General features: G+C 46.8%; 65 protein-coding genes and 1 pseudogene (2 of these 66 only partly in view). 23 read left to right on the plus strand and 43 right to left on the minus strand.

Annotated elements, in window-relative coordinates:
• The 3 genes in view from NDI33_RS11460 to NDI33_RS11470 are tightly spaced (at most 30 nt apart) and all read left to right on the plus strand, a layout consistent with a single transcriptional unit that may run on beyond the window.
• Nucleotides 1-217 carry the end of an NAD-dependent epimerase/dehydratase family protein gene (locus tag NDI33_RS11460; protein WP_190675609.1) on the plus strand. It extends 707 nt beyond the left edge of the window, so only the last 217 of its 924 coding nucleotides appear in the window; its start codon lies beyond the left edge, outside the window; the stop codon is at nt 215-217.
• Nucleotides 211-1,374 carry a glycosyltransferase family 1 protein gene (locus NDI33_RS11465; protein WP_190675611.1) on the plus strand — a complete coding sequence of 388 codons (1,164 nt, stop codon included), beginning with the start codon at nt 211-213 and terminating at the stop codon, nt 1,372-1,374. Before NDI33_RS11460 ends, NDI33_RS11465 begins: the two co-directional genes overlap by 7 nt.
• Nucleotides 1,375-1,404: 30 nt before the next feature.
• Nucleotides 1,405-2,895 carry a hypothetical protein gene (locus NDI33_RS11470; RefSeq protein ID WP_190675613.1) on the plus strand — a complete coding sequence of 497 codons (1,491 nt, stop codon included), beginning with the start codon at nt 1,405-1,407 and terminating at the stop codon, nt 2,893-2,895.
• Between the two features lie 46 nt (nt 2,896-2,941).
• On the opposite strand, the gene NDI33_RS11475 is transcribed toward NDI33_RS11470, so the two are convergent.
• Complete coding sequence (locus NDI33_RS11475; RefSeq protein ID WP_190430911.1) at nt 2,942-3,532, minus strand: methyltransferase domain-containing protein; 591 nt, start codon at nt 3,530-3,532, stop codon at nt 2,942-2,944.
• Between the two features lie 263 nt (nt 3,533-3,795).
• Between NDI33_RS11475 and NDI33_RS11480 the strand changes: the two genes are divergently transcribed.
• From NDI33_RS11480 to NDI33_RS11490, 3 genes are all read left to right on the plus strand, one after another.
• On the plus strand, nt 3,796-4,668 hold the full coding sequence (locus NDI33_RS11480) for a glycosyltransferase family 2 protein (RefSeq protein ID WP_190675614.1): 873 nt from the start codon (nt 3,796-3,798) through the stop codon (nt 4,666-4,668).
• Nucleotides 4,665-5,867, plus strand: coding sequence for a glycosyltransferase family 4 protein (locus NDI33_RS11485; protein ID WP_190675616.1), 1,203 nt, complete (start codon nt 4,665-4,667; stop codon nt 5,865-5,867). The genes NDI33_RS11480 and NDI33_RS11485 overlap by 4 nt, the downstream gene beginning before the upstream one ends.
• A gap of 146 nt (nt 5,868-6,013) precedes the next feature.
• A complete protein-coding gene (locus NDI33_RS11490; RefSeq protein WP_190675617.1) occupies nt 6,014-7,279 on the plus strand; it encodes a glycosyltransferase family 4 protein in 1,266 nt (421 codons plus the stop codon).
• Here NDI33_RS11490 and NDI33_RS11495 read toward each other — a convergent pair.
• On the minus strand, nt 7,270-8,601 hold the full coding sequence (locus NDI33_RS11495; RefSeq protein WP_190675619.1) for a TIGR03279 family radical SAM protein: 1,332 nt from the start codon (nt 8,599-8,601) through the stop codon (nt 7,270-7,272). The genes NDI33_RS11490 and NDI33_RS11495 overlap by 10 nt on opposite strands.
• Before the next feature lie 55 nt (nt 8,602-8,656).
• A complete protein-coding gene (locus NDI33_RS11500) occupies nt 8,657-9,622 on the minus strand; it encodes an undecaprenyl-diphosphate phosphatase (RefSeq protein WP_190536839.1) in 966 nt (321 codons plus the stop codon).
• A 382-nt stretch (nt 9,623-10,004) separates the two neighbouring features.
• Here NDI33_RS11500 and NDI33_RS11505 point away from each other — a divergent pair, with 382 nt between their 5' ends.
• Both NDI33_RS11505 and NDI33_RS11510 read left to right on the plus strand, forming a co-directional pair.
• Nucleotides 10,005-10,670: a DUF3120 domain-containing protein gene (locus NDI33_RS11505; protein ID WP_199292376.1), complete on the plus strand. Its 666-nt coding sequence runs from the start codon at nt 10,005-10,007 to the stop codon at nt 10,668-10,670.
• A gap of 139 nt (nt 10,671-10,809) precedes the next feature.
• Nucleotides 10,810-11,799: an FHA domain-containing protein gene (locus tag NDI33_RS11510; protein ID WP_190411854.1), complete on the plus strand. Its 990-nt coding sequence runs from the start codon at nt 10,810-10,812 to the stop codon at nt 11,797-11,799.
• A 14-nt stretch (nt 11,800-11,813) separates the two neighbouring features.
• Here the strand turns inward: NDI33_RS11510 and lipB are convergent, their stop codons facing one another.
• Nucleotides 11,814-12,509, minus strand: a complete 696-nt coding sequence (lipB, locus tag NDI33_RS11515; RefSeq protein ID WP_190529487.1) for a lipoyl(octanoyl) transferase LipB — start codon at nt 12,507-12,509, stop codon at nt 11,814-11,816.
• A gap of 498 nt (nt 12,510-13,007) precedes the next feature.
• Between lipB and raiA the strand changes: the two genes are divergently transcribed.
• Both raiA and NDI33_RS11525 read left to right on the plus strand, forming a co-directional pair.
• The gene (raiA, locus tag NDI33_RS11520) at nt 13,008-13,664 is read left to right on the plus strand and encodes a ribosome-associated translation inhibitor RaiA (RefSeq protein WP_190425827.1); all 657 of its coding nucleotides are present in this window, start codon (nt 13,008-13,010) and stop codon (nt 13,662-13,664) included.
• A gap of 615 nt (nt 13,665-14,279) precedes the next feature.
• Nucleotides 14,280-14,687 carry a hypothetical protein gene (locus NDI33_RS11525; RefSeq protein ID WP_190675621.1) on the plus strand — a complete coding sequence of 136 codons (408 nt, stop codon included), beginning with the start codon at nt 14,280-14,282 and terminating at the stop codon, nt 14,685-14,687.
• 23 nt (nt 14,688-14,710) lie between these two features.
• On the opposite strand, the gene NDI33_RS11530 is transcribed toward NDI33_RS11525, so the two are convergent.
• Together NDI33_RS11530 and NDI33_RS11535 are read right to left on the minus strand one after the other, a co-directional pair.
• Nucleotides 14,711-15,610, minus strand: a complete 900-nt coding sequence (locus NDI33_RS11530) for a metal ABC transporter permease (RefSeq protein WP_190411858.1) — start codon at nt 15,608-15,610, stop codon at nt 14,711-14,713.
• Between the two features lie 148 nt (nt 15,611-15,758).
• Nucleotides 15,759-16,529, minus strand: coding sequence for a metal ABC transporter ATP-binding protein (locus tag NDI33_RS11535; protein WP_242033128.1), 771 nt, complete (start codon nt 16,527-16,529; stop codon nt 15,759-15,761).
• A gap of 141 nt (nt 16,530-16,670) precedes the next feature.
• Here NDI33_RS11535 and NDI33_RS11540 point away from each other — a divergent pair, with 141 nt between their 5' ends.
• The gene (locus NDI33_RS11540; protein WP_190675625.1) at nt 16,671-17,714 is read left to right on the plus strand and encodes a metal ABC transporter substrate-binding protein; all 1,044 of its coding nucleotides are present in this window, start codon (nt 16,671-16,673) and stop codon (nt 17,712-17,714) included.
• 204 nt (nt 17,715-17,918) lie between these two features.
• Here NDI33_RS11540 and NDI33_RS11545 read toward each other — a convergent pair whose 3' ends face one another.
• A complete protein-coding gene (locus NDI33_RS11545; RefSeq protein ID WP_190675627.1) occupies nt 17,919-18,395 on the minus strand; it encodes a DUF3592 domain-containing protein in 477 nt (158 codons plus the stop codon).
• Between the two features lie 253 nt (nt 18,396-18,648).
• Here NDI33_RS11545 and deoC point away from each other — a divergent pair, with 253 nt between their 5' ends.
• The 4 genes and pseudogenes from deoC (at nt 18,649) to NDI33_RS11565 (ending at nt 23,389) form a co-directional block, all read left to right on the plus strand.
• Nucleotides 18,649-19,338 (plus strand): deoxyribose-phosphate aldolase, encoded by a 690-nt coding sequence (deoC, locus tag NDI33_RS11550; RefSeq protein WP_190675629.1) that lies wholly within the window; start codon nt 18,649-18,651, stop codon nt 19,336-19,338.
• Between the two features lie 86 nt (nt 19,339-19,424).
• Nucleotides 19,425-20,449 (plus strand): annotated as a pseudogene (recO, locus tag NDI33_RS11555) (DNA repair protein RecO).
• On the plus strand, nt 20,433-22,121 hold the full coding sequence (locus NDI33_RS11560) for an MFS transporter (protein ID WP_242033123.1): 1,689 nt from the start codon (nt 20,433-20,435) through the stop codon (nt 22,119-22,121). Before recO ends, NDI33_RS11560 begins: the two are co-directional and overlap by 17 nt.
• A 77-nt stretch (nt 22,122-22,198) precedes the next feature.
• Nucleotides 22,199-23,389 (plus strand): glycosyltransferase family 4 protein, encoded by a 1,191-nt coding sequence (locus NDI33_RS11565; RefSeq protein ID WP_190529477.1) that lies wholly within the window; start codon nt 22,199-22,201, stop codon nt 23,387-23,389.
• Here the strand turns inward: NDI33_RS11565 and NDI33_RS11570 are convergent.
• The 5 genes from NDI33_RS11570 to NDI33_RS11590 form a co-directional block, all read right to left on the minus strand.
• The gene (locus NDI33_RS11570) at nt 23,382-24,347 is read right to left on the minus strand and encodes a peptidase (protein WP_190536844.1); all 966 of its coding nucleotides are present in this window, start codon (nt 24,345-24,347) and stop codon (nt 23,382-23,384) included. The genes NDI33_RS11565 and NDI33_RS11570 overlap by 8 nt on opposite strands.
• A 23-nt stretch (nt 24,348-24,370) precedes the next feature.
• Nucleotides 24,371-24,604 carry a preprotein translocase subunit SecG gene (gene secG, locus NDI33_RS11575; protein WP_190411866.1) on the minus strand — a complete coding sequence of 78 codons (234 nt, stop codon included), beginning with the start codon at nt 24,602-24,604 and terminating at the stop codon, nt 24,371-24,373.
• Between the two features lie 111 nt (nt 24,605-24,715).
• The gene (gpmI, locus tag NDI33_RS11580; protein ID WP_190536845.1) at nt 24,716-26,314 is read right to left on the minus strand and encodes a 2,3-bisphosphoglycerate-independent phosphoglycerate mutase; all 1,599 of its coding nucleotides are present in this window, start codon (nt 26,312-26,314) and stop codon (nt 24,716-24,718) included.
• 945 nt (nt 26,315-27,259) lie between these two features.
• Nucleotides 27,260-28,954, minus strand: coding sequence for an ABC-F family ATP-binding cassette domain-containing protein (locus NDI33_RS11585; RefSeq protein ID WP_190411868.1), 1,695 nt, complete (start codon nt 28,952-28,954; stop codon nt 27,260-27,262).
• A gap of 395 nt (nt 28,955-29,349) precedes the next feature.
• Entirely contained in the window at nt 29,350-29,847 is a 498-nt protein-coding gene (locus NDI33_RS11590) for a hypothetical protein (protein WP_190429488.1), read from the minus strand.
• Nucleotides 29,848-30,176: 329 nt separating this feature from the next.
• Here NDI33_RS11590 and NDI33_RS11595 point away from each other — a divergent pair, with 329 nt between their 5' ends.
• Complete coding sequence (locus tag NDI33_RS11595; protein ID WP_190675633.1) at nt 30,177-30,389, plus strand: hypothetical protein; 213 nt, start codon at nt 30,177-30,179, stop codon at nt 30,387-30,389.
• 30 nt (nt 30,390-30,419) lie between these two features.
• On the opposite strand, the gene prfA is transcribed toward NDI33_RS11595, so the two are convergent.
• From prfA to rplC, 31 genes are all read right to left on the minus strand, one after another.
• Nucleotides 30,420-31,532 (minus strand): peptide chain release factor 1, encoded by a 1,113-nt coding sequence (gene prfA / locus NDI33_RS11600; protein WP_190426507.1) that lies wholly within the window; start codon nt 31,530-31,532, stop codon nt 30,420-30,422.
• 93 nt (nt 31,533-31,625) lie between these two features.
• Nucleotides 31,626-31,880: a 50S ribosomal protein L31 gene (gene rpmE / locus NDI33_RS11605; RefSeq protein ID WP_190529471.1), complete on the minus strand. Its 255-nt coding sequence runs from the start codon at nt 31,878-31,880 to the stop codon at nt 31,626-31,628.
• Nucleotides 31,881-31,993: 113 nt separating this feature from the next.
• Nucleotides 31,994-32,407 carry a 30S ribosomal protein S9 gene (gene rpsI, locus NDI33_RS11610; RefSeq protein WP_190411873.1) on the minus strand — a complete coding sequence of 138 codons (414 nt, stop codon included), beginning with the start codon at nt 32,405-32,407 and terminating at the stop codon, nt 31,994-31,996.
• On the minus strand, nt 32,407-32,862 hold the full coding sequence (gene rplM, locus NDI33_RS11615; protein WP_190411874.1) for a 50S ribosomal protein L13: 456 nt from the start codon (nt 32,860-32,862) through the stop codon (nt 32,407-32,409). Before rplM ends, rpsI begins: the two co-directional genes overlap by 1 nt.
• A 101-nt stretch (nt 32,863-32,963) precedes the next feature.
• Nucleotides 32,964-33,812: a tRNA pseudouridine(38-40) synthase TruA gene (truA, locus tag NDI33_RS11620; protein ID WP_190529469.1), complete on the minus strand. Its 849-nt coding sequence runs from the start codon at nt 33,810-33,812 to the stop codon at nt 32,964-32,966.
• Between the two features lie 58 nt (nt 33,813-33,870).
• Nucleotides 33,871-34,221 (minus strand): 50S ribosomal protein L17, encoded by a 351-nt coding sequence (rplQ, locus tag NDI33_RS11625; protein ID WP_190411876.1) that lies wholly within the window; start codon nt 34,219-34,221, stop codon nt 33,871-33,873.
• A 107-nt stretch (nt 34,222-34,328) separates the two neighbouring features.
• The gene (locus tag NDI33_RS11630) at nt 34,329-35,297 is read right to left on the minus strand and encodes a DNA-directed RNA polymerase subunit alpha (protein WP_190411877.1); all 969 of its coding nucleotides are present in this window, start codon (nt 35,295-35,297) and stop codon (nt 34,329-34,331) included.
• A gap of 135 nt (nt 35,298-35,432) precedes the next feature.
• Nucleotides 35,433-35,828 carry a 30S ribosomal protein S11 gene (gene rpsK / locus NDI33_RS11635; RefSeq protein WP_190411878.1) on the minus strand — a complete coding sequence of 132 codons (396 nt, stop codon included), beginning with the start codon at nt 35,826-35,828 and terminating at the stop codon, nt 35,433-35,435.
• Between the two features lie 117 nt (nt 35,829-35,945).
• Nucleotides 35,946-36,329 (minus strand): 30S ribosomal protein S13, encoded by a 384-nt coding sequence (gene rpsM, locus NDI33_RS11640; RefSeq protein ID WP_190411879.1) that lies wholly within the window; start codon nt 36,327-36,329, stop codon nt 35,946-35,948.
• Between the two features lie 61 nt (nt 36,330-36,390).
• Nucleotides 36,391-36,504: a 50S ribosomal protein L36 gene (gene rpmJ / locus NDI33_RS11645; RefSeq protein ID WP_071782548.1), complete on the minus strand. Its 114-nt coding sequence runs from the start codon at nt 36,502-36,504 to the stop codon at nt 36,391-36,393.
• Nucleotides 36,505-36,631: 127 nt separating this feature from the next.
• Nucleotides 36,632-36,859 (minus strand): translation initiation factor IF-1, encoded by a 228-nt coding sequence (gene infA / locus NDI33_RS11650; RefSeq protein WP_015203280.1) that lies wholly within the window; start codon nt 36,857-36,859, stop codon nt 36,632-36,634.
• A 195-nt stretch (nt 36,860-37,054) separates the two neighbouring features.
• A complete protein-coding gene (locus NDI33_RS11655) occupies nt 37,055-37,621 on the minus strand; it encodes an adenylate kinase (protein ID WP_190675635.1) in 567 nt (188 codons plus the stop codon).
• A complete protein-coding gene (gene secY / locus NDI33_RS11660) occupies nt 37,621-38,961 on the minus strand; it encodes a preprotein translocase subunit SecY (protein ID WP_190411881.1) in 1,341 nt (446 codons plus the stop codon). Before secY ends, NDI33_RS11655 begins: the two co-directional genes overlap by 1 nt.
• A 48-nt stretch (nt 38,962-39,009) precedes the next feature.
• Entirely contained in the window at nt 39,010-39,474 is a 465-nt protein-coding gene (rplO, locus tag NDI33_RS11665; RefSeq protein WP_190675638.1) for a 50S ribosomal protein L15, read from the minus strand.
• A 133-nt stretch (nt 39,475-39,607) separates the two neighbouring features.
• Complete coding sequence (rpsE, locus tag NDI33_RS11670) at nt 39,608-40,132, minus strand: 30S ribosomal protein S5 (RefSeq protein ID WP_190411883.1); 525 nt, start codon at nt 40,130-40,132, stop codon at nt 39,608-39,610.
• A gap of 132 nt (nt 40,133-40,264) precedes the next feature.
• Nucleotides 40,265-40,627, minus strand: a complete 363-nt coding sequence (rplR, locus tag NDI33_RS11675; protein ID WP_190411884.1) for a 50S ribosomal protein L18 — start codon at nt 40,625-40,627, stop codon at nt 40,265-40,267.
• Between the two features lie 2 nt (nt 40,628-40,629).
• On the minus strand, nt 40,630-41,169 hold the full coding sequence (rplF, locus tag NDI33_RS11680) for a 50S ribosomal protein L6 (protein ID WP_190411885.1): 540 nt from the start codon (nt 41,167-41,169) through the stop codon (nt 40,630-40,632).
• A 154-nt stretch (nt 41,170-41,323) separates the two neighbouring features.
• Nucleotides 41,324-41,725, minus strand: a complete 402-nt coding sequence (gene rpsH / locus NDI33_RS11685; RefSeq protein ID WP_190411886.1) for a 30S ribosomal protein S8 — start codon at nt 41,723-41,725, stop codon at nt 41,324-41,326.
• A gap of 24 nt (nt 41,726-41,749) precedes the next feature.
• Nucleotides 41,750-42,295 carry a 50S ribosomal protein L5 gene (gene rplE, locus NDI33_RS11690; protein WP_190411887.1) on the minus strand — a complete coding sequence of 182 codons (546 nt, stop codon included), beginning with the start codon at nt 42,293-42,295 and terminating at the stop codon, nt 41,750-41,752.
• A gap of 80 nt (nt 42,296-42,375) precedes the next feature.
• Nucleotides 42,376-42,744, minus strand: coding sequence for a 50S ribosomal protein L24 (gene rplX, locus NDI33_RS11695; RefSeq protein WP_242028859.1), 369 nt, complete (start codon nt 42,742-42,744; stop codon nt 42,376-42,378).
• Nucleotides 42,744-43,112, minus strand: a complete 369-nt coding sequence (gene rplN, locus NDI33_RS11700; RefSeq protein WP_190411889.1) for a 50S ribosomal protein L14 — start codon at nt 43,110-43,112, stop codon at nt 42,744-42,746. Before rplN ends, rplX begins: the two co-directional genes overlap by 1 nt.
• Nucleotides 43,113-43,336: 224 nt before the next feature.
• Nucleotides 43,337-43,585: a 30S ribosomal protein S17 gene (rpsQ, locus tag NDI33_RS11705; RefSeq protein ID WP_190411890.1), complete on the minus strand. Its 249-nt coding sequence runs from the start codon at nt 43,583-43,585 to the stop codon at nt 43,337-43,339.
• 6 nt (nt 43,586-43,591) lie between these two features.
• Nucleotides 43,592-43,834 (minus strand): 50S ribosomal protein L29, encoded by a 243-nt coding sequence (rpmC, locus tag NDI33_RS11710; RefSeq protein ID WP_190411891.1) that lies wholly within the window; start codon nt 43,832-43,834, stop codon nt 43,592-43,594.
• A 3-nt stretch (nt 43,835-43,837) separates the two neighbouring features.
• On the minus strand, nt 43,838-44,260 hold the full coding sequence (gene rplP, locus NDI33_RS11715) for a 50S ribosomal protein L16 (RefSeq protein ID WP_190411892.1): 423 nt from the start codon (nt 44,258-44,260) through the stop codon (nt 43,838-43,840).
• Between the two features lie 104 nt (nt 44,261-44,364).
• The gene (rpsC, locus tag NDI33_RS11720; RefSeq protein ID WP_190411893.1) at nt 44,365-45,093 is read right to left on the minus strand and encodes a 30S ribosomal protein S3; all 729 of its coding nucleotides are present in this window, start codon (nt 45,091-45,093) and stop codon (nt 44,365-44,367) included.
• Between the two features lie 86 nt (nt 45,094-45,179).
• Nucleotides 45,180-45,542, minus strand: coding sequence for a 50S ribosomal protein L22 (rplV, locus tag NDI33_RS11725; RefSeq protein ID WP_190411894.1), 363 nt, complete (start codon nt 45,540-45,542; stop codon nt 45,180-45,182).
• Between the two features lie 66 nt (nt 45,543-45,608).
• A complete protein-coding gene (rpsS, locus tag NDI33_RS11730; protein WP_190411895.1) occupies nt 45,609-45,884 on the minus strand; it encodes a 30S ribosomal protein S19 in 276 nt (91 codons plus the stop codon).
• Nucleotides 45,885-45,975: 91 nt separating this feature from the next.
• A complete protein-coding gene (rplB, locus tag NDI33_RS11735; protein WP_190411896.1) occupies nt 45,976-46,839 on the minus strand; it encodes a 50S ribosomal protein L2 in 864 nt (287 codons plus the stop codon).
• A 116-nt stretch (nt 46,840-46,955) separates the two neighbouring features.
• Complete coding sequence (locus tag NDI33_RS11740) at nt 46,956-47,258, minus strand: 50S ribosomal protein L23 (RefSeq protein ID WP_190411897.1); 303 nt, start codon at nt 47,256-47,258, stop codon at nt 46,956-46,958.
• Nucleotides 47,245-47,883 carry a 50S ribosomal protein L4 gene (gene rplD / locus NDI33_RS11745; protein WP_190411898.1) on the minus strand — a complete coding sequence of 213 codons (639 nt, stop codon included), beginning with the start codon at nt 47,881-47,883 and terminating at the stop codon, nt 47,245-47,247. Before rplD ends, NDI33_RS11740 begins: the two co-directional genes overlap by 14 nt.
• Nucleotides 47,884-47,983: 100 nt before the next feature.
• Nucleotides 47,984-48,622, minus strand: a complete 639-nt coding sequence (rplC, locus tag NDI33_RS11750) for a 50S ribosomal protein L3 (RefSeq protein ID WP_190411899.1) — start codon at nt 48,620-48,622, stop codon at nt 47,984-47,986.
• Between the two features lie 1,216 nt (nt 48,623-49,838).
• Here rplC and NDI33_RS11755 point away from each other — a divergent pair.
• From NDI33_RS11755 to NDI33_RS11785, 7 genes are all read left to right on the plus strand, one after another.
• Nucleotides 49,839-50,294: an NAD(P)H-quinone oxidoreductase subunit N gene (locus NDI33_RS11755; RefSeq protein ID WP_190411900.1), complete on the plus strand. Its 456-nt coding sequence runs from the start codon at nt 49,839-49,841 to the stop codon at nt 50,292-50,294.
• 178 nt (nt 50,295-50,472) lie between these two features.
• The gene (locus NDI33_RS11760; RefSeq protein WP_190675640.1) at nt 50,473-51,078 is read left to right on the plus strand and encodes a VWA domain-containing protein; all 606 of its coding nucleotides are present in this window, start codon (nt 50,473-50,475) and stop codon (nt 51,076-51,078) included.
• Nucleotides 51,079-51,154: 76 nt separating this feature from the next.
• Nucleotides 51,155-51,652, plus strand: a complete 498-nt coding sequence (locus tag NDI33_RS11765; protein WP_190675642.1) for a hypothetical protein — start codon at nt 51,155-51,157, stop codon at nt 51,650-51,652.
• A gap of 163 nt (nt 51,653-51,815) precedes the next feature.
• The gene (locus NDI33_RS11770; RefSeq protein ID WP_190675644.1) at nt 51,816-52,421 is read left to right on the plus strand and encodes a VWA domain-containing protein; all 606 of its coding nucleotides are present in this window, start codon (nt 51,816-51,818) and stop codon (nt 52,419-52,421) included.
• Between the two features lie 134 nt (nt 52,422-52,555).
• On the plus strand, nt 52,556-53,164 hold the full coding sequence (locus NDI33_RS11775) for a VWA domain-containing protein (RefSeq protein ID WP_190675647.1): 609 nt from the start codon (nt 52,556-52,558) through the stop codon (nt 53,162-53,164).
• Between the two features lie 111 nt (nt 53,165-53,275).
• The gene (locus tag NDI33_RS11780; protein WP_190675649.1) at nt 53,276-54,508 is read left to right on the plus strand and encodes a circadian clock protein LdpA; all 1,233 of its coding nucleotides are present in this window, start codon (nt 53,276-53,278) and stop codon (nt 54,506-54,508) included.
• Between the two features lie 180 nt (nt 54,509-54,688).
• A protein-coding gene (locus tag NDI33_RS11785; RefSeq protein WP_190428646.1) for a R3H domain-containing nucleic acid-binding protein crosses the window boundary here: on the plus strand, nt 54,689-56,184 show its 5' portion. It continues 316 nt past the right edge of the window; only the first 1,496 of its 1,812 coding nucleotides appear in the window; it begins with the start codon at nt 54,689-54,691; its stop codon lies beyond the right edge, outside the window.

The raw sequence follows: 56,184 nt of genomic DNA on the forward strand, positions 1-56,184 counted from the left end.
CGAAACAACAATCAAAGAATTAGCAGCATTAGTGTTAGCCAAACTAGGGGAAGATATTCCGGTTGAATTTGATAATAGTACTCCTGTCGGAACTCCAATAAACTGGCAAGCCGATATGAGCAAACTTGCCCAAATTGGATTTACCCCTGAAGTAACGATAGAAAGGGGTGTAAACGTCTATGTTCAATGGTGTCGAGCTGAGATTTTAGGATGGTAAAAAATCTACATATTTGCCTCAACATGGTGGGTGGCTCTGGCTGGCTAGGGGGCGTGCTATATATTCAGAATTTAGCTCGCGCGATCGCTACTTTACCAGAAACAGAAAAAGCGAATATCAAGCTAACAATCGCTGTTCACGATAAAGATATAAATTTAATAGAACCAGCCCGGGGTTACGTTAACCAAATTTATGCTACTTCCAAGTGGCAGCGTGCCTATCTAAAAATGTGTAATTTTTTAGCTGAGCGTATCTCTTTCATTCCTCTGGAACTACTAAATCCTCAAAAAATAAATTTTCTTTACCCGGCGATAGCAGGAACCCGCTCACCCTATCAGTGGGGAGGTTGGATTCCTGACTTTCAACACTATCACTTACCCAACCTTTTCTCTCCGGAAGAAATCGCTCAACGTAATCGAGATCAGCAACAAATTGCTCACGCTGCTCCTATTATTGTCCTCAGTAGCAATATGGCACAAGAAGACTTTAAACATCTTTATCCGGAAGCAGCTTCTCGAAGTGTTGTAATGAATTTTGTAAGCTGTCCAGCACCTGAATGGTTTGAGTTAGATCCCAAACTAACGCAAGAAAGTTATCAACTTCCAGATAAATTTTTCCTGATCAGCAATCAATTTTGGAAACATAAAGATCATGCTGTGGTAATTGAAGCTTTGGGGCTACTGAAACAACAGGGGCTTACACCTACCGTTGTTTGTACTGGAAGTGCTACTGATTATCGTAATCCTGATTATTACAATTACCTCTTAACAAGAATTGAGGAATTAGGAATTAGCGAACAAGTACGTCTTTTAGGATTAATTACTCGTGTAGACCAAATTCAGCTCATGAGGAGGTCTTTAGCTGTAATTCAGCCTTCTTTATTTGAAGGTTGGAGTACGGTTGTAGAGGACGCACGTTCTCTTGGTAAACCCATGTTACTTTCTGACTTTCCTGTTCACCTGGAGCAGAATCCTCCTGATTCTTACTTTTTTGAGCGTAGTAATGCGGAACAACTAGCAGCACTGATTGATAAAAGTTTCACTACATTAACACCAGGACCAGATGTAGAAAAAGAAAGTTTAGCTAAACAGGATAATGTTGAAAAAATCAAAGGATACGGTAGGCGTTTTTTAGAGATAGTACGCAGTGTTGTATAACCAACAAAATTTTATCTAGGGATTTTTTAGATGTTGAAACGCTCAGAGAAATACTTACATTACGTACTCTTTGATACGCTCAAAGAAAAGAATGTTATTCCTCCAGCCTTTTTCTGGATAGCTGTAGCTACTTTGTATGCAGTAGCGAATGCGCCGAAGAATAGGATAATCATGGCGTTTCAAGCAATTTTCAATCGCCTGTCTCAAGATTGGGTTTCTACAACTGTTCAAGCAATTGAAAGTCGTTTCACCCAAGGGGTAATTCCTCCAGAAATCTTAGCCAAAACTGCTCCGCAGCAACTAGCCGAAATTACTACTAATTACGGCATAATCCCTATCAAAAAATTTCTCTTTTTTATCGCAACTTTAGTTATTGCATACCCAATTTTAATATCGGTTATTAAGTCGCGTCATTCACTATTTCAGTCTGGGTTTAAAAGAAGAGCGATCGCATCCTTAGCCATCTTCGCAATTATATCTGTACTCATCGTCCCTTTTCGCTATCCTTTAGGTCCAGGGGTGATGGGTTTAGAGTATGCCATTAGGAGTTTAGAGCCTTTTAGTCAAAATGCCGACTGGTATTATCGACGCTTGCTTATGCTAGCGATCGCTAACTTTATCCACATGAGTGGACCATTCCTATATTACATTTTGTCTCTGGCTTGTACCTATTTTTTAATCTTCTTGACTTTAACCTTTATCGAGTCCAAAATATTCGGTTCAAAGGAGACTGATGAGGGGCAACAAGAAATTGAATCCGAATCAATAAATTATCAAAAACTTGGTTTATATTACCTTTCAATTACAACTAGTAGTTATTTAATTTTTAATTGTCAATTTCCGGGCTATGTCGATCAGCTATTTTTTAGCCTGCTATTACTTCCAGCTTGTATCCCTATGACTCGGCAGGGAAGACTCGCAACCCTTGCTTTTGCCTTAGCCACACATGAAGCCAGTGCTTTTGTCTTTATCCCAATTGTTATTTTCTGTTTTCCCAGAAGAGAAGTATTAACTGCTTTATCCTTAGTCCCCATTTACTGTTTTATTTGGTTTGCTGGCAGTGGATTTTCTCTGGATAGTCCAGTAAAGGCACACTTGATACTGGAGAATAAGACGGCATTGCAGTACTTAGCTGAAAATCCAATGTTGGGATTAGCAGGGTTCTTTTTCTCCTACAAGCTATTGTGGATTATTACCCTGTATATTTTGTGGATACTTTGGCGTCAGGGCGAGACACTTTTGGTAAGTGCGATCGCTTGTATCATTGCATTCCCTATTTCTACAATGTTTTTGATTGTGGATACTAGCAGAAATGTAGGCTATGGTTTCTTTGGAATGTTAATTGCTTTTGCTATCCTGATTCGGGAAGAAAAAGTCTTTCCGGGGCATCTTATATTATTTTATATGGTCATTCTAAATATTATTATTCCTTCATACTATGTAGGTTTAAACACGGGTTTTCAGACTTATATGGGTCTGTATCATCTTATCCCTCTTTTTCCCTCCACTTATGTTCCATAAATATAAAATTTTAGGGTGAGCATTGCCCACCCTACTCATTCAACTATTATTTAATACATTCCATAAATAGGGATTCTGGGCGTTCTTCTCGTTCTGCAATCCCTGCTATTTGACTGTTTCGGTAGTTACATCTAACCACTTCCCGAAATCCAGTATCCAAGAGGATTTTTCGCAACGAATTTTCGTTATAGTGCCAGTGGTGGCGATTTTTTTCTAACGTCTGCGTTGCTTCTAAAAATTCTGTCAAAAATACTTCAGGACAGCTAGGATTGTAGCTCTTTATTAATTGATCGAGGTCTGGAACTGCAACCCGAAATATTCCACCTGGCTTCAGAACTCGATAAACTTCAGAGATACAATTTAAAGCGCCTTCCAAGTATAAATGCTCAAGTACATGAGATGTATATGCTGCATCAACACTATTATCAGACCAGGGAAATTTTTTAGTCAGATCCAGATATGTAAGCTGACGAAAAATTCCTTTTTGATGCTCGTCATATCGTTCTCGATCGAGCTTCCCTACTTTATACATGAGATCAGGTAAAAAGGGGATTTTTGAAACCCAGATATGAGGAGTAATATCTGTATTGATCCAGCCAGAGAAAATGCGGTCGAAAGAGCCTAAATTTAATTTCATTGCCTCAGACATATTGTTGACCTCAGAAAGCGAATTAAGTCTCTCTAATTTAGCTTAATAAAAATCAATATCAAGAATATTGAAAATATTCTTTAATTTTAGAAAAGGTAACTTCAGGGCTTGCTAAATTGTAGAATATAGGTTGACCAAAAAAAGCAATTACGTTGATACATTCTTCATGCTTCTAATTTTAGTATTCCCAAGTTCAGGAATAATATAGCTATTACGAAAACTAACATTTATTTTAATAATGTGAGGCGCTGATGGAAAACACTAGCATAGCTGTTCTTATCACTTGCTATAACCGCAAGCAAAAGACTTTAGCAAGTCTAGAGGCACTTTTCAACCAGGTACTCCCAACTAACGTTAATCTTTGGGTCTATCTTGTAGATGACGGCAGTACTGACGGTACAGCAGCAGCCGTCAACCAACATTATCCTCAAGTAAAGATTATCCAGGGAGATGGAAATTTATTCTGGAATGGAGGAATGCGAGTGGCATTTTCTGAAGCCATTAAGCACCCTCATGATTATCATCTCTGGCTGAATGATGACACGCTAATTTACCCAGAAGCTTTAAGTAATTTGCTGACAACCTCTCATTTTTTAGCCTCGCAAGGAAATGCAGCAGCCATTGTAAGCGGGGCGACTTGCGATCCGGAGACAAATACGGTTTCTTATGGCGGCGTCGTGAAAAGTACGTGGTGGCATCCCTTCAAATTTCGCTGGCTAGAACCGAGCCAAAAAGCTATACGATGTGACACCATGCATGGAAATTGTGTATTGATTCCTAAAGAAATATTCCAAGCAATCGGAAACTTAGATCCTGACTTTAAGCATTATGCGGGAGACTTTGATTATGGGTTACGCGCGAGAGGAAAAGGATATACGGTTTGGTTAGCTCCAGGCTACATCGGAACCTGTTCCGGAAACCCTCTGTACGCAAACTGGATGGATTCTAATTTGCCGATTCGCGAACGATGGCAAAAGGCAGAACAACCTAAAAATTTCACATTTCAAGAACGGAAGTTATTTGCTCAGCGCCATGCTGGAATTTTATGGCCTATTTATTGGTTGCTGCCCTACAGAAAATTGCTTTTCTCAAGCTTTAGCAAACGGGGACAGGTGGGAACATGAAAATTAGAAATTCTGACGATACAGAATTAAAAGTAGACGATCTCCGCATTGCTATTGCGATCCCCTCAGTCGAATTTGGCTCTTACTGGCGACCTGTTTTGTACGAACTTACGAAAATCTGTAAGAATACAATTTTTTATACTGGCTGTCTTTGGCCGAAATTCGATGCTGATGCTCCAGGAGCTTCCGCGGTTAAACTTGTAGGAAAATTTAAATTTGTAGAGGCAACTCAAGTATCGGGTGGCTATGGTCGCGGTTTTATGGTAGCTTCCCCAAAGATTGTGAATGAGTTACTTGAGTTTAAACCTCATGTTGTTTTTGTCAGCGCTTTTTCTATATGGACTGTTTTAGCACTGCTTTTCAAACCCTTGGGAGGTTGGAAAGTTGTAATCATTTATGATGGCAGTTCGCCGAATACAAATTTTGAAGATTCTAAACTTCGTACCTTTTCGCGTCGTTTAATGGTTAAATTTACAGATGCTTTTATTGCTAATAGTAACGATGGCAAAAAGTATCTTTATAAGGTAATTGGAGCTGAGAAAAGGAGAATTTTTACAAAAACTTATCTGGTGCCTGAACCCCAAGCTTTGCGGGAACGTCTTGAAGCTGCAAAACCTAGTGAACTAAAGCTAAAGCGTCCGTTTTTTCTATTTGTCGGGCAAGTGATTTCTAGAAAAGGAATAAAGTCGTTGTTGGAGGCATGTTCTCTTCTTACAAGTCAGGGATATTCTGATTATTCGCTGGTAATTATTGGGGATGGAGCGCAACGTGAGGAATTGGAAGTTTTTGTTAAAAACAATAATCTAACAGAGCGTGTGACCTGGACAGGATGGTTAGATTACGGGCAACTAGGGGCATATTTTCAGGATGCCGATGTCTTTGTTTTTCCTACCTTTGAAGATGTATGGGGAATGGTGGTGCTAGAGGCGATGGTATTTGGCAAACCCATATTGTGTTCTAAAGGTGCAGGCGCTTATGAAATGGTGATAGAAGGAGAAAATGGGTATTTATTTGAATCGCAAAACCCAGAAGAAATTGCTGAAGGAATGCGCCGTTTTATAGATAATCCAGAGCTTGCTGCCTCAATGGGAGAAAAATCAAAGCAGTTGATCGGGCAGTACACTCCAGAGGCAGCAGCCAAATCGATGGCAGAAGTAGCAATGAATGTTTTACAAAAAATTCAAATAAATGCCGAATGATATTGAATGGAGACAGCACTTCTAAAATTGCGTTTTTCAGCTTAGGCTGGAAACCATAAAAATAATTTTGGGTAAATGGGTAATTTTGAAAGTGGGTGGGAACTATAGATAGAGAAAACGGCTAATTTTATAAAAGGTAAAAGCCTATGAAAATCCTTCTATCTGCATACGCTTGTGAGCCTGGGTGTGGCTCTGAGGAAGGGGTAGGCTGGAATACAGTTCGGCAAGTAGCAAATCATCACGAAGTTTGGGTGTTAACTCGAATTGGTTATCGTGCAGCAATTGAAGCCGAGCTAGCTTGTCACCCGGTTCCCAATTTACACTTTATTTATTTCGATCCATTTAATTGGACGGAAGATTGGCGAAATAAACAAGGGTTAGTGCAACTTCATTACTACCTTTGGCAAATACAAGCTTATTTTTTGGCAAGGCGGCTCCATCGGGAGATTGGCTTTGACTTGGTGCGTCATGTTACTTATGTGAAACACTGGTCTCCTAGCTTTTTAGCCCTATTGCCAGTCCCCTTCATTTGGGGGCCTGTCGGAGGCGCTGAATCGGCTCCAAAAGCTTTCTGGAAAGATTTTAGTCGGCGTGGCAAGGTTTACGAATTGCTGCGAAACTTCGCTCAATCGCTGGGTGAACAAGATCCATTTGTGCGGCTGACTGCAAAGCGAAGTTGTGTAGGATTAGCAACCACTGAGGAAACGGCAGAACGGTTGCGATCGCTTGGAGTAAAAAATGTCCAAATCGCTTCGCAAGTAGGTTTATCTAAGGAAGAAATTAGTCAATTGGCACACCATATTGTGCCTGATGATAGCCCAATAAGGTTTATTACTGTGGGTCGCCTCATCCACTGGAAAGGAGTGCATCTGGGGATTCGCGCTTTTGCTTTGGCTCAAATTCCCAAAGCAGAATACTGGATTGTGGGAGATGGACGGGAACGGCAACAATTGGAAGCGATCGCTCACTCACTGGGAGTGGCGGATAAAGTTCGCTTCTGGGGCGCTTTACCGCGCCAGGAAACCCTATCTAAAATCGGGCATTGCCACGTCCTCGTTCATCCCAGCCTGCACGAATCTGGGGGATTTGTCTGCGCGGAAATGATGGCGGCGGGGCGTCCAGTCATTTGCTTGGATTTGGGAGGGCCAGCGGTACAGGTAACGGAGGAAACTGGGATTAAAGTGGCTGCGATAAATCCCGAACAAGTCGCACGCGACGTAGCTGCTGCGATGACTCGTTTAGCGGAAGATCCAGCGTTACGGGTGCGAATGGGACAAGCGGGACAAAAGCGGGTGAAGGAAGTCTTTGATTGGGATCTCAAGGAAAGGCTTTTGCTCGATTTGTATGAAAAAAGGCTATCTCAGTCCGCTATCGTCCCTTCACTTGCTAAAGGCTTGACGGATCAAGGGTGAATGCAGGCGTCGATGAGTTCTTCGATGCCATTGATAGGCAAGATTGGTGTACCCAACTCAGTGGCGAGTTGTTCCACAGTCATGTCATCTAGGAAGCAAGAATCGCCGTGTTTTAGCATGACTGAGGGGAGGAGAATGCGATCGCCCAAATCTCTTCCCTTTAGTTTCAGCAAATCTTGACCCGTTAACAAGCCCGTAACGCTAATCTCTTGTCCCCAGTATTCGCTACGCAACGCCGCCAGATTTACTTGCAGTCCTTGCACTTGATTCAGACGTTGCAAGATAGGCTCAAAGGCTATTTCCACTGCATTCCCCACCACCCAAGTTAATTTTTGGGATGTTTTTAAACGTCGCGGCAATTTTTTCGCGGCAACCTGCTGAAATTCCTTGAGAAATTGGCGAATCGAACCAACCCCATTGCCAATTTGAGGATAGTCTTCGTAGTCTGATTCTGGCGGTAATTCTTGCCCAGCAATTAAAAACCACTCGTCGGCTAACCAGGCAAAAGTCGATCCCATCTGGTTGCGGAATTTCTCCTGGAGTGCCTGGACTTGCAAAATCACTTCAGCGGCTTTCTGGGGCGTCACTGGGGTTAGTTCGTCTTCGGTTGGACGGAAACGTGTCAAACCGACCGGAACCACTGCCACAGAGGCGACAGCCGGGATATCTCCCTGGTGAAAAGAGGCTAAATCCCCCAGGGTAGTCTCTAGGCGATCGCCATCGTTAATGCCAGGACAGAGAACAACCTGGGCATGGATTTGCAGACGCCGTTCTTGAAACCACCGCAGTTGCTGCAAAATCTCAGCGGCGCGGGGATTTTTTAACAGGCGGCTGCGGACTTCTGGTTCGGTAGCATGGATGGAAACGTAGAGGGGAGAGAGGCGCATCTGCTCAATCCTGTCCCATTCCCTCTGGGTGAGATTGGTCAGGGTTAAGTATGAGCCATAGAGAAAGCTGAGGCGGTAGTCGTCATCTTTGAGATAAAGCGATCGCCTTTTACCGGGAGGCTGTTGGTCGATGAAGCAGAAAGGACAGCGGTTATTACACTGAATTAAGCCATCAAATAGGGCAGTTTCAAATTCCAACCCCAAGTCATCGTCGTAGTCTTTCTCAATTTCCACCGAGTGGCTTTTGCCAGCAGTATCTAAAACTTCCAGTTCCAGCACTTCATCCGCACACAAAAACTGGTAGTCAATAAGGTCGCGGGGGCGCATCCCGTTGATAGAAACAATTGCATCTCCCGGTTCAAACCCGACTTCGGCAGCAATGGAGTCGGGGAGGACTTGGGTAATTAAGGCTGGACGAATAGAAATCTCGCTCATAAAACTAGGAGGAAACGAACCGCTTCAGGCACGGAGGGAGGAGAAGAAAAAGTAATTAGATATTCGGGATTAGTTTGACGAAAATCGCGCCTAAGATAGCTATTCCAAATGCTAACCGATACCAAATAAATACCCACGTACTCTGGGTTTGCAGGAAGCGCAGCAGCCACGCGATCGCGAGATAGGAAAATACTCCAGCTGAGATGACTCCTGCCAGCAAAGGCAGCAGTCCACCATCTCCTAGTCCTGTTTCTAAAACACCTTTTAATTCCACTAACCCTGCCAGGGTAATTGCTGGGATTCCTAATAAAAAAGAAAACCGGGCAGCGGTTGCCCGTTCTAAATTCATAAATAGTCCAGCAGTCAGGGTGGAGCCGGAGCGAGAAACGCCGGGAATTAACGCCAAAGCCTGAGCCAATCCCATCAAAATGCCATCTTGAAGTGTTAATTGCTCAAAGTTACGCTTTTTCTTGCCAATGCGCTCGGCAATTCCCAACAATAAAGCCATGAAAATAGAGGCAATCGCGATCGCTGCCATACTCCGTAACGGGGAGTTGTCAAAGTCGGGAATAAACTTTTTGATCAGCAGTCCAAAAAAGAGGATGGGTAAGGTTCCCAAAACGATTCCCAGTGCCATACGGAAGTCGTTGGATTCGTAATTCTTGTGAGCGATCGCCTTGAATGCACCCGTTGTAATTTGCGTCAAATCCCCCCAGAAATACCACAGCACTGCGGCAATACTGCCCAGCTGAATCACGGCGGTAAAGGCGACTCCTGGATCGCCCCATCCTAGCGCCACCGGCACCACCTTCAAATGCGCCGTACTGCTAATGGGCAGAAACTCAGTCAACCCTTGCACCATGCCTAGAACCACCGCTTGAAAGATATTCATCTGAGGTGTGGTTGCGGCAACGGGTGCCACGTCTTGCGCCCTTACCATCGCTTCTAAGGGGAAGGTCAACACAGTGCTGGCAGCACCGACACCAAGAATCGCCAATTTTTTACGTTTTGATACAGCCATGAAATCCTCTAATAAGCAGCATTCCAGACAAGTCAGCCTTTCTTCTTTCTTCTTTGCGAGTCACTGGCAGAGGCATCTTGCGCCACTACACATAACACAGGCATTACATAAGACGAGCAATTTTTAGAAAATCTCCGACTCTCAACGCTGAGTTTCTCCCAACTTCCCATTCATTTTCTGCCACCCTACTCCGAAAAGCCACTTGTATTGCTCAATAAAACTCAGCTAAGATTTCTATATCCCCCCCTAGGGCATTTTTCCTGTGATATCGTAAAAGATGTAAACTAAAGTAAAGAATATTAACAAAATCTTGTTTAACGATACCTGGTTTTCTAATTCATCTTCTTCTGTCCCTGGTAATCTCCCCCAGCCAAGTAAAACTCTGTTGGGGTTTTTTGATTGGGGAATCGGCACCCGCCAAGCTTGGTTAGTTTTCGCAGCTGCGTCTTTTCTGGTATCCGTGCCAGTGTTTGTGCAAGCCCCTTTAGTGCGGCTGCTACCAGAACTGAGTTTAGTAATGACAGCCGGGTGGGTTTGGCTGAGCGTGGTTCTCAGACGGCGTCCTGCGACTCATGTGTGGGGAGATTTGCTGCTGGGATTTAGCTGGAGTTGGTTAGCAGGGTCGATTTATTGGGGCTGGCTGCGCTGGGAACCCACGATCCACTTGCCGGTGGAAGCCATCGGTTTACCGTTTGCCTTATGGTGTTTGACCCGCCGTTGGGGTCTTGTCGGCAACCTATTTTATCTTGGCTCCCTGTTTGGCACGGCAGTAACAGATATATACTTCTACTTAGCTGGTTTGATTCCACACTGGCGAACCGTCATGCAAGTTGCACCAAGCGAGGCATCACTGGTTTTTCAAAGTGCGATCGCTCAAGTCAGCACCCCCTGGGGAACCAGTTGGGCACTCGTGCTTCTCGGAATCCTATTAGGTGTTGGTCTGGTACCATTGCGATCGCGCCAGCTGCATTGGTGGGCCTTTGGTGGAGCCGTTTTGAGTACAATCTTGGTAGACGGTCTGTTTTGGCTGGCTGCTACTATGGCTTAAAAATATCTTGAAAGTGTCCCCTGAAAAATTTATTCATGTCGGGACATCTAGTTACAAAGGTTCCCAAATTACCCATCAAGCTCCAGAAGAAAGCTAAAATTTAACCACTCCATACGATGCGTCGTTGCTTCTCTAGCCTGTGGTGACTTTGCGACCCACTCCTTACTTACTCCTTCGTACCGAGTCCGGCAATCGCTATCTCCCCTTGGTAAGTAGTAACTGCTGGACAGTTGGTCGCAGTGACGACAACAATTTTGTGTTGCCGGATCGTTGGATTTCTCGCAACCATGCAATGTTGCAGTGTACCGAAACCGGCGAGTTCTACCTAATTGACCTAGGAAGTCGCAACGGCTCCTTTGTCAATGGCAGACGAGTCAGTATTCCGGTTACTTTACGCAATGGCGATCGCCTTACCTTTGGTCAGACGGATCTAGAGTTTCACTGCCCTACCGCCAACCGCAACAATGAGCCATTGCCAAGCGGGGACAAGGATACGCTGACTTCGACTTTGCACGTACGCCGTCTGATGTCAGTCATGGTGGTAGACATCCGCGACTTCACAGTTCTCACCCGGCAACTAGATGAAAAAATATTATCGGCGGTGATTGGTACTTGGTTCCGTCATGCAGGAAATATCATCCGAGAGTATGGCAGCTGGGTTGATAAATATATTGGCGATGCGGTCATGGCGATTTGGTTTCATGGACCCCAAGGAGTGACCGATGAGGATATGCTCAACATTTGTCAAGCAGTGAGCGCCCTCCATAAAATCACAATGGATTTGAGCAATAAATATCCCGTGCCCTTTCCGCTGCGAATTGGGGCAGGAATTAATACGGGTTTTGCAATGGTTGGGAACACGGGCAGTGGCGATCGCCCCGATTACACCGCGATTGGGGATACGGTGAATGCGGCATTTCGTCTGGAATCTGCCACCAAGCAACTGGGTCTGGATATTGCTGTGGGAGAAACCACTCACGAATATCTCATCTCTTTGGCAAAGCAAGAGACTGGTTTTAAGCAATATATCGTCAATCTAAAGGGCTATGAAGTGCCCACCGTGACCTACGCAGGCTCCTACGCTGACTTAGATAGTTTTTTGCAGGTCAATACGCTCAATAAAGACTAAACAGCAATAAACAATTAGCAATTTTGCACAATTAGCTGAACGTGGAAAACTTCCGCAAAGGCTTTCGCCACTTCTTGGCGCACCTGGTGCAAGTCAATTCCGGGTACGAACTGGGCAAGACTGCCAACCGACTTATCAGCAATGCCGCAAGGGACAATGCGCTCAAATCCGGTGAGGTCGGGACAAACATTTAAGGCAAAGCCGTGCATAGTAATCCACTTGCTGACCTTAATGCCAATCGCTGCTACCTTACAGCCTTCCAGCCAAACGCCAGTCATTCCGGCAACGCGATCGCCCTTTAACCCGTAAACATCCAGCACCCGAATCAATACCTCTTCTAACTGCCGCAAGTACCAGTGCAAATCTTGCTGGTAATAGCGCAGATTCAGGATTGGGTAACCCACCAGCTGACCCGGACAGTGGTATGTTACCTCACCCCCCCGTTCCACTCGGAAAACCTCCCAGTCGGTTGCTGCGGGGTCAAACTTAAGAAATTCTAGACTGGCTCCCTGCCCAAGCGTGTAAACCGGCGGATGCTCTAGCAAAATCAGGGCATCCGCCAGACTAGGATCGTTGATGCGTTCGGAAACCAGCGATCGCTGCCAGTCCCAAGCTGCCGAATAGGGCATCTGCCCCCGATTGTATAACCGGAGTTGGCGCAGTTGCTCCGAGGCTTTCCCAGCAGACCCTTCAGACTTACTTAAAATCATGGCAAAAATCAACAGTAATTTGACTTATATTTTTTGCATAATTAATCTGCTGGAATCAAGAAATGTCAAAAGATGCAAAGGATTCTGAAGAGAAGTCAAAGGCATAAGTTCTCTAGAATACAAAGTGCTAGTGTTGAAGTTATAACCTCAAGTGTTGAGGGAGGATGTCTCTTCAAAATAACCCCAAAGATAGACTTGGAGATCGCAACCAAGCTGGGGAATGTACATTAGTTAAATAGCACCCTAGGAAACCTAAACAAGAACATCGGCAGTTGCTTATTTGCGATAGGGCTGCTGACAACCCCTCTAGCTGAGGGACTGCCAGCAAGAACATCCTAGCAACAGTGTGAAATCGGTAAAAATTTGCTACTGCTCAAAGTTTTGGCTCCGTTCAACGTTTGCTAACACCAAAAAACGGGAACGCGATCGCTACTGAGAAAGCCGCAATTCTGCTGAGCTTTCTAAATTATCACAACGGTACAGCATGGAGTATCCGGTATGAAGCTTGTTATCCACGGCAAAAACATTGAAATTACCGACGCGATTCGTGAGTACGTAAATCAAAAAATTGACAAGGCAGTCAGCCACTTTCAGAGTTTGACGAGCGAAGTAAACGTGCATCTTAGTGTGGCTCGCAATCCCCGGATAAATCCAAAACAAGCCGCTGAGGTGACTATCTTTGCCAACGGTACAGTAATCCGTGCTGAAGAGAGTAGCGAGAGTCTCTACGCGAGCATCGACCTAGTTGCCGATAAAATTGCCCGCAAACTCCGGAAATATAAAGAAAAGCGTCTGGATAAGAAGACCCAGACTCAAATGAAGACTGGCATTGTGGTAGAACAAGAGCCAGTGCCAGAGGATCTCATTGGTTCTCGCACCCCCGAACTCCCCTCAGAAGTGGTGCGTACCAAGTACTTCGCAATGCCGCCAATGACGATGGACGAAGCCTTGGAACAGTTGCAGCTGGTGGATCATGACTTCTATATGTTCCGCAATGCTGAAAGCGGTGAGATTAACGTCATTTATGAGCGCAACCACGGTGGTTATGGAGTAATTTTGCCGCGTAACGGGAATGGACATACCCATCACAAAAATGGCAAAACTGACAACCACAGCACTGGAACGCCAGAAAAGTCAAGCTCTGCAAAAGCGTAAACAGAACTGAAGAGTATCTAGATTCTCGTTCGCAGACTCTTAGTTGACTCTGATTTGATCGGGTAGGAGCATTCTTTGTGGATGCCCCTACCTTCCTGATTTCACAGGATCGCCCCACAGGTTGTAGAGAAACTTTTTCTTGCAAATCGCACTCGCCACTACTGTGCTGGTATTGATTCCAATTTAGGTTGCGATCGCTTTCCCCGCCTCATTACGAAACTGAGCGATCGCACCTTGCATTGCTCGTAGTTCATCTTCTGAAATTCTTAAACAATTTGTCTACATAACACTTTGTTGAAACCCTAATTTCTAACGATCAACACAAATAAGAAATTAGATAAACTTAGCGTCACAGTAGTTTTATCCCTGGGTTTTCTTAGGCAGCCACTTGCAGGGATCGGTCAACTAAGTGCTGCTGTCTTTCCCTTCAAAATCAGCCAGATGCAGTTGAAACTTCAAAACAACTTCTTTCTCAACTTTTAAAGGAGCTAGTTGGCAATAAGTAGGATCGTCGTTGCGATGAGTGGGTCAACATGACCAAACCTATATTAAGCCAGAGGATGAGAAGGATAAACAAGTATTAACCTGAGACAAGCGGGTTGTACAAAAAACAGGTTGGTAGAGAAAAAGGAAGGTAAAGTCATTATGCATGAGGTATCAGAGGAGCACGCGAAGGCCGCAGAGGAACACGCGAAGGTCTCAGAGGAACATGGGAAGTTAATCGAGGAGGTAGGAAAGACTCTAAAGGAGCGCGGAAAGAGCGCCCAAGAGCATGGAAAGTTGATAGAAGAGTACGGAAAGGCTACACAGCAGCATGCGAAGGCATCGCAGCAGCACGCCAAGGCATCGCAGCAGCATGATGGAAACTCAACAGAGGAATTCGTGAAAGCTGCACAGCAACACTCCAAGGCAACAGAAAAACATACCAAAGCAGTCAAGGAGTTCCTCCAGGTAGCACAGGAGTTCGTCCAGGTAGCACAGGAGCAGGTAGAGACATCCAAGAAATTGTTGGACAAACGATAACTTGATTTGGATATCTATATGCCTTACGAGCGCGATCGCATCAGCTGTTTCAACTCTCGCCAAACTGGCGAGAGTTGTCCAAAATCCGATTGTTTATTCGTGAAGATTCCGTAGCTAGGGCTGAATAATAAAGCTAAAACAAATAATCCTGATGCAACTAATACAATCGCTGGGCCGGAAGGCAAATTTTGGTAATAACTGAGGTACATCCCGCTGATGCTGGAAATAATGCCAATCCCCGCCCCAACTATCATCACATTGTGCAGCCGCTTCACTAATAGATAGGCGGTTGCTCCTGGTGTAATTAACAGCGATAGCACTAGGATGACACCCACAGCTTTCATGCTGGCAACAATGGTTAAGGCAATCAGCAGCATTAAGCCAAAATTGAGCAAGTTAGTAGGCAATCCCGCTGCCTGCGCTCCCAATGGATCGAAGGTATAAAATAATAATTCTTTGTACAGTAGCACGACCACCAATAGGACAATTGCGGCAATGATCGCAGTGTCGCGGACTTCTTCAACGGTAACACCCAAGATATTGCCAAATAAGAAGTGATTGAGGTCAATTTTGTTATCTTTTTGGATCGTGGTAATTAAGGTGACGCCGAGGGCAAAAAAGGCAGAGAAAACAATACCCATTGCGGCGTCTTCTTTAATTGGCGATCGCGTTCTGATCCAAGCGATCGCCATCGTACTCAAAACCCCGGCAATAAATGCCCCGACAAAGATATTGGCACCTACCATAAACGCGATCGCTAACCCTGGCAAAACCGAGTGGCTGATGGCATCTCCCAACAATGCCAGCCGTTGCACCATCAGATAGCTACCGACAACAGCGCACAGCAAGCCGACGAGAATGGCAATAATCAGCGATCGCTGCATGAAGCCGTACTGCAACGGCTCAATCAACGCTTCTAACATAAAAATTTAGAGGATGCTAACCGCTCCAGGAGCAAAGGACACAAAGTTTAAGGGGGAGTGAGAAGTAATTTCTTTAATTTAAAACTCACTCCGGGCGGATTGATGAAATATATTTCTGGGCGGATAGATAATGAGATAAAGACCGCCTCTACGCAGCTGCTTCTGTAAAGAACATCACCTGTCCGCCATAGGCACGATACAGGTTTTCCTGACTCAGCACCTCGTGGCGCGAACCGGAGGCAATTAACTCAGTATTCAATAAAATTAAGTCATCAAAGTGGGTGATAGATGCCCCTAAATCGTGATTGACAACGAGAACCGTTTTTCCAGCGTCGGCGAGTTCGCGGAAAATGTCAAAAATAATTGCTTGGGTTTTCTGATCGATCCCGGCAAACGGTTCATCAAAGCAGAAAACCTCTGCTTCTTGGGCTAAAGCCCGCGCTAAAAATACCCGCTGCTGCTGTCCTCCGGAGAGTTGTCCAATCGGGCGATCGCGATAATTGCTCATTCCCACCCGATCCAAAGCCTCTGCTGCCACCCGTCGGCTTACCGTAGAGAAGCGACGAAACCAGCCAGTTTTCTTGACACGCCCCATCATTACAGCATCCCAAACAGTCGCCGGATAAGTCCAGTCAATTTGCGATCGCTGCGGCACATACGCTACCCGTTCCCGTTGCTCCATCAAAGGTCTATCGCCATACAGCACCGTGCCACCCGTCACGGGAATCAATCCCAACATCGCCTTCATCAAGGTACTTTTTCCCGCACCATTGGGGCCAATAATCCCTGTCAAACGTCCCGGTGCCACTACACAACTGACATTCCGTAGCGCCTCTACCGTGCGGTACTGCACTCCCACCTGGCTGATTTTAATTGCTGTAGATGCCTCTAGCGAGGCGGCTGGCAGATGGCAAACCATTTTTGCCCAATCGGTATCAGGAGAGAAGGTGGCAGTATTCATAGGGTGGTTTTATCTTGCTTTCTTTTTAGATTACTCTAATAATGAAAAGAATATGAAAACATCTATAAAGAGAAATAATCTAAAAGATAGGTGAAATTGATGGTACAGCGCTCTAGGTTCTCCCAAAAGGTAAAAGAAAGTAATTTTTGCCTTTCCCAGGCAAAATCGGGGAATCCTCTGACTCTGGTTTCTAGCCTTTGCCTGGGAATTCTCTTGCCTTTTGCCTTATCCAGCTGTACCCAGCCTTCCTCAAATCGTGCAAATCCAATTGCAAATGGTAAACCTAATGTAGTTGCCACTAGCACTATCATTGAAGACTTGGCTGCGGAGGTTGCAGGAGACGAAATTCAGATCCAAGGCATTCTTAAACCGGGAACCGATCCCCACGTTTATGAACCTGTGCCTCAAGATAGTCAGGCTTTAGAGAAAGCTAACCTGATTCTATATAACGGCTATAACCTGGAACCAGGGCTGATTAAACTGATGAACGCAACCGGCGGCAAGATTCGCAAAGTTGCTGTAGGGGAAGTTGTGAAGTCTTTGCAACTGGATAAAGGCAGAGGAGAAGTTGTGCCAGATCCCCATGTTTGGGGCGATGTTGATAACGTCATTCAAATGGTAAACGCCATTCGTGACGCCTTAATTGAACTGTCACCCGAAGATAGAGAGAAATTTACTCAGAATGCGGCGCAGCTAACGGGTGAATTAAAACAATTGGATAGTTGGATTACTCAGGAAATTAAAACGATTCCAGAAAACAAGCGCAAATTAGTAACAAGCCATGACGCTTTTCAATATTATGCTCGTGCCTATAGCATTCCCGTTGCTGGCACTTTGATTGGCATCAGTACAGAAGAACAACCCAGCGCCCAAACAGTAAAGCGATTAGTAGAATCTGTAAAGGCTGCGACTGTACCGGCGATTTTTGCAGAAACAACAATTAACCCGGCTTTGATTAAGACTGTAGCCGAGGAATCTGGGGTAAAGTTAGCCCCACGCCAGCTCTATTCTGACTCGATTGGTGCTGCTGGTAGCGATGGAGATTCTTATATTAAGATGATGGTTGCGAATACCCGCGCTATTGTGGAAGCTTTAGGCGGGAAATATACGCCATTTGAGGTAGCAAAGACACCGAAAAAATAAGCTGTTTAGATAAACTAGCGTCAATTAAGATAAAGAGCGATCGCTTTCACCTGCATTAAACTGAAGCTAGAGTAGGTTACACAAAGCGATCGCTCTAAAACTTAGACTTAAAACTTAACTGTCTGATATCGGAAAAATTTTTTGGATTTTTTTTAACTGAGCTAAAAATTACTAGATATATTCTTTGTACACCAAAATTGACTCCTAATTTATCAAAGATTCTTCATCAGCAAAATCTCCTGTAGTTTTAGATTTCTTGAAGGGTAAAGCGTGAACAAGCATACTTAAACCTATTAGGGCAAAAAGACCTCCCATTCCCAATAAAAATATCGCCGCAAACCAAAGTGACCAAAAAGAGTTTATCTCTGCTTCGCTCGGATTATTAGGGCTATAAATAATCGGCACGGATTGCCCAATTTCATATCCGGGTGGATTACTCCCCATATTAGATTCAACCTTTATCGTTTCTCCATTGGGGGTTTGAAATTGGAATACAGGGAAATAAGCCCGCGATTTTCTAGATACTTGAAGTTTTAAATTAATGATTGTACCTGTAGTAGAGGATGAGCTTTTAATAAAATCTTGCTTTTGATGGTAATTTACAAAACTACCAAGTAGCATACCCGCTCCAACTACAAAAAATATGCTACCCATTGCCATTAACCCTTGCTTATCAGACATTTTAAACTTATTCTCCTTTTCCTAAAAATTTTTGAACTAAGTTTGCGACGGCTTAACTATCCAATTGCTCTCACCATTTTTGGGTCGGTAGTGTCAACCTCCCATCAGGTAAGGGAAGAACACCTGTCTGTCTGGATCGCCTGTCCGATTAAAGCTACAGGCTAGCCGGTAATGATTCCGCGATCTTTTGTTTAATTTTGCTTAAATATCTGATAAAAGTTAACAATAGGTAAGGTGAGCGAGAGGAGAAGCAATGGCTGTTACTCAGCCAAATATTGATATTGCTCCATTTATCGATCATGCGCTGCTAAATCCAACGGCAACCCCAGAGCAGGTTAAGCAGTGGTGTGAAGAGGCTGACAGGTTTCAGTTCGCGGCAGTGTGCGTCTATCCGGCATACGTGCGGCAAGCGGCTGAGCTTCTCAAAGGCAGGCGGCCCAAAGTCTGTACAGTCATCGGTTTTCCCTCTGGAGCGACGACATCGGCGGTTAAGCTCTACGAAGCCCAAGAAGCCGTCGAAAATGGGGCGGTGGAATTGGATGTTGTCATCAACCAGGGTTGGTTGAAAATTGGGAAGACTGAGGAACTACACCGGGAAATTGCAGAAATTTGTGAAACGGGTCAAACTGTCAAGGCAATTTTGGAAACCACCCGCCTGACAGATGCAGAGAAACGACTGGCAGCGGAAATATGTATGGATGCAGGAGTGGCATTTTTAAAAACCAGCACTGGTTTGTTTGGGGGTGCCACAGTAGCGGATATCCAACTTTTGAAAGAAGTCGCACGAGAACGGGTCGGAATTAAAGCATCGGGGGGAATCCGTACCCCGGAGCAAGCCTTGGAGTTAATCATGGCAGGAGCGACGCGGTTAGGCACGTCGCACGGCCCCGATCTGATTCGTCAGCGCGATACGCTGGAGAAGGAGGGAAAGGGGAATTGGTAATGAGTAATCGGGAATGAGTCTGCTAACTCTTGACCCATTACCTCTTGATCAATTACCCATCACCTCTTGACCAATTACCCCACGTCATGAGTCGAACTTACAAAGCAACCGGAATCAATCTCAAAAGTATGGCGCTGGGCGAGTCTGACCGGCTGCTAACGATTTTGACGCCTGAATTTGGTTTGATTCGGGCTGTGGCACCGGGGGCACGCAAGCACCACTCGAAGCTAGGCGGTAGGAGTGCTTTGTTTGTAGTGAATGAGCTACTGATTGCCAAAGGGCGATCGCTCGATAAAATTACTCAGGCAGAAACGCTAGAATCTTTCCCCGGATTAAGTCAGGATCTCCAAAAACTGACAGCCAGCCAATACTTGGCGGAAGTGGTTCTTTGTCAAGCGTTGAGCGATCAGCCGCAAATGGAATTGTATGAGCTGCTCAACGAACATCTGCATCGGTTAGAGCGGTTGCCTGCCAACAGCGCGGCTCTGGTTTTAGCTCACTTAGCCCACGGCGTGTTTCACCTGATGGCTTTGGCTGGCGTTGCGCCGCAGGTTCAACATTGTTGTGTCTCGCGGCATCCCCTGATGCCGGAATTTACCGATCCAGACTGGCGAGTTGGGTTTAGTACTGCTGCCGGTGGAACGGTGAGCTTACCAGCATTAGAACGGTTGCAAGCCGAAGCGCGATCGCGCATGTCTGGTAGTACAGCAAAAGGCATGGCAGTAAAGGAGAAATTCTCGCCTACAGCCATCGGCTTTTCACCTCAAGGTCAAAGCACAATGCCAGAGGAAGCCAGTGGGAACTACCAAACAGTTGTTCATCCACAAACGCCCTTGATGCTGAACACCAAACTGAACGCCATCGAGCTGGCGCTGCTACAGCAGCTGGCTCAGCCAGAGCTACCCCAGAACGGAAAAAGCAATGAAAAATTAACTCATCCGACATCCCTAACCCCTCATCCTTCCGAAGACTCCGCTTGGGTTTCAGTAGAGCAACTGTTACGTCAGTACGTCCAGTATCACTTTGGTCGGTCAATTCGCTCTGCTGCTTTGATGGATGCTTGTTTCTCGTCCCAGCTGAATTTATCCTGAACCATGATGCAACGGTATGATTCCGATCTACAAGCTCGAATGTCCCTAAGTCAGTCTAGACAGAGGATTGAGGACGGCGAACGGTGGACTGAGGAAGGAAAATTTCCTCGCTCTTCCGGACTCAGCGTTCCCGCTTCCGAGCGCCCCCACCCTGCTTTTACTGGATCGTCAACACCTACCACATCACGCCCCTTGTCTGACGAGCGCTTAACACCCCCTGAAACTTCTGAATGGGAAGAGGTTCGCCCTGCGATTTCTTTCCCCCACTCCCCGGTGGACGATGCTGTAACCCCAGAGATAGATACAGAAACGGACGCTCCCTCAAATGGAGGGTTGAACCACAGCGCCTCACCGTCCAATCTGGTTGTCAATGAGGAAGTAAAGAATGAGGAAGTAGAGGAGGACGCACAAGGATTTTTGCCGGTTCTAAAAAACCGGAATTTCCTGGCGCTATGGGGGGGACAAGTTTTCTCGCAGATAGCGGATAAGGTGTATCTGGTGCTGGTGATTGCATTGATTGCCACTCACTTTCAAGCACCCGATCAGACAATCAGCGTGTGGGTATCGGCGATCATGATGGCTTTTACGATTCCCGCCATACTGTTTGGTTCCGTGGCGGGTGTGTATGTCGATCGGTGGCCTAAGAAGGCAGTGCTAGTGGCAACGAACCTGCTGCGGGGGGCACTGGTTTTGGCAGTGCCACCGCTGCTGTGGATCTCGCATGGCTGGTTAACTCTTGGAGGGTTGCCGGTGGGATTCTGCATCCTGCTGGGATTAACGTTTCTGATTTCTACACTGACGCAGTTTTTTGCTCCTGCCGAGCAGTCAGTGATTCCGCTAGTTGTGGGACGCCATCATCTGCTTTCAGCGAACTCGCTGTACACGATGACAATGATGGCTTCAGTGATCGTGGGATTTGCCGTGGGAGAGCCGTTACTCGGAATTGCCGACACCCTGGTGGGACGCTTGGGTGGGGGAGCGGACATTGGCAAAGAATTGGTGGTGGGTGGCAGTTATGCGATCGCGGGATTGCTGTTGATGATCCTCCGCACAGGGGAAAAAACGAACGCTCCCGAACACGAATCGCCCCATGTTTGGGAAGACCTGCGCGACGGACTGCGTTACCTAAACGAACAAAGCCGCGTTCGCAATGCCCTGATCCAACTGGTAATTTTATTTTCAGTTTTTGCGGCGCTGTCGGTTCTAGCTGTGCGGATGGCAGAAGTTATTCCTGGTTTGAAATCCTCTCAGTTCGGTTTTTTACTCGCAGCTGGTGGGGTTGGCATGGTTGGGGGGGCAACGGTGCTAGGACACTTTGGGCAGCGGTTCTCCCATACTCGGCTCAGCCTCTATGGTTCTATCGGAACGGCAGCCTCTTTGGTTGGTCTGGGATTGTTTACGAAGCAGCTATTGCTGGCATTCCTGTTGACAACGCTTTTGGGCTTTTTTGGGTCGCTGGTGGCTATCCCGATGCAAACAACCATCCAAGCCGAAACTCCCGACCAAATGCGAGGGAAAGTCTTTGGGTTACAAAACAACGTCATTAATATTGCTCTAAGCCTGCCATTAGCCTTAGCAGGCGTTGCAGAGACGATTTTGGGTTTACAGGCAGTATTTCTCGGTTTAGCAGCGATCGCGATCGCAGGAGGACTCTTAACCTGGTATATTTCCGGTACAGGAAAAGAAAAGTGATGAGTTTTGAATGACGAGTTTTGAATGATTAACTCATAACTCAAAACTCAAAACTAAAAACTCAAAACTCTTAGAAAATGCACATAGCCTGGCTCGGAAAAAAATCACCCTTTTGCGGCAATGTCACCTACAGTCGAGAAGTTACGAATGCGTTGTTAGACCAGGGCCATCGAGTTAGCTTTCTCCACTTTGCCCAAGACGAAGAATCTGACCTCCAGGCTTGGCCTGGATGTGAAGAAGTGTCTCTACCTTTCCTGTACAAGTCCCAGGTTTATACGATTCCCACCCTGAGATCGAGAAAGGTTTTGACGCAATCGCTTGAAGAGCTAAAGCCAGACCTGGTGCATGCCTCGCTCACTTTATCACCCCTAGATTTCCTACTGCCGGAAATCTGCGAAGAACTGAATTTACCCCTGGTTTCCACCTTCCATACCCCTTTTGACGGGAAGCGACGAAATCTCAAATCAGGGACTCAGCTTTTGACTTATCAGCTGTATGCACCTTTCCTGGCGTATTACGACCGAACGGTTATCTTTTCTCAAGTTCAGCGGGATTTACTCGCACGATTGGGAGTGGCAGCATCAAAGGTAGCTGTAATTCCGAATGGCGTTGATGTCCAGAAGTATTGTCCAGGGCCTTCTAACATCAAATCTGAATTAAACGCTAAGCGCCTCTTTGTCTACCAGGGTCGAATTGCTACCGAAAAAAATGTGGAAGCAATGCTCCGAGCCTGGAAAGAGTCAGAAATGGGGCCGGAGTGTAAATTATTAATTGTCGGCGACGGGCCGATGAAGCCCTCTTTAGAGCCTTTTTACGACTCAGAATACGGAATCATCTGGTGGGGAACCGAACCGGATGAGCAACGGCGAATCGAAATTTTGCGGGGAGCTGATGTGTTTATTCTGCCTTCTCTGGTGGAAGGACTTTCACTTTCCCTACTAGAAGCAATGGCTTGTGGCGTCGCCTGTGTAGCAACTGATGCTGGTGCTGATGGTGAAGTTTTGGAGGGGAATCCCTTAGAGGGAGACGCTGGGATAATTCTCAGAACTCAAGGGGTTGCGGGGCAGTTGCGAACTCTACTGCCTGTGTTACGAGGCAACCCGGAGTTTACGCAGCGACTGGGACAAAAAGCGATCGCAAGGGTTTTAGAGCGATATACCCTCAGCCGCAACATCGAGCAATTAGTAAAACTTTATACTGAGTTGCTACAGGAACGGCGAGTCCAGTTGAGTGATTGGCGTTATCCAGGGAGAACGAAAATCAGCTAGTCATCCTTCTCAAAGAGTAATCGCGTATTGTTTTATTCGCCACTACTCTAAGCTTAAGCTGGCTTTGGGTGGCATTGGGCAAAGGCCATCCCAGTCGCGTTGGTTGCTCGTAGATCCGTTTGAGGGTGTTGATGTCTCTCGAAGAAATTTGGGGAGGATTACGCACCTGGGAAAAATACAGGGCGTCTGTTTCTAAAGGACTGTGCCCCCAGATACCTAGTGCGTGCCCTAGTTCGTGACGGGCAGCGGATTGAATATAGTCGCCGGTTTGAGTCGGACTCAGTTGGATCGTAAATCGATGGGATAGTACAGATGGGGTGCCCGTCGCTGGGTTGAGGTAGAATTCATAGCGGGTTTCAGCAGAACGAGCGCGAGGCAGGTGAAATTCCCCGGTGCGGCGGTTAAAGGATGGCTTGAGGGGAGGAAGCGATCGCACGATCTTGATATCAGCTATCTCTGACTGCTCGACCACTTGGATGGGCAAATAAACGCGCCATTCCTGCACAGCTTTTAACACAGCACTTGCCCACTGTTGGCTGGCGGTGGAAGTTTCTGGCATCTCTACGAACACCTTAACCGGAAACTGCGACCAAACCAGATAGCCAACGGGGGTAGGCTTCACTTGAGAGAAGTAATCACCACTGTTGCTGGTATCTTGCCATTGCAACAGTGTCGGTGGTAAGACGTGCGCTTGGAGTGTCGGTAAGGAGGTTGCTGATAGCTGGCGTGACACTTCAGATGCCCAACCATCACCCGCATCCACCACCCGAAAATGGGCTAAAACCGCCAATAAGCAAGTAGCGATCGCGATCCCCACCCGAATGAATCGTTTTGAGTTTTGAAAAGAGTTTGGATACCACAGGCGGTTCTGTAGGCTTCGCTTAAGAGTTTGAAAGTTTGAAGGTTTCGCCTTTTCAACTTTCCCAGTTTTCTCCTTTTTCCACTCAAAAATCATCATTTATCGTACATCACGATTTGATGCTATTGCCATAACCGATCCATACTCAAAATTACCGACAAACCCAGAAAGATGACAGTGAATATCCAGGTTACTCGGTTCAGCGCTGTTTCTGCACTTCTAGTGCTGGTAAACAATTGAGCCTGTCCGCCAATCCCCCCAATTCCGTCTCCTTTAGGACTATGTAGCAGCACTAAAACAATCAGAATTGCGGAAGAAACCGCCCATATAATTTGCAGGATGCTATATAGATTCATAGTTGGTTGTTCGGTGTCAGTTTTTAAGAATCGTGAATTGCGGATCGTTAAGAGCTAACCGCTAAGCATCAGCAAGATGCAATGATTCATTAGCTATTAGCTCCTAGAACTTTACAGAGAAACTCGCACGGGTGTGCGATTGGCGCGGACATCAAATTCCAGAGGAACCAGCATCGAACGACCTGTCATCTCTACTGGCTGTGGCAGCTTTAAGATTTCCAGAATCGTCGGTGCAATGTCCGACAAACGTCCATCACTTCGCAAAGTCACTTCAGTCCCATAGCCGGGAATTTTTAACCCTTCCCCTTCCACCAGGATAAAGGGCACAGGGTTCGTTGTGTGAGCCGTCCAAGGGTTGCCTTCTTTATCCTGCATATATTCAGCGTTCCCGTGGTCGGCAATGATGATCGCCGTGCCACCCGCCTTATTGATGCTTTCTAGAAGGCGTCCCAAACATCGGTCTACCGTTTCCAGGGCTTGAATTGTTGGTTCCATCTGACCTGTATGCCCCACCATGTCTGGGTTGGCGTAGTTGATGACCATGAAGGAGTAAATGCGTTTTTCAACGGCAGCGATCGCTACATCCGTCGCCGCTGCTGCTGACATCTCCGGTGCTTGGTCATAGGTTGGAACCATTGGACTCGGTACCAGTTCCCGATCCTCCCCTTCAAAAGGCTGTTCCCGACCGCCGTTGAAGAAATAAGTAACGTGGGCGTATTTCTCGGTTTCAGCAGTCCGAAACTGGCGCAGTCCCCGATTGGCAATCACTTCTCCCAGGATGTTACTCAAGTTCTGGGGTTCAAAAGCCACCAAAACTGGTAAATTCGGTTCGTACTGAGTAAAAGTAACAAAGCTCAGCGGCTCGATATGCTGTCGTTCAAACCTCTTAAAGCCGGGAGACACGAAGGCTTGGGTAAGTTGTCTGGATCTATCGGGTCGGAAGTTAAAGAAAATCACACCATCCCCCGCTTCTATAGCTCCAGGAGCAATTCGGGTTGGGATAATAAATTCATCTGTGACATTTTCAGCATAGGAAGCCTGCAAAACTTCTTGCGCCGAGCGACCATCTCCCAAGCCATCCTGAGTCATCACATCGTAGGCGCGTTTCACCCGATCCCACCGCTGGTCTCGATCCATTGCGTAGTAGCGACCGCTGAGGGTGACAATGCGCCCGACCCCAATCTGGTCAATGTGGTCTTGAATCTTCTGAATTGCCTCTATCCCCTCGTGGGGATAGGTATCGCGTCCATCTGCGATCGCGTGGATACAAACTGAGGGAATCTCTTGCGCTTTCGCTAAATCCAGTAATCCTAGAAGATGCGCCAGATGAGAATGCACCCCACCTTCGGAACAAAGCCCAACTAGGTGAAGCTTACCACCCCGGCTCTTGACTTCCTGACAGACTTGCACCAGTGCAGGATTGCTCAGTAAACTACCGTCTTCCACGGCGTCTGAGATACGAACTAATTCTTGCGGTACAACCCGACCAGCACCAATGTTGAGATGGCCTACTTCTGAGTTACCCATCTGACCTTCTGGCAACCCTACAGCCTTGCCGGAGGTATAGATGAGTGTGTGGGGATAGACTTCCCAGAGGCTATCCATCACAGGTGTGTTAGCGGCGGCTATGGCGTTGCCATCGGTTTCTTCGCGGTACCCCCAGCCGTCTAGAATGACTAGCACCACGGGAGAGACAGGTGCTTGCGCCATACTCAATTGCCCTTTGTTTTCAGTAATTTCTCCGTCATGATATCATCGCCCTTTGTACTCGCAGTGTTATTTTTAGTAGCTTCTGCTAGCTTTTTTAGTTTTTTTGCCAGGGACAGCACAGCAATTCTCTCTAGCTCGGATGACTATTTTGTTACAGGGTTCTGAAGACAGTCCTGGTAGGAAGCGATCGCTAAAAGTATGTAAGGGAGCGCTACTCCCTTGATGACAACCGCTTGACGCACCTGCAAGATCAGTAGGCGTCAAGCTTACACATCGCCTAGTCTGCCACAATGCGTTGGTCTTCCCCGGTTGTTGTGTCTGTTAAACCATCTAACCCGCACTAGCAAACAAGTCTAATAAGGTACAGGCTTTGCAAGCAGGCTTTTTGGCTTTAAGAACAGATCGACCGTGATATGTCAAGAAAACGAAACAATTCCCGATTCTTGCTAGAGCGTAGAGTGGTTTCTAACTCAGCGGGATCTGCCAAGAGCGATCGCATTGAGAAACCAGCGATACAGTTCTGCGGTAACTTGGATGCCTAGCTCGTCGGTGCCTTGATCCGCCATAGTTACAGCCAGCAGCAGATGCACAGGCGGTTCGTAATTGAGATGACAAGGAAAGTCTGCATAAAGCGGCTTCCAAGGCTCCGAGATTTCTAAGGCTTGTTGCTAGTTGTTCGCCAGGTCGAGGAAAGTGGGCACGATTTCCTCCCGCGATGGAAAATTAGTCTTTTTATTATAACTTGCATCTACCTAAAGTAAGACTTTTGGAAACTTGGAAAGCCCACCCTAAGCGCCGTACCTTTTTAGCTCTCAAGAACGCAATAAGCAAGGGTTGAAACCTATCTTTATTGCCAAAGGAACGTCAGCAGTGGTGAGACTACTGCTGACGTTCCTTTGCGACGATTCTTTACGTTCTCTGCATTTAAAAAACGACTTCTAGACTTTATTTACGTTTGCTAGATTCCTTAGCAGCTTTTGCAGCTTTCTTAGCAGCTTTATCAGCAGCGATCGCCTCTAATCTTGCCTGCTCTTTTTCTTCAGCAATTTTGTCTAGATAGTAATGGTAATCTCCTCGATACAGGCGGAATTCGCCGTCACGGATCTCGACAATTTTATTGGCAACTTTGGAAATAAAATATCGGTCGTGGGAGACTAAAATTACCGTACCTTCGTAGTTTTGGATTGCCTCTTCCAACATTTCTTTAGCCGGAATATCCAAGTGGTTAGTAGGCTCGTCCAAAATCATTAAATTAACTGGGCGCAAAAGCATTTTTGCTAACGCCAGACGAGCTTTTTCACCTCCGCTCAGAGCCTCAACTTTTTTAAATACGGTGTCACCGCTGAACAAGAAGCGTCCTAGAAGTGTGCGAACTTCCTCATTTTTCCACTCAGGAACTTCATCATGGATAGTTTCCATGACAGTTCTAGACAGATCCAATGCTTCCGCCTGATTTTGCTCAAAGTAGCCAGGAATCACGTTGTGAGCGCCTAATTGAACTGAACCTTCAGTAGGTTGTTCCATGCCCATAATTAGACGCAACAAGGTTGATTTTCCAGCCCCGTTCGGACCGAGAAAGGCAATGCGATCGCCTCGTTCCATTAGTAGATTCGCATCTAAAAATAGAATTTTTTCGTCGTAAGTATGTACCAAATTCTGAATTTCTACCACCTCGCGACCACTGCGGGGAGCGTCAGGAAAGCGGAAGCGCAGGGTTCTTAATCCCCCAGTCGGCGCTTCAATCCGTTCGATTTTTTCTAGTTGTTTCTCACGGCTTTTCGCTTGGGTGCTGCGGGTAGCACTGGCACGGAAACGGTCAACAAAGACTTGCTGCTTTTCTAGTTCTTTTTGCTGGCGTTCGTAGGCGCTAAGTTGGGCTTCTTGGTTTTCCGCTTTTTGTTGTAAATAAGCAGAATAGTTGCCTAAGTAGGTGGTAGAAACGCCGCGTTCTGTTTCTACAATTTGGGTGCAAAGACGGTCGAGAAATTCTCGGTCGTGCGATACTATCACGATTGGAGTCTTCAGCCCTTTGAGGTAGGTTTCCAGCCACTCAATGGTTTCTAGATCCAGGTGGTTCGTCGGTTCATCCAGTAGTAATAAATCGGGTTTTTGGAGTAAGATTTTGCCCAAACTCATCCGCATTTGCCAGCCACCGCTGAAAGCGCTAACGAGGCGATCGCCATCTTCTGGCGCAAACCCCATTTCTGGCAACATCTTCTCAATCCGTGCATCTAACCCATAGCCATCCAACGCTTCAAATTGCCGCTGTAGCCGATCCAATTTGTGGATCAGTCGGTCTAATTCCTCTGGATTCGCAGTTTCCATTTCTCTCGGCACCTGCGCCAGAGCGTGCTGTACTTCGTTGGCTTCTTTGAAAACCGTCCAAAGTTCTTCTCGCACAGTGCGCGTCGGATCTACCTCAAATTCTTGAGTCAGATAGGCAATGTGCAAATTTGCAGGACGAATCACTTCCCCAGCAGTGGGTTCCATTTCCCCCGCAATAATTTTGAGCTGAGTCGATTTTCCGGCACCGTTAACGCCGACTAAGCCAATGCGATCGCCCGGTTTGACTTCCCAGTTGACATCCTTGAGAACTTCGCCGGTGGGATAAATTTTACTGATATGTTCAAGTCGTAACATCAAGAGTCTCCAAGGATGCTGGGGGAATGAGCGAATTATTTGACGGATGTCCGTTGGTATTGCCAGTAAGTCCGTCAGGCGATCGCGAGAGTCCAGTTTATCTTAACAAAATTTAATTCTAAAATCGGAATTGGCAACTGTTGGAAGGCAAGTTGAAAATCCAACAGCGCGATCGCCTTTCTCTAGGTGTACTGAGTGGAAAGCTGATTTTAGATTACATATGTCCTTCTTCTCGTCTATGACTTCAGGCGCTTTTGTTATCACCTGCTCACAGCAAATAACAACTACTGGTATTCCTTGATTCAGGAACGCGATCAAAAATTGGTAAATCTTCTCCAGCCTCAAATTTCCCAAATAATCAGTTGTATTTATTTTTTCCCGCACGCTTACTCACATTAGCGATCGCCTCTGGGAGGTGGCCCATCCCGCACTTCAATCAACTCTTCAATAGATTTCCCTACGATTCGTGCAATTGGCCCTAGCTGATTATCGTTAATTTCTTTTCCTAAGAAAATTTCTTTCAGCTCTTTCCAAGACAATCGATAAGAGTCGCAGAATCGGGCAAATTCTTTATCACTAATATCAAGTTCATCTTGTCTATCCCTTAACAGCAAGGCGACCGCCGCCGATCCATATTTAGGACGCTCGGTACTTGCAATATATCTTTTCATTAAAAGATCGACTCTACTCGTATCGCCCCCTGCCTCAGTTATCAAGTCAAAACAAGCCATTTTGAGAGCTTTGCGTAGCCGTTCATCTTCATTGAGAAAGTCAACGATTCGGAGTGCATATTCTGGTTTTATAAATCCAACGACTGCTCCCTTATAGTAGATTGGAGAATAGGGATCGTTTGGATCGTAATTCCAATCCGAAGCTTGATTATTGTTTGGCATCTCGGCACCTCTGGTCAACGCTATTTATACAAGCCTTTAGAACGGTTTTTTTAAGGAATTTACAAGAGTCTATTTTTACATTGATTTACTTAAACAAAAAGTTAGAGAACCTTGACTTAATAGTGTTATTAATAATACATGAGTAATTATTGATATCTCTCTAATAAGAATAAAATACAAGAAAAAAAGGCATTTGGACAGTTTGATTTATCCTAGTCTCACTTCCAATCCACATAGATAGAGGAAAAGTTAGCTCTTTTTTAGGTAAGGGCGATCGCTATTCCAATTTTCGAGCAACACAGCAGGGTATAACCGTTCCTTAGCTAATTTTGCCAGAATTTCAGCCTGCGGATAGTGATATAGGAGGCAAAACCGCTGATGTTGAAGCGATCGCGTCTAAGAGCAGGTTTGTTAATTCTCCAGCATTCGCTGGCAGGCTGAGTTTCCCTGATTATGGGCAATTTACTAGAGATGATTTGGAAAAAATAAAAACCCAGCCGTTTATACGTCGGCTGGGTTCAGGATGGCAAAAACGCGATTAATCGCGTCTGTCGATACATTTAGCGCTCATCTTAATTAAGCGACTCAGCGTTGGTAGTGGAAGCGGCTAATTCTGCCAAGCGTTCTTGCTGATCTTGAGAAATACAAGCCTGAATAATATGTTCTAGGTCGCCTTGCAGAACTGGGTTAAGGCTGTAATTCTGACCCAGACGATGGTCGGTGACGCGGTTATCTTTGTAATTGTAAGTACGAATTTTTTCCGAACGGGAGCCAGTACCTACCTGAGAACGCCGCATGGAGGTCACAGCTTCCTGCTGTTCGCGCAGCTTCATTTCGTAAAGCTTGGCACGGAGGATTTGCATCGCGCGTTCTTTGTTTTGCAACTGCGATCGCTCTTCCGTACAGAAAATCCGAATCCCCGTCGGCTTGTGGAACAAGTCGGCAGCAGTTTCTACCTTGTTCACATTTTGACCGCCAGCACCGCCAGAGCGAGCTGTACTCATTTCAATATCCTTCGGGTCAATGTGTATCTCTACATCATCCACCTCTGGCATCACCGCCACTGTTGCCGTTGAGGTGTGAACCCGCCCTCCAGCTTCCGTGACTGGCACTCGTTGTACCCGATGAACGCCTGCTTCAAATTTCAGTTGGCTGTAAACGTTGTCGCCTTGGATTTCCAAGATGGCTTCTTTAAAACCACCCGACTCTGCCCGCGACTCGCTGAGTAACTTAATCTTCCAGTTTTGAGTTTGGGCGTAGTAAGAGTACATCCGCACCAAATCGCCAGCCCAGATACTCGCCTCATCTCCACCCGTACCCGCGCGAATTTCCAACATGATGTTTTTGTCATCATTGGGATCGCGGGGCAAAAGTAAAATCTTGAGGCGTGTTTCCAAATGCTCAAGCTTGCTTTCCAGTTCTTCCACTTCCAAGGCTGCCATTTCCTGCAACTCAGGATCGCTGGCAGATTCCTTCTGTACCAGTTTTGCTCCTACCAAGTTTTGCTGAGTGGTTTTCCAGCTTTCATAGGTATTAACAACGTCCTCCAATGAGGAACGAGCTTTTGCCACCCGTTGATACTCATCTGGATTGGAGGCGGTATCTGGATCTGCCAGTCGGCGAGTTAACTCATTAAAGGTTTGCTCAACGGAATTTAATTTTTCCAGCAGGTATGTTTCAGCCATAGGAAATGCGATCGCTCCACAAAAACAGCAGGAAAGCTTATCATCAATAACTTCGACCCAACAGGCGGGTCTCGCTACGAGCAAGCCGACCCGCTACTTTTTGCCTTGGGAACCCGAATCATCACCTTGGGGTTGGGTAGTTTCCAACATTCCATATTTCCGCATGAAGCGCTCTACCCGACCTTCGGTGTCAATAATTTTCTGGGTTCCAGTGTAAAAGGGGTGGTTCCCCGACCAAACATCAACGTGAAGTTCTGGCTGTGTTGAGCCAACGGTCATTACCACTTCTCCGTTGCAGTAAACTTTTGCTTCTGGATACCACTCTGGATGAATTCCTTGTCTTGCCATGATTACTCCTCGACTGGGTAATGTCCCTATATAATTCTAGCTTTCCAGGATCAGCGAGTGCGAGGCAGACCTCGCACCTACCATCGATAACCAACTCAAATGCGATCGCTTTTTTATCGCTTTGAGTACTGCGGAGCCTTCCGGGCTTTGTGCAAGCCGTATTTCTTCCGCTCTTTCGCTCTGGGATCGCGGGTTAAGTAGCCTTCGCTTTTCAGCGGTTGGCGATTGTCCGGGTCGAGTTGGCACAAGGCTCTCGCTACTCCCAAACGAATCGAATCAGCTTGCCCCGTTAATCCACCACCGTGGGCTTTCACCAGAATGTCATACTCATTTTCCAGACCCAGAGTTTCCAGGGGGGCTTTTGCCGCTGACATATAAGCCGGTTGGTAATTGAAGTAATTGTCGCCCGGTCGGTCATTGACAATCATTTGACCGCTTCCGGGAACCAGGCGAACTCTTGCTACGGACGACTTCCGGCGACCTGTTCCCCAATAAACGACTCGACCACTTTGTTCTACTGCTTGCATTAATTTTCTCCTCCTGGAATTGTTTGAATTTTGAGTTCCTGGGGCTGTTGAGATTCATGGGGATGGGATGGTCCCGGATAAACTTTCAGCTTGGTGAACAGTTGTTTCCCTAGAGAACTCTTGGGCAACATCCCGCGCACGGCGTGTTCGATAATCCGCTCTGGGATACGGCCCTGTAGCTTAGCAAAGGTTTCCGTCTTCATTCCGCCCGGACGTCCAGAATGTTTCCGGTAGAGCTTTTGAGTGCGTTTTTTTCCGGTGACTACCACTTTTTCGGCATTGACGACGATCACGAAATCGCCGGTATCCAGATGGGGAGTAAAGGTAGGCTTGTTTTTGCCTCTGAGAATCATGGCAATTTCACTCGCCAGACGACCCAGCCGCTGCTCTGCGGCATCAACGACGTACCAATTGCGTTCGATGGAATCTTGAGATGGGATGGGGGTTTTGTTCATGGTTCTTTTTATACGCTTCAAGGGGTGAGTCAAAAGTTGGTAAGTTGGAGCTTTGAATGTTGAAGAACCTTGTAACCTTCAACCTTCTCATCTTCAAGCTTTCAACTTAGGCAATATTCGGCGGTGACAGTCGGCAAGACCAACTTAGGCTGGGTGTCAAACCAGACTTCCGGGGGAAAGGGAAACTCTGGGTAGCCAACTCGCAATAGGCACAAGCCTTTAGCGGGCGCAGAGTACTTTACTTCGTGACGACGCTGGTTTACCCACAACTCGGTGAAGCTTTCTGGCGATCGCTCTCCCTTTCCTACCTGCACCAGTAATCCCACCAGCAGCCGCACCATGCCATACAAAAATCCGTTGGCTTGAATCTCAATATGAATAAATGAGCCGTCTCGGTAGCACTCTGCCGCCTGCACATCCACCCAGGAATGCGATCGTGCCGAATTTGCCCTGTGAAAAGCAGCCAAATGATGGCTACCTATCAAAGGGGTTAAAGCTGCCTGGATGAGAGATTCATCTAGCGGTGCATAATAATAATGCCAACTGAAGGGCTGCACAAACAAGTTTGGCTTGGGATCTGTATAGAGCGTGTATCGATACCGACGCCAGCTCGCAGAAAACCGAGCGTGCCAATTTGAACCTACAGCCGCTGAGGCTCGAATCAGAATATCATCGGGCAGATGAGAATTAAGAATCGCAGCCCATTTCTCAGCCGGAATGGGACCCGTAGCCTCAAAGTGTGCCACTTGTGCTGCTGCATGCACACCGCTATCAGTGCGCCCCGCACCGTGTAGAGTAACAGGTCGTTCCTGCACCTTAGACAGAACTGTTTCAATCTCTTCCTGCACGGTGCGCCCATTAGGTTGTCGCTGCCAGCCATGAAAATGAGTGCCCAGGTATTGGATTACCAGGGCAACTCGCTGGGTTGATAATGGCATGGCTTGTAACATGATGAGCTTTGAGTAGTGAGTAGTGAGTTTTGAATTCTCTCAGTCCTCAGTCCTCACGTTAAACCAGCTCGATGATTGCCATTTCAGCATTATCACCCCGACGTGGCACAGTTCGCAGGATACGGGTGTATCCCCCGTTGCGTTCGCCGTAACGGCTAGCGGCTTGCTCAAACAGGGCATGAACCAACTGTTTGTCATAAATGTAGCCCATGGCTTGCCTGCGGGCTGCCAGAGAGCCGTCCTTTGCCAGAGTAATCATTTTTTCCACTTCCGGGCGCAGCGCCTTAGCACGCGTCTTTGTGGTTGTGATTCGGCCCTGACGGATTAATTCGGTTGTCAGCGCCCTTAACAGCGCTCGACGCTGGTCGGCAGGCTTACCTAGTTTTGGAATACGACGACAGTGACGCATAACGATTTTGAATTGCTAATTGGGAATTGGTAACTGCTAATGGGTACTCGGTGAAGAAGTAATGGGTAATCGGTAATTAATTCTACCTATTACCATTACTCTTTACTTCAAGTTGTTTTCGCAGCCTTTTCGTGAGGCAGGGTAATTCCTAGTCGCCGCTGTAAGGCTTCGATGACTTCTTCTGCCGACTTTTGACCAAAGTTTTTAATCTCTAGTAGATCCTCTTGGCTGTAATCCAGCAAGTCAGCTACAGAGTTAATTTGCGCTCGCTTGAGACAGTTGTATGCCCTCACCGAAAGCTGCAATTCTTCGATTGGGATCTGGCTGGTAGGATCTTCATCATCGGCATAGTCTACCGTCATCGGATCGAGGGTGATATCTTTCAGGGGATTGAACAAATCCACCAGAATACTTGCCGCTTGAGAAAGTGCCTCTTGGGGACTGAGGCTGCCATTCGTCCAGATTTCAAGGATTAGTCGGTCTCTTTCCAGAGAACCGTCAATCCGGGCATCTTCAATGCTGTAGTTAACTTTATGCACGGGCATAAACACAGCGTCAATCTGGAGGAAGTCTAAAGCAGCAGTGTCATCTCGTCCCCGGTCTACGGCGCGATATCCCTTTCCTCGTTCGATGCGGAATTCCATTTCCAACCTAGCGTCGTCTGCTAGGGTAGCAACGTATTGATTAGGATCGACCACCTCAACTTCAGAGGGTAAATCAAATCGTCCGGCTGTCACCGTTGCTGGGCCTGTGACAGTTAATCGAGCAATTTGGGGATGGGAGGAGTGACTTTTGAGTACAATGTCCTTCATGTTCAGCAGAATTTCTAGGACATCCTCCCGAACTCCCTCAACTGTGGCAAACTCATGATTAACCCCAGCAATCCGAACAGCTGTCACGGCTGTCCCTTCTAAATTAGACAGTAGAACCCGCCTCAGTGCATTGCCGACGGTGGTACCTTGACCCCGTTCTAGAGGCTCCAGGACAAATTTGCTATATTGGCTCCGATTATTCTCAGTTTTGGACTCTACACACTCAATTTGAAACTGCGCCACGGAGTGACCTCCCTTCTTCATAAAACCCCTGGAAAGAACGCTAGAAGCTCTTCCCTAGCATTGCCCCTACTGTCTCAATGCCAATTTAGCAGTTAGCTGTTTGCCACTTGCTGCTAATTACGAATTGCTTTGACAGCGATCGCTGTCAAAGCAATTCTAGACTCGACGTCGCTTGGGCGGACGGCAGCCATTGTGGGGGATTGGCGTCACATCTCGAATTAAGGTAATTTCTAGCCCCGCCCCTTGCAGCGCTCGAATCGCGGTTTCTCGACCAGCTCCTGGACCGCTAACCATGACTTCAATCTGACGCATCCCCTGATCGGTCGCTCGGCGAGCCGCGCTTTCAGCTGCGGTTTGCGCTGCAAAAGGAGTTCCTTTTTTCGCTCCTTTAAAGCCACTTGAGCCAGCTGAAGCCCAGGAGAGGACGTCTCCATTCGTGTCAGAAATCGTGACAATCGTGTTGTTAAAAGTAGACTGAATGAAAGCTACGCCATTAGGTACGTTGCGTTTTTGTTTTTTTGGACCTGTTTTTTTTGTTGGTTGTCGCGCCATGTGGATCTAGTTGACAGTAGTTATAATGGGTTGGCTGAATTGGTTGGTCAATTTTGCTTTTAGCAAACGACCGAAATCCAAGCCTCTGCTTTTAGCTTTTCAGCTAGCACGAGAAGGTTATTTCGGCCCTGGTGCCTTTCTCTTACCTGCGACTGTGAGACGTCTGCCGCGACGGGTTCGCGCATTTGTACGGGTTCGTTGACCCCGAACTGGCAAGCCCATTCGATGACGCCGACCCCGGTAGGTGCCAATGTCAATCAGGCGCTTGATGTTCATCGCCTCCCAGCGTCTGAGATCCCCTTCAATTTGATAGTTGCTTTCCACTGCTTCGCGCAGAGCAGCAACGTCGGAATCACTTAAGTCTTTTACTCTTGTGTCTGGATTAACTTTGGATGCTGCCAAAATTTCTTTGGAGCGCGAGAGTCCAATTCCATAAATGTAAGTCAGACCAATTTCTACGCGTTTATCGCGAGGAAGGTCTACCCCAGCAATCCGTGCCACGCTTGTTGTCTCCCTAGTCTTGCTTTTAGTGCTATAAACTTGTCCTGAGGATCGGGTTGAGTTAACCTTGGCGTTGCTTGTGTTTTGGGTTAGAACAAATCACCATGACTCGACCGCGCCGCCGAATGACGCGGCATTTTTCACAAATTTTTCGGACTGATGCTCGAACTTTCATGCCTATTTTGGCTACATTGCAAGCTCTACATTATATCACTTTTTAAGTGTATTTAAAAGTTCATCTAATTGATGAAGTTTTTCATAACACAAGCTTTTAAAAACGAGCGAGTCGCTTTTTTTGGCAACTACTTTTTGTTGCGTAGCCGGTAAGTTATTCTGCCTTTGGTTAGGTCGTATGGGGTGAGTTCCACTTTGACGCGATCGCCCGGTAGAATTTTGATGTAATTCCGGCGGATTTTCCCAGAAATATGGGCTAATACATTAAACCCATTGTCTAAATCGACGCGAAACATTGCATTAGGCAGGGATTCTGTTACCGTGCCTTCCATTTCAATTAAATCTTGTTTAGCCAAGTTATCCTTTTCCTCAATTCTTCAGCTTGCCTACTGTCATTCACAGCTCATTCCCCTGACTGACAGTCAAGGTCTTATTAACATATTTTATCAAAAATTTACTTCATCAGGTTGGGGGTCAGTCGCAGCCGCCAGTCTGGAAAGTAGATTAGCAACGAACTGACCCCTGACATTGGGCGATCGCACCCGCTCCTGTCAAGAATGAACAACTTGTTTGAGTGCGGAAGTAACTTCCTCTAGAGAGCGATCGCCATTAATTGAAACCAACTGTTGGCGCTGCTTGTAGAAATCAATTAGCGGAGCCGTTTGGTTGCGATAAACTTCCAAACGATGACGAATGACTTCTTCTGTATCATCCGTTCGTCCTTGCTTGCGACCTCGTTCCAGCATCCGATCTACCAAAACTTCGTCCGCAACTTCCAGATTGAGAACGTAATCGGAGACTTGGTCTAATTTTTGCAACAATTCATCCAGAAAAGTCGCCTGAGAGACGTTACGGGGGAAACCATCTAAAATCCAACCGGATTGGGCATCTGTTTGGGTCAAGCGATCGCGCACCAAATCCAATATCAAAGCATCAGGAACCAACTCACCTCGATCCATATAGGACTTCGCCTTCAAACCGAGTTCAGTTCCAGCAGCCTTGGCATTTCTCAAGATATCACCCGTGGAAACATGAGGAATTTCCAGCTCTTGAGCGAGGATATGTGCCTGAGTTCCCTTCCCCGCTCCTGGCGGCCCCAAAAAAATCAATCGCGTCACTACTGCTTCACCATTCCTTCATAGCGCTGGGAAATGACATAGGTTTGGATTTGCTTTGCTGTATCAATTGCCACGCCCACCAAAATCAGCAAAGAAGTAGCTCCCAGCCCTTGAAAAGTTGTAATGCCGGTGGCTCTTTCTACAATTGTGGGTACAATTGCCACTAATCCCAAAAAGATAGCGCCTAAGAAAGTTAGCCGATTCAAAACTCCTTCCACGTAATCGCTAGTAGCCCGACCTGGACGGATGCCAGGTATGCTGGCTCCCATCTTTTTCAAGTTCTGCGATAAATCCACAGGATTTACAATCAAAGATGCGTAAAAGTAGCTGAAAAACAGAATCAAGATCAGATAAACGACCTCATAAACTCCGGGCGTCTGACTATTTGGATTTAGAGCATTCGCAACTTGATTGAGAACTTGATGTATTTGACTCAAGACCGGATTATTGCCCGTATTTTGAGTCATCTGAGCTAGGAAACCTGGGAAAATTAGAACGGAAGAGGCAAAAATGATCGGCATAACTCCACCCTGGTTCAGCCGCAAAGGCAGGTAGCTCGTCCTTTCCCGGTAGAGTCGTTTACCTACCTGTCGGCGTGCCGAAATAATCGGAATCCGCCTGGTTCCCTCCTGGACAAACACAATTCCCAAGATCATGACTAGGAAAACTAGCAGCAGAATGATCACGGGTCCTACATTGCGATTGTCAACCTGGGCATAATTAATAGTTTGCCCAAGGGATTTAGGTAGAACTGCAACAATATTGATGAAAATCAACAAAGAAGCGCCGTTACCAACCCCCCGCTCGGTAATCAGCTCTGACACCCACATAACAAACATTGAACCAGCGGTTAGAGCGAGTGCAGTCTCCGCGATAAACAGGGGTCCCCGAACGTTTGTTGCATAGCGTTCAAGCCATACCGCAATGAAGCTAGTTTGAATCAAAGCCCCTCCCAGCGCTACATAGCGAGTAATCTGAGAGATTTTTCGCCTTCCAGCTTCTCCTTCATCCTTCTGCAATTTTTCCAAAGAAGGAATGGCAGCTGTTAGTAATTGGATAATGATGGAGGCATTGATATAGGGCAAAATCCCTAGAGCAAAAATCCCCAAGGCGGTAATTCCGCCCCCAGAGAAGATGTCCAGAAATCCAATTAATTGGTTATTTTGAATATCTTGAGCAAACCTAGCCCGGTCAATTCCCGGTACTGGCAAAAAGATGCCAATGCGAACTAAAATCAGCAAGCCGATGGTGAGAAGCAGCCGACCTCTAAGACCGGCTGCTTGAGCCATCTGTGCAAAGGTTTCCTGAGCAGTTGGGCTTTTGTCTCGACTAACGACCATGTAAGGAATACCTCAACGATGAGCAAGAGACGCTGGCATGCAATATGCTTAACCCTTATGGGCACGGGCAGCAACAACTTCACAACTGCCACCAGCGGCTTCAATCTTGCTGCGAGCCGAGGCAGTGAAAGCTGCTGCTTTTACGTTCAGAGCCACATTCAGTTCACCGTCACCGAGGATTTTCAGAGAACCATGATTTGCGGTGAGAATGCCAGACTCCATCAATGAGTCTAGAGTCACTTCCGTGTTAGCAGGGAGTGATGCCAGCTTACTTACGTTGATCGTAGTGTATTGCTTACGATTAATGACCGTAAAGTGCTTTAACTTAGGCAGACGACGGTACAGCGGCATTTGTCCGCCTTCAAATCCGGGTCGTGTGCCCCGCCCCGATCTCGATTTTTGACCGCGCATCCCAAAGCCACCACTGGCACCTTGACCAGCTGCTATGCCTCGTCCAATGCGTCGGCGGCGCTTCTTTGAGCCTTTTTTAGGAACTGCATCTTCTAATCTCATTCGCTTGACCTAGAGAATTGACGACTTATTTTTTTGGGGAAGCTATTAGCTGTTAGTGTTTTGTTGTTTGTCCAAGATATTAAAGTTGCCTTTAAACTGAGAGTCACTAATAGCTAATCGCTGATGGCTAAATTTAGGCGTAGAGATTTTCGATAGGAATCCCGCGTTCTTCAGCCACTTCAGAAAATGTACGCAAGGTGGAAAGAGCATTCACGGCGGCTCTAGCATTGTTCAAAGGGTTATTAGAACCCAGCTGTTTTGCCAAGATGTTCCGCACACCTGCTAACTCCAGTACAGTACGTACAGCACCACCGGCAATAACACCCGTTCCTGGGGCTGCGGGTCGCATCATCACTTGGGCACCACCTCCGGCTCCGTTAATAGGATGGGGGATAGAATTTGCCTTGGTCAAGGGGATGTCAATTAAGTGTTTTTTGCCATCGGCAACGCCTTTACGAACAGCTCCAATTACATCACTTGCTTTGCCAACGCCGACGCCAACTTGACCGCGCTCATTGCCAATGACAACGATCGCGCGGAAGCTGAGTTTTTTACCGCCTTTGACGACCTTACTAACACGACGGATCTGGATCACCCGTTCTTGAAAGGTGATTTCTTTTTCCCGACGCGCAGAACTTTTCCGACGCTCTTTTGCCATAGTTTTATCCTGAACCTTGAGAGTGAAAGTAAAAACTAAAAATGTAAAAAGGCAAAAGAAAGAGAAATCAAAGGTAGAAATATAGAGATAAAAACTTCTTTCTTTTTACTTTTGCCTTTTGCATGCTTGTCTTTAGAAATCTAACCCAGCTTCGCGAGCAGCGTCTGCCAGGGCTTTGATTCGACCGTGATAAAGGTTGCCGCCTCGGTCAAAGACAACCCTTGAAATGCCTTGAGCGATCGCTCGCTGAGCAATTAACTTGCCTACCTCAACAGAGGCAGCACAGGAAGCTCCTGTTGTTAACTGTGATTTTAGATCCGGTTCCAAAGTTGAGGCACAGGCAAGAGTACGTTGTTGAGTGTCGTCAATTACCTGGACATAAATGTGCTGATTGGATCGAAAGACAGCTAACCGAGGACGCTCACTACTGCCATTTACCTTACGCCGCACCCGGTGATGCCGACGTTGAATTAGTTCTTTACGAGTTAGCTTCATCTTTACTTCTTACCTGCCTTTCCAGCTTTACGTCTTACGACTTCACCTGCATAGCGGATGCCTTTACCCTTGTAAACTTCCGGTGGACGGACAGCACGGATTCGAGCAGCGATATTTCCTACGATTTCTTTATCAATGCCGCTTACAACCACATTTGTGTTGTTTTCTACGGCCATTTGAACACCGTCGGGAGGTTCAATCTGAACTGGATGACTGTAACCCACGCTCAGAATCAGATTGCGACCTTGAACTGCCGCACGATAACCGACTCCCTGGATTTCTAGGCGACGCTGAAATCCTTGGGAAACTCCATCGACCATGTTGGCAATCAGAGTACGAGAAAGACCGTGGCGTTGACGAGCTGCGCGAGATTCATCCCGCCGCTTGACCAAGATCGTTTCTCCCTCCTGCTCTATACTCACCTCAGATGGTAGAACCCTGGATAGTTCTCCTTTAGGCCCTTTCACTGCAACATGTTGCCCTTCGATCGAGACTTGTACCTTAGCAGGAATATTAATAGGGCGTTTGCCAATACGAGACATGACTTAATCCTCCTAATCAATTAGCCGTTAGCCGTTAGCTGTTAGCTGTTAGCTTTTGGTCTATCGGTGAGTCCGAAAGTCTGTGCTTTTCTAAGTTTTTGAAACCTACCAGCCAATCGAGCTAATAGCTAATAACTAATAGCTATTAGCTTATCTACCAGATGTAGCAAAGCACTTCTCCACCTACACCCTGACGCCGTGCTTCCCGGTCAGTCATAATGCCGCTGGAGGTAGAAATGATCGCAATTCCAATACCGCCCAGCACGCGGGGTAGTTCTTTGCGGTTAGAGTAGACCCGCAGACCAGGTTTGCTGACCCGCTTCAAGGTATTAATAATCGGTTGACGATTTTTGCCTTTGTACTTTAGAGAAATTAGCAAGTGTTGCTTAATCCCTTCGCCAACTTCTTCAAATTCAGCAATAAAGCCTTCTTCCCTGAGAACTTTGGCAATACTGCGAGTCATCTTTGTCGCTGGTATTTCTGTTGTTTGGTGCCGCGCCAGATTCGCATTCCGAATGCGAGTCAGCATATCTGAAATTGTGTCGTTTGCCGCCATTATTCCCTCCTTATTTTGACTGCCTCATTGATCCCGGAAAGGCATTCCCATTTCTTTTAGCAAGGCGCGGCCTTCTTCGTCGGTATTTGCTGTAGTAATGATGGAAATGTCCATGCCCCGAATTTGGTCGATGCTGTCGTATTCTATTTCTGGAAATATCAGCTGTTCTCTAATGCCTAAGCTGTAATTTCCCCGACCATCAAAGCTCTTGGGACTAATGCCGCGAAAGTCCCGAATCCGTGGCAAGGACAGGTTAATTAATCGGTCGAGAAAGGCATACATCCGATCCGCCCGCAGAGTCACCATCACGCCGACTGGCATCCCTTGGCGAAGTTTAAATCCAGCGATCGCCTTTTTCGCCCGCGTCACTACTGGTTTTTGACCCGTAATTTTGGCAATTTCAGCAAGGGAAGATTCCAACGCTTTAGCGTTGGTAGAAGCCTCACCTAGACCTCGATTAACCGTAACCTTTATGACTTTGGGTACCTGATGGGTATTCGTGTAATTAAACTGAGTCATCAGTTTAGGAACGATCGTATCTTGGTACAGCGTTTTCAGTTTTTGTGTCATTGTTTTTTCCTTAATATCCCTGGGCTTGGTCAGGGGAAATAGCAGTTAGTAATTAGCAATATGCTGTAACTAACAACTATTTAGTCAATAATTTCACCCGTTTTTTTGAGCATCCGCACTTTGCGTCCTTCTTCATTCAAGGTGTAGCAAATGCGGCTGGCAATCTTTTGTTGAGCCGAGTAAAGCATCACGTTAGAGCTATGGATTGGTGCCTCTACTGTCACGATTTGACCGGATTCACCTTCTTGCTGAGGTTTAACGTGCTTGGTTTTAATGTTGATGCCTTTGACAATTACTCGACTTTCTTGGGGAAGCGTCCGCAAAATTTCACCAACCTTGCCTTTATCACGACCGGCAATCACTTGTACTGTGTCGCCTTTTTTGACATGCATTTTATAGCGCTGGGGAAGCTTCGTCCCGTTTCTTTTAGACTGTTTTTTTGCGGCCATTAGAGCACCTCCGGAGCTAGAGAAACAATTTTGGTGAAGTTTTTGTCGCGCAGCTCGCGTGCAACTGGCCCAAAAACGCGCGTCCCTCTAGGGTTGCCATCTGCGTTGATGATGACGGCGGCGTTATCATCGAAGCGAATACTCATACCGCTATCCCGGCGCATATTTTTTCGGGTACGGACAATCACGGCTCGCACAACATCCGACTTTTTAACCGCCATATTGGGAATGGCATCTTTGACGACCGCAATGATTACGTCGCCGACACCGGCATAGCGTCGGCCACTGGCACCTAAGACGCGGATGCACATCAATTTACGAGCGCCGCTGTTGTCTGCGACATTAAGGTAAGATTGGGGCTGAATCATAGTTCTTAGCTTCGGATGCGTAAGTTTTGAATAATAGTTTTGAGCTGTAAGTTTTAAGTTTTAGCAAAAGAAAGAACGTAAGAAGTTTGATTTTTATTCCCGACATTCTTTCGTTAGATTTCCGCTTAAAACTTGTTACTGACGGGTTTACCTCATTAAATATCGGTGTCAAATCGAAATTTTCGATGAACCCGCCTTTACAAACTCAAAACTCATAACTTTACTTATTGAACCTCACGGTTGAGAATTTCAGCGACTGCCCATCGTTTGGTGCGGCTTAGAGGACGTGTTTCGGAAATCCGGACGCGATCGCCTACCTTGCACTGATTTTCTTCGTCGTGAGCTTTGTAACGCTTTGTCCGCACTACAATTTTTCCGTACTTGGGGTGCGGTGAGCGGTTCTCGACAGCAACCACTACGGTCTTTTGCATCTTGTCGCTGACGACCAAGCCAACTCGTTCTTTAACTGCCATTGGGGTCTACTCCTCGGATGTTGCATCTGGTTGTGGCTTTTGAGCCTTTGCAGCCCGTTGCCGCTCCCCTTCTACAGTTAGGAGCTGACCTAAACGATGCTTCGTATGCTTGAACTGGTGTAACTTTTCCAAGCGTCGGGTTGCCTGTTGCAGCCGTAAATCAAACAGCTGACGCTTGACAGCTAAAATTTCTTCAGCCAGTTCTCGATCGCCTAAATTTCTGGCTTCTTCTATCTTGGGCAGAGCCATAACTCACACAGTCCCTTCTTCTTCACGAGTGATGAACTTCGTCTTAATTGGCAACTTGTGGGAAGCTAGACGCATCGCCTCCCTGGCGGTTTCTTCAGGAACCCCGGCAATCTCAAACAAGATCCGGCCTGGCTTCACGACAGCTACCCAAAATTCCGGCGAACCTTTACCAGAACCCATACGGGTTTCAGCAGGGCGCATTGTAACTGGTTTATCGGGGAAGATCCGAATCCAGATTTTTCCACCCCGACGGATGTAGCGGGTCATAGCTCGGCGGCTGGCTTCAATTTGACGGGAGGTAATCCAAGAAGGTTCTGTGGATTGGAGGCCAAAGTCACCGAAGTTTAGGCTACTGCCGCGAGTTGCCAAACCGTTCATCCGCCCGCGCTGCTGTTTGCGAAATTTTGTTCTTCTGGGACTTAACATGACTTGGTAATGGGTAATTGATAATTGGTAATTAGTAATTGGTAACTGGTAATTGGGCGTTTTCGTTTTGATTACCCATTACCGATTACCGATTACCTATCAACCTATTCATTAGAGCGGTCTTCAAATTGCTGGCGACGACGCTGTTGACGACGTCTAGGCTGAGCGTTGTTAGGAGCCGGAATTTCTTCCTGACCAGGAATCACTTCACCTTTGAAGATCCAAACTTTAACGCCAAGAATGCCGTAAATAGTTTTGGCAGTGCGGTAAGCGTAGTCAATGTTGGCTCGAAGAGTATGCAGAGGAACTCTGCCTTCCCTTGTCCACTCGGTTCGGGCAATTTCCGCCCCGTTTAACCGTCCGCTGACTTGTACTTTAATTCCCTGGACTTCAGCGCGTTGGGCACGTTGAATCGCCTGACGCACGACGCGCCGGAAGGAAACTCTTCGCTCTAACTGTTGGGCAATATACTCAGCAATCAGTCCGGCGTCGGCATCTACCCGTGCTACTTCGATCACGTTGATCCGAATTTGACGATTGCCACCGCCTAAAGCTTCTTGAAGATCGCCGCGTAATACTTCAATGCCAGTACCACCGCGACCTACCACAACACCCGGTCGAGCTGTGTGGATTTCTAAGTCAATTTGATCGGCTTTGCGCTCAATCCGTACTTGGGAGATACCAGCGTTACTGAGTTTTTTCTCTACGACCTGCCGAATAGTGTGGTCTTCTTGCAGGAGTTCTGGGTAGCGCTTAGCATCCGCAAACCAACGGGAGCGATGTTCTTGGGTAATCCCCAGCCGAAAACCAATTGGATGAATTTTCTGTCCCACGAATGCGTCCTCTTAAATCAGCTAATTGCTAATTGCTAATTGTTCAAAAGCTTGTTTCTGACAACTAGCGCTTAGCCAAAGTAGTGTTATTCATCTGCCGCTGCTTGTGCAACAGCTACAGTGATATGACACGTTGGTTTACGAATTTGATATGCACGACCTTGAGCGCGGGGTCGGAAGCGCTTCAAGGTTGAGCCTTGGTCAGCATAAGCCTTAGAAACCACTAATCTCGCGGGATCTAAACCGGCGTTATGTTCGGCATTGGCGGCTGCTGAGCGCAGTACCTTGCGGACGGGATCGCAAGCCCGATAGGGCATAAATTCCAGAACGATCAGTGCTTCCCGATAGGAGCGTCCCCGAATTTGGTCGAGAACCCGGCGCACCTTGTGGGGAGACATCCGGATGTATCGCGCGATCGCTTTCACTTCTTCTGTAGTATCAACTGCCATAGATTTCTCCCTTTTAATAATTTTGAATTTGGAATTCTGAATAATCTCAAAACCCAAACTTCAAAATTACCTCTTTGCCTTGGAATCTTTCGAGTGTCCCCGGAAGGTGCGAGTTGGAGCGAATTCTCCCAACTTATGCCCTACCATTTGCTCAGTGACGTAAACTGGCACGTGAGTCCGCCCGTTATGAACCGCGATGGTGTGACCTACCATTTGCGGCAATACAGTTGAAGCACGAGACCAAGTTTTAATAACCTGCTTATCGCCCCTAGCATTCAAATTTTCAATCTTTTTCAACAAATGGTCCGCAACAAAAGGACCTTTTTTAAGAGAACGACCCATAGTTCAAATAACCCCAATTACTTCTGGATTTTTGGATCTTGGATTTTGGATTTTGGACGTATTGCTAATCTAAAATCCAAAATCTAAAATCCTAGGACTCCCGACCGCCCCGACCTCGCTTAGAAGATTTGCGACGACGCCGGACAATTAATTTATTGCTTGGCTTGTTCCGCTTACGGGTCTTAGCACCTAAAGTTGGCTTACCCCAAGGTGTGACTGGTCCACTTCTACCAATTGGTGCCCGTCCCTCACCACCGCCATGTGGGTGATCGACTGGGTTCATGACACTGCCTCTTACCTTCGGACGGCGTCCCTTCCAGCGATTACGACCAGCTTTACCAGCACTCAAGTTGCGATGCTCAACATTGCCGACTTGTCCGATGGTAGCGTAGCACTCGCGGCGGATCATGCGGACTTCACCGGAGGGTAGCTTGATAGTGACATAGTCGCCTTCTTTAGCGACTACTTGTGCAGTGGCACCAGCAGCGCGAACAATTTGCCCGCCCCGTCCAGCAGTCAGTTCTACGTTGTGAACGGCAGTTCCTAACGGAATTTTGCTTAAAGGTAATGCGTTGCCAATTTCAATTGGGGCGTCTGGGCCAGCAGTGATAACTGTACCGACGGTTAAGCCGACTGGGTGAAGAATATACCGCTTTTCGCCATCCTGGTAATAAACCAGGGCAATCCGGGCATTGCGATTTGGATCGTACTCAATGGTTGCCACTTTTGCCGGGATATTACGCTTATCGCGGCGAAAATCGATTTCCCGGTAGAGTTGTTTATGACCACCACCCCGACGGCGGCTAGTAATCACCCCACGATTGTTTCGACCTTTGGGGCGATGCTTTGTGTAGGTTAGTGACTTTTCCGGCTCACTCCGCGTAACTTCGGCAAAGTCCGAAATGGTAACTTGACGAGTACTGGGAGTATAAGGCCGATAAGAACGGATGCCCATAACTTAAAAAAGAGGTTTGAAGGTTGAAGTTTGAAGACGCTTGTAGGGCGGCTTTCCGTTGAGGTGGTTGAAATTAGTTAAAATTTAAAATTTCAACTTTTCAACTTTCCAACTTATTAAACTTCTGGGAAGAGGGTGATGGTTTCTCCGCTTGCCAGAGTTACAATTGCTCGCTTGTACTGAGGCTTAAACCCTGCAAATTTGCCGACGCGGCGCTTTTTGCGCGGTAGGCGAAGGGTATTCACACTCACAACCTTTACTTTAAACAGGTCTTCAATTGCTGCTTTAATTTCTGGCTTAGTCGCTTTGGGAACAACTTCAAAGACATACTTGTTCTGCTCCATCAGCAGAGTTGCCTTTTCAGTTACGATCGGTCGATACACCAGATCCGCAAGTTCGCGGGGGTTATACTGACTCACTGTAAACCTCCTGAATTTTGGCAAGGGCGGATGGCGTTGTCACGATTTTGTCAGCTGCCAACAGGTCAAAGATATTCAATTGGGTGGCAGGGATGATCTTCATTTTGGCAACGTTCCGGGCTGACAAATAAACGTTTTCTTCCCGTTCAGCTAGGATCAGCAGGACTTTAGAATCTGGTTGGACGCCCCAACGTGCGATCGCTTCTACCAATTCTTTAGTCTTAGGCCGAGGCAACTTGTCAGCAAATTCCTCCACCACAATCATGTCTTCAGCTCGGCTAAAGAAGGCGGTTCTCAGTGCTAAACGCCGTTCCTTCCGGTTCATCTTTGTATCATAGTCTCTTGGCTTGGGACCAAAGATGACACCGCCGCCTCGCCACAGTGGTGAACGAATCGACCCAGCACGAGCGCGACCCGTCCCTTTTTGACGCCAAGGCTTACGACCTCCCCCCCTAACTTCCGCGCGGGTTTTGGTGCTGGCTGTGCCTTGACGAGCATTCGCCTGTTGCCTTACTAAGGCTCGGTGGACGATATGAGCCGCATTCTCTTCTTTAGCAACTTTTAATTCTAGAGTTGCCTGTCCGACCTCTTCCCCGTTCCAGTTTCGTACTACACAGTTAACCATATCCGTTGTCCTTTGTTCGTTGCTAATTGCTAATTGCTAATTGAAGATTGCTAAGTATCAAAAGCTCTTAGCGATTAGCCAGCCTGACCTTAGAAAATGACTACTTTCGACCTACTTTCTTGGCAGGAACAATATTAACCAGCGCCCCTGGCTTACCAGGAACCGCTCCTTTGATCAGTAGTAAATTGCGTTCTGCGTCTACCCGCACTACTGTCAATTTGCGAACGGTAACGCGCGTGCCACCTAGACGACCTGCCATCCGCTTACCAGGATAAACACGCCCTGGTGTGGTTCCAGGACCGATCGAACCAGGTAGACGGTGGTTTTTGGAACCGTGGGACATGGGTCCTCGCTTAAAGTTATGGCGTTTTTGATAACCGGCGAAGCCTTTTCCGATGCTTGTGCCGATTACATCCACAATTTGACCCGCAGTAAAAATATCTGGTTTGAGTTCTTGCCCTAGCTCAAACTCTCCCACATTCTCAAAGCGATACTCTCGCAGTTTTTTCAAGGGAGGAGCGCTTGATTTTGCCAAGTGGCCCAATTCAGGCTTGTTCAAACTCTTGGGTTTGACTTCTTTATAACCAAGCTGGACGGCAGTATAGCCATCTGTTGCTTTGGTTTTAATTTGCGTAACGGTGCATGGCCCTGCTTGAATGACCGTCACAGGAATTGCTTTTCCTGTTTCGTCAAATATTTGGGTCATGCCGAGTTTGGTGCCGAGGATACCAACAGACACGGCTTTCTGGTCTCTCCTTTTTACACAGTACAAAGAGGCGGGATTACGAGTATTTCGTAAATCCGCTTGCTCCAACAAACGTTGTTATCAAACCAGCCAGCTGGGGCGCATCCTCGGATTGAGAGAGGCAAGCTTTCAAGTCAGCCTAATTTAGGCTTTTTCTTTAGCTGGGATGAAGCTATTCGACGGTCGGGTAAGCGCTAGAAGCGCTTTGCCTATATTCGCGGGGACTTAGGTGGCAAGCCATCCAGTATCCGAGAAAGCGAAAGGGCTTTTTCCGGCTGAAAAGGGTTCTTCTCAAGAAACCTTCTAGATCGTCGCTAATCCTGAAATCGATGTCTCTGTTGCTTTACGCTCGCTAGGGGCACTAACCTCTTATGAGAAAGACTCAATAGTTTTTCACTCGGAAGGCGTGCTGTCCCTGGACTCGATTTCAACTTCAGCGGCAATAGCTGCTCGAATTTTGATCACAATCGTTAACTATAAACGATTTGTTACAACTTGTCTAGCAATTGTGCCAAAAAAATTTAGCGGTCTGCTGGATCGTCTGCTTCGCGTGTCGTGCAACTCCAGATCCAGAAGACAACTGTCCAGTTAACGGCTTACGGATAGATAAGGAAGAAGGCGATCGCATACCAACGACCCGCACTTAGGTCGGTTATAGCATTTCACAATGTGTTTGCACAGTCTTTGTAAACACAGTATTACAACTCCAGCAACATCTTCTCTACAGTTAAAGGGACTACAAGAGATTGCAGATAGAAGCAAGCTGGCTTTCAAGCATAGATTCAGCCGTTTAACGTTACCTGTTTGAGCTTTTTTTTCCGACCTGCGGTATTAAAGCGCAATAAGGGCTTACCAGTACATGATTTTTGGGATTAGGTCGATTGCGATTCCATCTTCACGAGAAGCCTATTCACTTATTTTCAGTAGATGTTGAGTCAAAATAAGTCAAATCTTTACAGCTCAACGTAGCGCTCGCATCTCCACAAAAAGCGCGATCGGCCAAACAGTTTAACCTCGATTGTCTGTAAGCCTATGTTCAAACGAGGCTCAAAACTCAACACTGTCTGGAAAAAGTGCAACCTTACTAAAATTTTCAAAGCTTTTGTTGCACATTGCTTTTTGCTTAAAGTTGATAGGTTCCTCAGCGCCCAACTATAATAAATTGCCAGCAGCAATTAACAAAACTTAAAGCTGGGTAGAACATAAAAATATGGCACTGATCACCATCGGCAATCAATTCGTCAAAGACTTGGAAAAGTCAGGTGCTTTAGGAACGTATGTACCCTTAGAAGGAGGGTTTGAAGGGCGTTACCAGCGGCGGTTGCGTGCAGCTGGCTATACCACTTTAAGCCTATCAGCACGGGGACTCGGCGACGTAGCAACGTATTTAACTGGCGTACACGGCGTTCGTCCCGCGCATTTGGGCAAGAAAGACATTCGTGTTTACTACGTGCCACCTATCGTGACCTATCAGTTGGAACAACTACCTCCCAAATCGAAGGGACTGGTGCTGTGGATAATTGAAGGACACGTATTGTCCCGTGAGGAAGTGGAATATTTAACCACCTTGCCAAGTATAGAACCACGCCTAAAGATTGCTGTAGAAATGGGAGGCGATCGCGCTTTCCGCTGGACACCGCTTAAAAACGCGATCGCTGCTGCTTAAACCCGCGTCAGTCAATCCAATCTTAGGGTCGCACCAATGCTTGGGTGTAGCTCTAAGTCATGTCGAGCTAAAACGAGCTGGAACGTCTGAATAGTCAAGCTTTATGACCTACAGACGTTTTAGCTCGGCTAGAGGATTTTGATACCTTTAAAGAAGTAAGCAAATAAGGCAAACTCTTATGGTAGAAAACCGCGACTATACATTAATTATTGACAAAAGCGGCAGTATGTCGATGACAGACCAGCCAGGCGGGAAAAGCCGCTGGGTCATGATGCAGGAGTCTACTCTCGCTTTAGCCAGTAAATGTGAAGAATTTGATCCGGATGGCATCACTATCTATCTATTTTCCGGTCGATTCAAACGCTATGACAATGTAAACGCCAGTAAAGTCGCACAAATTTTCCGCGAAAACGAACCGTCTGGACGCACTGACTTAGCGGCAGTCCTTCTAGATGCGACGAATAACTACTTCCAGCGTAAAGCAGCAGGACAAACCAAGCCCAATGGAGATACCATTTTAGTCGTCACAGATGGGGAACCGGATGACCGGAAAGCGGTAATGAAGGTAATTATTGAAGCGTCGCGCCGTATGGATCGGGATGAAGAACTCGCGATTTCCTTTATCCAAGTTGGCACAGACGCGCAGGCAACAAAATTTCTGAAAGTGCTGGATAATGAACTGCAAAGTGCTGGGGCAAAGTTTGATATCTGCGACACAGTCACGATGGATGACATGGAGGACATGACCCTAACGGAAGTGTTGATCAATGCCATTATTGACTAAGTTCAAAGTCTAATTTGGGATTTGGGATTTTGATCGTGAAGAGAAATCTAAAATCTCTCTAGAGGCGTCCAAAATTATGGAATCAATCGATGACATACTCGCGGCAGTCAAAGCTGAGTATGAGACAAAAGATAAGCCAAAAGAACTGCAAAAACCGCCACAACTGAAAGAAGAACCAGTCAAACCGCAACCAGCGAACTTCTTACAAAATCATTCTGCGAACCTCCCGCTTGCTGCAAACGCAATTCCGGAATTGCCCCGGCAAAAATGGCAAAACGAGCCGATTAGCTCATTTGAAGACATTGTTCTGGCTCAAATTAGGGCTGAGTTTGAAGAACAAGAACGTACAGAACAGCTAAAAAAACAGCAACAACTCAGAGAAGAACAACTCAAACAGGAGCAACTAAGGCAGAAACAACGGGAAGTATTCAAAAACCAAGCGCGAGAATGGCTGAAAAATTTAAAGCCACTTTCAGAAGAAGGTCTTTGGTTTGAAGAGTTTGCCGATGCATATCCCTCTAAACTTGAGGCGGCGATTGATTATTTGCAAGCCTTGCGGGAGACTAAGCCGTAGAAGCCAGCAGCGATCGCCGGAACTGATAATTAATCCCCTCTGTTGTGTAGAAATTTTTATATTTCTTTTATCTAATCCAACTAGATAGTCACAGCAGGTGGGCTAGGCTAGATTGGGAAATCTTGACAAACACTGGAGGTTATCTTTGGTGGAAGGAGGATCTGTGGCAGAAGACCGTGACTATACATTAATCATCGATAAAAGCGGGAGTATGTCTACCCCAGAGCCACCGAGCGGTAGAAGCCGCTGGGAAACCGCAGAGGAGTCTACTCTAGCGTTGGCGAGAAAATGTGAAAAGTTCGATCCCGATGGGATTACGCTTTACCTATTTTCCGGTCGGTTTAAGCGATTTGATAATGTGACCTCTAGCAAGGTAGCGCAGATATTCCAAGAAAACGATCCCTCTGGCACCACGAATCTTGCCGATGTCTTGAAAAACGCCACCGAAAATTACTTTGAGCGGAAGGCGGCTGGTCAGACTAAGCCAAATGGCGAGACAATTCTAGTGATTACAGATGGTGAACCCGATGACCGCAAAGCCGTGATGCGGGTGATTATTGAAGCCTCTCGCCGGATGGATAGAGATGAAGAATTAGCCATCTCCTTCATTCAAGTGGGTTCGGATCAAACGGCGAGTCGGTTTCTGAAAGCCTTGGATGATGATTTGCAAGGTGCTGGGGCAAAGTTTGATATTTGCGACACTGTAACGCTGGATGACATGGAGGGCATGACTTTACAGGAAGTGTTGCTCAACGCCATTAACGACTAGGTGCTGTCTGTTTATTTTGGATTTTGGATTCCACATCTGAAATCCAAAATTTTGTTGTCAGTGTTTAATCACAATTTTGTTGTGGAATCAGCAGCAAGTCATTCAATCTAAAAAAATAATGGGGAGGTTAGCTAATGAACGCAGAAGATCGGGATTATACGTTAATTATTGACAAAAGCGGCAGTATGTCTACGCCAGACCAGCCGGGAGGCAGAAGCCGCTGGGATGCGGCACAAGAGTCTACCTTGGCGTTGGCGCGAAAATGCGAACAGTTTGACCCGGATGGGATCACAGTTTACTTATTTTCCAGCCGATTCAAACGCTACGAGAATGTAAATTCCAGTAAAGTCGCACAAATTTTTCAAGAAAACGACCCGGCTGGCACAACTAATTTGGCAGGTGTATTACAAGATGCGATCGCTGCCTACTTTCAGCGGAAAGCAGCCGGTCAGACTAAGGTGGGTGGCGAAACCATTTTGGTGGTCACAGATGGTGAACCCGATGACCGAAAAGGCGTGATGCGGGCGATTATTGAGGCGTCCCGACAGATGGAACGCGATGAAGAACTGGCGATTTCGATGATTCAAGTAGGGTCAGACACTACAGCAGCTCGGTTTTTAAAGGCGTTGGATGATGACTTACAAGGTGCAGGGGCAAAGTTTGATATCTGCGACACGATAACGCTGGATGATATGGCAGATATGACCTTGGCGGAAGTGCTGCTCAATGCGATCGCTGACTAAAGGCAAACCCCTGATGCTTACGGTTTCTATGAAAGGGGGAGTGGTGAAAACTCCCCTAATTTTTGCTACTTGGATCTCCCCATTTATCCGGGAACGCACTAGCATATAAGGGTGACTGATACCTACTATCCTTTGCGTTCCTTAAGAGAGGGTCACTGGTTTAAGCTCATTTGCGGAGCTAGTTTCCAACACCTCCCTGCCGTCCGAAATCTTACGTTGGCATATACCCTTGCTGGGGCTGACTGTATCGATGTTGCCGCTGACCCAGCAGTTATTGCTGCGGCGAAAGAAGGTATAAAGGCTGCGGCTACCCTTGCCGATGCCGCCCGCGATCGCGGCTATTGCGTAGAAGGTTTGCCGTGGCTGATGGTCAGCCTAAATGATGGGGAAGATCCTCATTTCCGAAAAGCTGAATTTAACTCAACTGAGTGTCCAGCAGATTGCTGGCGACCTTGTGAAAGTATTTGTCCAGCTGATGCGATCGCTTTTGACTTTGGCCAGAACGGTTTTTTAGGGGTGATCGATCAACGTTGTTATGGCTGCGGACGGTGTATTCCCGTATGCCCAAATAATTTAATTTATACTCGTTCTTATGTATCCGCACCGGAAGCGATCGCACCTTTGGTATTTCAAAGCGGCCTAGATGCCTTAGAAATTCACACGCAAGTTGGCAGAGTAGAGGACTTTAAACGACTCTGGAGTGCGATCGCGCCTTGGGTAAACCAGCTCAAGCTTTTAGCCATTAGTTGTCCAGATGGTGAAGCGATGCTTGATTACCTCCGAGCGCTATACGAATTGATGGCACCCCTACCTTGTCCTCTCATCTGGCAAACAGATGGGCGTCCTATGAGTGGCGATATTGGCGATGGCACAACGATAGCTGCTGTAAAGTTAGGTCAAAAAGTTCTAACTGCGGGATTGCCCGGATATGTGCAGTTAGCAGGAGGCACTAATCGCCACACTGTTGGCAAACTTAGGACAATGGGACTGCTCAACAACCACCAAAAGCCAGAAGTCCAAGAGTCAAAAGTCGGAAGGGCATCTCTATCAAGCATCCCTGTAGGGAACCAGGGATCAACGAAAAATCCGCCCAAACCAACTCAAACTTTTCCCGCTCAATCCCCCAATATCGCCGGGATTGCTTATGGCAGCTACGCTCGTGTTTTGTTATCACCCATTTTGGATGAATTAGAAAAAATGAATATAAACGAAGTAGGTGGGAATGCCTCCGCGTCAAGTCAAACACCTTTACCTGGACGCTTGGAAGAAAAGCCGGATTTACTCTGGCAAGCTGTTGATCTTGCTCACTCGCTAGTTTCTCAACTCAAAACCTTTTCCCAATAGCCAGTAGAAGCGCGATTTCAGATATGTCATCGATTAAAAGGTTGGAGGTTAAAAGATTGACGATTTGCAAAAAGCGACCTTTCAACCTTGCGATCGCCAACCTGCAACGCTTCCCAGGTAAAGAACAAACATCAGTTATTTAAATCACCGATTGTGGATAAAAACGTCACTGTACAAAGAATGCAGATTACAGACGATCTCCAGAAATTACTGGACGTGTTACCGAATGAAATTCGGCAACCTTTAGAGCAGCATCCGGGACGGGATAAGTTAGTTGAGGTTGTCCTAGACTTGGGGCGTCTTCCAGAGGCTCGGTTTGCTAAACAGGCAGAGTATCTCTCCGAAACGCCAGTATCGAAAGAACAACTGAATTATTGTGTAGACCGGGTAGGAAATTTTGGTGGGGATAACCGAGCAGGACTAGAGCGAACTCTGCACCGGATTAGCGCTATCCGCAACCGAAGCGGCGAGATCATTGGTCTTACCTTGAGGGTAGGTCGAGCCGTGTTTGGCACCATCGGCATGATTCGCGACCTAGTAGAAACAGGTCAATCGATTCTGATGCTGGGGCGTCCCGGTGTTGGCAAAACAACAGCACTGCGGGAAATCGCCAGAGTTTTAGCCGACGATTTACAGAAACGAGTTGTCATTATCGACACCTCCAACGAAATCGCTGGGGATGGTGACGTTCCTCATCCAGCAATTGGTAGAGCTAGACGGATGCAAGTCGCCCGTCCCGAACTCCAGCATCAAGTCATGATTGAGGCAGTGGAAAACCATATGCCAGAAGTCATCGTCATTGATGAGATTGGCACAGAACTAGAAGCCTTGGCAGCTCGAACGATTGCTGAACGAGGTGTTCAACTGGTGGGTACAGCTCACGGAAATCGGATTGAAAATCTGATTAAAAATCCAACGTTATCTGACTTAGTGGGTGGCATTCAGGCCGTAACTCTGGGAGATGACGAAGCCAGACGCCGGGGTAGCCAAAAGACGGTATTGGAACGCAAAGCCCCGCCAACCTTTGAAATTGCTGTTGAAATGCTAGAACGGCAGCGCTGGGTGGTACATGAAAGTGTTGCCGATACCGTTGACACCCTGCTGCGGGGGCGTCAGCCGGGTTATCAAGTTAGGACAACCAGCGAGACTGGGGAAGTTACGATTACCCATGAGACCCCCCAAGCACCGTCACTCATGCGACCAGCGATGAGCGGAGGTAGCCGTATATCCTCCACCCACGACGCCCCAGCGCGACCAATGGGCTGGCGGGCTTCTGGGCAAATGACTCCATTACCAATGCAGTCAGAATCAACGCGAGGCATGAGGGCAGAACCGCAAAACCTATTAGCTAGAGGAGAAGAATCTGCCTCTACTTCATTGCCTGTCTCTTCTAACCTTGCACCTTCTTTTGAGCAGATGCTGGATCAATCTTGGCATCAACCTCAGGCGATCGGAAATGAAACCTTTGTGGGGCCAAATGGCGAAGAGTTGCCATTGCACGTTTATCCTTATGGGGTGAGCAGCCAACAATTAGAGCAAGTCATTCGGGTGCTGAATTTGCCCATCTTGCTGACGAAGGATATGGATAGCGCGGATGCAGTTTTGGCGATTCGGTCGCACGTAAAAAACCATTCCAAGCTACGACATATTGCCAAAGCCCGTCAGGTTCCCATCCA

Source organism: Trichocoleus sp. DQ-A1 (assembly GCF_039961955.1).
Lineage (GTDB): Bacteria > Cyanobacteriota > Cyanobacteriia > Cyanobacteriales > FACHB-T130 > FACHB-T130.

Coding starts and splice junctions, on each gene's coding strand:
- NDI33_RS11465 (WP_190675611.1), top strand. CDS start 211: ATGGTAAAAAATCTACATATTTGCCTCAACATGGTGGGTGGCTCTGGC.
- NDI33_RS11470 (WP_190675613.1), top strand. CDS start 1,405: ATGTTGAAACGCTCAGAGAAATACTTACATTACGTACTCTTTGATACG.
- NDI33_RS11475 (WP_190430911.1), bottom strand. CDS start 3,532: ATGAAATTAAATTTAGGCTCTTTCGACCGCATTTTCTCTGGCTGGATC.
- NDI33_RS11480 (WP_190675614.1), top strand. CDS start 3,796: ATGGAAAACACTAGCATAGCTGTTCTTATCACTTGCTATAACCGCAAG.
- NDI33_RS11485 (WP_190675616.1), top strand. CDS start 4,665: ATGAAAATTAGAAATTCTGACGATACAGAATTAAAAGTAGACGATCTC.
- NDI33_RS11490 (WP_190675617.1), top strand. CDS start 6,014: ATGAAAATCCTTCTATCTGCATACGCTTGTGAGCCTGGGTGTGGCTCT.
- NDI33_RS11495 (WP_190675619.1), bottom strand. CDS start 8,601: ATGAGCGAGATTTCTATTCGTCCAGCCTTAATTACCCAAGTCCTCCCC.
- NDI33_RS11500 (WP_190536839.1), bottom strand. CDS start 9,622: ATGGCTGTATCAAAACGTAAAAAATTGGCGATTCTTGGTGTCGGTGCT.
- lipB (WP_190529487.1), bottom strand. CDS start 12,509: ATGATTTTAAGTAAGTCTGAAGGGTCTGCTGGGAAAGCCTCGGAGCAA.
- raiA (WP_190425827.1), top strand. CDS start 13,008: ATGAAGCTTGTTATCCACGGCAAAAACATTGAAATTACCGACGCGATT.
- NDI33_RS11530 (WP_190411858.1), bottom strand. CDS start 15,610: ATGTTAGAAGCGTTGATTGAGCCGTTGCAGTACGGCTTCATGCAGCGA.
- NDI33_RS11535 (WP_242033128.1), bottom strand. CDS start 16,529: ATGGTTTGCCATCTGCCAGCCGCCTCGCTAGAGGCATCTACAGCAATT.
- NDI33_RS11540 (WP_190675625.1), top strand. CDS start 16,671: ATGGTACAGCGCTCTAGGTTCTCCCAAAAGGTAAAAGAAAGTAATTTT.
- NDI33_RS11545 (WP_190675627.1), bottom strand. CDS start 18,395: ATGTCTGATAAGCAAGGGTTAATGGCAATGGGTAGCATATTTTTTGTA.
- deoC (WP_190675629.1), top strand. CDS start 18,649: ATGGCTGTTACTCAGCCAAATATTGATATTGCTCCATTTATCGATCAT.
- NDI33_RS11560 (WP_242033123.1), top strand. CDS start 20,433: ATGATGCAACGGTATGATTCCGATCTACAAGCTCGAATGTCCCTAAGT.
- NDI33_RS11565 (WP_190529477.1), top strand. CDS start 22,199: ATGCACATAGCCTGGCTCGGAAAAAAATCACCCTTTTGCGGCAATGTC.
- NDI33_RS11570 (WP_190536844.1), bottom strand. CDS start 24,347: ATGATGATTTTTGAGTGGAAAAAGGAGAAAACTGGGAAAGTTGAAAAG.
- secG (WP_190411866.1), bottom strand. CDS start 24,604: ATGAATCTATATAGCATCCTGCAAATTATATGGGCGGTTTCTTCCGCA.
- gpmI (WP_190536845.1), bottom strand. CDS start 26,314: ATGGCGCAAGCACCTGTCTCTCCCGTGGTGCTAGTCATTCTAGACGGC.
- NDI33_RS11585 (WP_190411868.1), bottom strand. CDS start 28,954: ATGTTACGACTTGAACATATCAGTAAAATTTATCCCACCGGCGAAGTT.
- NDI33_RS11590 (WP_190429488.1), bottom strand. CDS start 29,847: ATGCCAAACAATAATCAAGCTTCGGATTGGAATTACGATCCAAACGAT.
- prfA (WP_190426507.1), bottom strand. CDS start 31,532: ATGGCTGAAACATACCTGCTGGAAAAATTAAATTCCGTTGAGCAAACC.
- rpmE (WP_190529471.1), bottom strand. CDS start 31,880: ATGGCAAGACAAGGAATTCATCCAGAGTGGTATCCAGAAGCAAAAGTT.
- rpsI (WP_190411873.1), bottom strand. CDS start 32,407: ATGCAAGCAGTAGAACAAAGTGGTCGAGTCGTTTATTGGGGAACAGGT.
- rplM (WP_190411874.1), bottom strand. CDS start 32,862: ATGAACAAAACCCCCATCCCATCTCAAGATTCCATCGAACGCAATTGG.
- truA (WP_190529469.1), bottom strand. CDS start 33,812: ATGTTACAAGCCATGCCATTATCAACCCAGCGAGTTGCCCTGGTAATC.
- rplQ (WP_190411876.1), bottom strand. CDS start 34,221: ATGCGTCACTGTCGTCGTATTCCAAAACTAGGTAAGCCTGCCGACCAG.
- NDI33_RS11630 (WP_190411877.1), bottom strand. CDS start 35,297: ATGAAGAAGGGAGGTCACTCCGTGGCGCAGTTTCAAATTGAGTGTGTA.
- rpsK (WP_190411878.1), bottom strand. CDS start 35,828: ATGGCGCGACAACCAACAAAAAAAACAGGTCCAAAAAAACAAAAACGC.
- rpmJ (WP_071782548.1), bottom strand. CDS start 36,504: ATGAAAGTTCGAGCATCAGTCCGAAAAATTTGTGAAAAATGCCGCGTC.
- secY (WP_190411881.1), bottom strand. CDS start 38,961: ATGGTCGTTAGTCGAGACAAAAGCCCAACTGCTCAGGAAACCTTTGCA.
- rplO (WP_190675638.1), bottom strand. CDS start 39,474: ATGAGATTAGAAGATGCAGTTCCTAAAAAAGGCTCAAAGAAGCGCCGC.
- rpsE (WP_190411883.1), bottom strand. CDS start 40,132: ATGGCAAAAGAGCGTCGGAAAAGTTCTGCGCGTCGGGAAAAAGAAATC.
- rplR (WP_190411884.1), bottom strand. CDS start 40,627: ATGAAGCTAACTCGTAAAGAACTAATTCAACGTCGGCATCACCGGGTG.
- rplF (WP_190411885.1), bottom strand. CDS start 41,169: ATGTCTCGTATTGGCAAACGCCCTATTAATATTCCTGCTAAGGTACAA.
- rpsH (WP_190411886.1), bottom strand. CDS start 41,725: ATGGCGGCAAACGACACAATTTCAGATATGCTGACTCGCATTCGGAAT.
- rplE (WP_190411887.1), bottom strand. CDS start 42,295: ATGACACAAAAACTGAAAACGCTGTACCAAGATACGATCGTTCCTAAA.
- rplX (WP_242028859.1), bottom strand. CDS start 42,744: ATGGCCGCAAAAAAACAGTCTAAAAGAAACGGGACGAAGCTTCCCCAG.
- rplN (WP_190411889.1), bottom strand. CDS start 43,112: ATGATTCAGCCCCAATCTTACCTTAATGTCGCAGACAACAGCGGCGCT.
- rpsQ (WP_190411890.1), bottom strand. CDS start 43,585: ATGGCAGTTAAAGAACGAGTTGGCTTGGTCGTCAGCGACAAGATGCAA.
- rpmC (WP_190411891.1), bottom strand. CDS start 43,834: ATGGCTCTGCCCAAGATAGAAGAAGCCAGAAATTTAGGCGATCGAGAA.
- rplP (WP_190411892.1), bottom strand. CDS start 44,260: ATGTTAAGTCCCAGAAGAACAAAATTTCGCAAACAGCAGCGCGGGCGG.
- rplV (WP_190411894.1), bottom strand. CDS start 45,542: ATGGCAGTTGATACTACAGAAGAAGTGAAAGCGATCGCGCGATACATC.
- rpsS (WP_190411895.1), bottom strand. CDS start 45,884: ATGGGTCGTTCTCTTAAAAAAGGTCCTTTTGTTGCGGACCATTTGTTG.
- rplB (WP_190411896.1), bottom strand. CDS start 46,839: ATGGGCATCCGTTCTTATCGGCCTTATACTCCCAGTACTCGTCAAGTT.
- rplD (WP_190411898.1), bottom strand. CDS start 47,883: ATGGTTAACTGTGTAGTACGAAACTGGAACGGGGAAGAGGTCGGACAG.
- NDI33_RS11755 (WP_190411900.1), top strand. CDS start 49,839: ATGGCACTGATCACCATCGGCAATCAATTCGTCAAAGACTTGGAAAAG.
- NDI33_RS11760 (WP_190675640.1), top strand. CDS start 50,473: ATGGTAGAAAACCGCGACTATACATTAATTATTGACAAAAGCGGCAGT.
- NDI33_RS11765 (WP_190675642.1), top strand. CDS start 51,155: ATGGAATCAATCGATGACATACTCGCGGCAGTCAAAGCTGAGTATGAG.
- NDI33_RS11775 (WP_190675647.1), top strand. CDS start 52,556: ATGAACGCAGAAGATCGGGATTATACGTTAATTATTGACAAAAGCGGC.